Raw genomic sequence first — 46370 nt, 5'->3', positions numbered from 1 at the left:
TACGAGCGTTGCGGCGAACATTTCGTCGGGTTCCTCCATCTCGGAGCTGCACTCACTTGTTTCAAGAAGCTGCCCACATGAGACACGCTCTTAGTTGTCCGCGGCGTGACTGGGTGCGCGGCACCTAGTCGAGTTGCGTCCTGCCTACCCGCCGCATGTCTCGCAAGAATGAGATCACCAAGTCCGCGAGGGAGGATCGTGATGGATGAATCCGGAACCACCATCGACCGGGCAGGTGTCATTGGGATGTGGGTGACAGCTGACGGCTTCATTCGCCAGGAGTTGCGTGCCGATGGGCGCTACGACGAGGCGCGTGGCGCACGGCAGTGTGCATATACCGGAAGTTACACGGTGACAGGAAGCCATCTCGACTACCTCGACGACCTTGGTTTTACCGCAACAGGAGACATTTGTGGCGGGGTGCTATACCACGAGCATCTCGTCCTATACCGAGAGGACCAACAGTCATGAGCGAGCGCAAGGTAGTCCTGATTACAGGCGCAAGTAGCGGGATCGGGGAGGCGACAACGCGGAGGTTGGCTGCCGACGGCCACCAGGTCTTTCTCGGCGCACGGCGCACAGGACGACTCGAGCACTTGGTCCAGGAGATTGGCGATGCCGGCGGCAGTGCAGCATTCCGCAAGTTGGACGTCACTGACGTAGCCGACGTCCAGGCCTTCGTCGAGGCCGCCCGTGAGCATTTCGGTCGCGTCGATGTTGTGGTCAACAACGCCGGAGTCATGCCCCTGTCGCCGCTGGCCGCGCTGAAGATCGACGAGTGGAACCGGATGCTAGACGTGAATGTTCGTGGCGTTCTCAATGGCATCGCCGCAGCACTACCGGTCATGCAGTCACAAGGTAGCGGACATTTCGTCAACATCGCATCTGTCGGGGCGTACGAGGTGGTGCCGACAGCGGCGGTCTACTGCGCGACGAAGTTTGCGGTGCGCGCGATCTCCGAAGGGCTGCGCCAAGAATCGTCGGGCGATGTCCGTGTTACCGTCGTCTCGCCGGGTGTAACGGAATCTGAATTAGCGGACAGCATTTCGGACGACAAAGCGCGCGAGGACATGAAGGCATACCGTGCCGTCGCGCTTCCGGCCGCGGCGATCGCCAACGCGATCGCGTTCGCCATCGATCAGCCGGCGGATGTGGACGTCAACGAGATCATCGTTCGCCCCGCCGCGAGCGCACAGTAGTTCGGCCGGACCGAGGTGGCCGTCTCCCGACGAGACGGCCACCTTGATCCACTCGCCAATTCATTCCGACGGCCGCTGGAGTCCTCAAGAAACGCGTCATCCTTTCACTGCCGCTGCGGCCTGCCCGGCTGGGTTGCGTAGTGGACGTGTCGGTGACATCGGGTTTGCACACGTCCTCTCCTGATCCTGCCGCTCGCACCCGCAGAAAGAGGACGTAGGAACACAGAGAATCACGCACCCGAAATTGGCTGCCCCCAAGACTGATAACGTATCCGCGGCCATACTCCAGGTCCATTCGCTACGACAGACGGCGTCGATGACGCTCTGCACAAGCCCGCCCCGCGCACAGCTGTTCGTACGCGGGGCCGAGCGTTGCAGACTGACGTGCCCCGCCTCGTGCCCAGATCGGTATGACCGCCAGCCCAGAACGGGGCAGCAGTGATGATCATTGCGGACAGGATCGCTCCGGAACGTCAGCTCACGGCGGCAGCCAACCCGCCTTCGTAGAAGGCGGTGATGAGCTGGCGAGCTTGCTCGGCAGGGATACCGTCGGCGTCGAACTCGGCGTCCCAGGAAACAACGGTCTCCCCTGACTTGACGTCCCGGGTGACGGCGACGGCCGCCTGGTAGTTGCGTACGGGAATGGACCCACCGACCATCTTGTAACTGTACGACTGCTCGGTCTGATTGATCAGTTCTTCGATCGCCTCACCACCACCTCGCAGGGCGACGCGGCGGCGGATGCTGTTCCGGCTGCCGTCGCGTGCAGCGTGGTCGGCATCGAGATGCCATCCGTCGATGGCGAAGAAGTCTCCGATCCTCCCCCACACCAGCTTCTGGTCCAGCGGGGTGCGAACTTCTGCATGAACTGTCAACATGCTCCTCGGATCCTTTCGTGGATGGCTGTGGGTCGTGTGGTGCCCGATTCCGCGCCAGCGACGCTGGATGTCGGTGAGGGTTCCACTGTCGCCGACGGCCGGCTCGTCTGTCGTGGGTGCAGTGCACCCACCCACTACCAGGCGGTTCAGAACTAACATTGGGGAATGCCTTCCAGCGAACTTGGAGATTTCCTTCGGTCACGTCGTGCTCAGGTTTCACCGAACGACGCGGGACTTCACAGCTATGGCACTCGAAGAGTTTCAGGCCTTCGACGTGAGGAAGTCGCGATCCTTGCGGGACTGAGCTCCGATTACTACACCCGCTTGGAGCAAGGGCGAGAACGCAATCCGTCCGCTCAGGTGCTCGATGCACTCTCGCGCGCGTTGCGGCTCGATGCCGACCAGGAAATGCACCTGTACCGGTTGGCCCGCGTGGTGCCGAGCGCCCGCGGGTCCAGTGCACGGGAGTCGGTCAGTCCGACGCTTCTCCAGTTGATGGATACCTACGACTCGACTCCGGCGTTCGTGTTGAATCGGACACTCGACATTCTCGCCTGCAACCGGCTCGCCGAAGCGCTTTTCTCGCCGTTCACCGCTGCTGACAATCTGCTGCGGATGGTGTTTACCGATCCCGCGGGAGCGTCTTTCTATGCCGAGTGGCATCGCGCGGCACAGGCCACCGTCGCAACATTACGTTTGGCCGTCGGCCACGACCCGAATGATGCTCGTCTCACCCAGTTGGTCAATGAGCTGTCGGTGGCCAGCCCCGCGTTTCGCCAGTACTGGGAAGAGGGTCAGGTGCGGGGCAAGACACTGGATGCAAAGGAGCTCGTTCATCCCGATGTGGGCACATTGAGCTTGACCTTTCAAGCTTTCGACGTGCGTGACAAGCCGGGACAACAGTTGGTGATTTACCAGGCGGAGCCGGGGTCCCCGAGTGATCAGGCACTGAAGTTGCTCGGTTCGCTCACCGCGACCAGGGACCGGGAGCGGCGGGACGTGGAAGCAAGTTCGACCGACTGACCCTCGCGCAGTTGCCGACTACAAGTCCTGCTCCCTTTCTCCCAAAGTCCGCCGGGTGGCACACGGTGCCGCGATATTGACTAGTCGATCAGCGATGGCCACTTCGTCATCCGCTCACGGAGGTCGATCGCCTCACCGTTCTCGGAGAACGTTCCGTCGCCGCGGTGATGGATCTCGCCCGTGCCTCGCTTCGAATCATCTACCCACACATGCTGGGCCTGGACAATCCAGAGTCCGTAGTCATCGACGAGGCGATCGTCGACGACGCGGCATTCGATATTCGCGAAGCACTCCGCGACGAGGGGGGCCGCAACGGATGCCGATGCCAGCGGGGTGAGGCCGAAACGCTCCCACTTGTCGACGTCCGCACCGGATACGTTTCCGACGTCGACGACCTGCTCGGCGAGTTCGACGGCCGGGATGGCAATGACGCACTCGCGGGTGTCGCGCAGCGTGTCGAAGCTGTAGTTCCACGGTCCGAGCACGAATCCGATGAGACCGCCGTGTTGCACTGGCATGTTGAAACCATTTGTCATCAGATTGTCATGCCGTCCGTCGGACGTCGAAATCATGATCACAGGTCCTGGTTCAATCAGTCTGTGCACCTTGGAAATTGGGTACTGGGAGAATTCATCCGGACCAGTCATACGGTACTTCCTTCCGATCAAGGTTGATTACCTATAGTTTTCAGGGCTCAGATGATGTGCACCTGGCCCTTTCGCACCCCCCTTGGAACGTGACCGGTTGCCTTACAATCAAGCCATGGCGAGCACTGAGTTGGGGGAATTTCTGCGGGCCCGACGCGCTGCCGCATCACCGGATTCGGTTCCGTTTGCGTCCGCGGGACCTCGGCGGGTGCCGGGGTTGCGCCGGGACGAAGTGGCCATGCTGGCCGATGTCAGTCCTGACTACTACCGCCGGCTGGAGCAGGGCCGTGAACGCCACCCGTCCCAATCGGTCCTCGAGGGGCTCAGCAAGGCTCTGGTTCTTACTTTCGAGGAACGTCGGCACCTCTACTCGCTGGCAGGTGTGGCGTGGCGACTCGACGGTGCCGAGCTTCGACGGGAGGTCGATCCCGCGTTACTGCGTTTGATGGAGTCCTGGGAGCGCTCCGGCGCGTTCGTCCTCGATCCGGTACTAGACATCTCGGCGATGAACTCCCTGGCGGTGGCGTTGTTCGAACCATTCGCCGATACGACCAATCTCGTCGAGATGGTCTTCTGCGATCCGGCCGCCCGTGAGTTTTTCGTCGACTGGGAGGAGTCGGCGAAATCCACGGTCGCCAGTCTACGAGCGACCGCCAAGTTCTCCTCGACCCCCCACCGGTTCACCGACCTCGTCGCCCGGCTCGAGGCCGCAAGCCCCCGTTTCTGCGAGCTGTGGGCTCGACACGAGGTACAGCCGAAAACTCACGAGGTCAAACAGCTGCGCCATTCGACCGTCGGCGAGCTCACCATCGAATTCCACGCGTTCGGTGTCCCGAGCGCGCCTGGCCATCAGCTTCTGGTGTACCAGGTCGAACCCGGCTCGCTCGGTGAGATTCGATTGCTCGACCTGGCGACACACCGAATCGATACCGATGTGCCCAGCGCACAGCCCGCTGGGCAGGCGAACCGACCCACCGCGTCAATGGATTAGATCCGAGAGCAGGCCGAGCAGCGCCGTACCATCCGGCGACTTCATCGGGGTCGTGCATTTCAGACTCAGGCCGTGAGGGCGGAGAACCGGCGGTCGAGGACGGGGATATCGGTGGCGGTCGCGGTGTGTGAGAACACTAGTGAGTGAAGGTGCAGGACCTCACCGCCGCCGAGGTCGTCGACGCCTTCGACGTGGAGTTCGCTGGTGAGGGTGTCGCCCTCGGGGACCGGACCGGTGTGATCCACGACATCCACCGCCACCAGATTCGGCAGGGCGCGAGTGGCCCGGCCGAGGGCGATGCCGATGGTGTGCCCGCCGTAGACGAGGCGGCCGGCGGCGCTAACCCGTTCGTGGTGGGTGGCGGCGACGTTGAGCGGTGAGTCGCGCCAGTTCCGGGGCGCTCGAGACCGGGTCGCCGCTGCTGCGAGCACCGCCCCGAGCCCGGCATCGAAATGCGTGCCCGGCACCCGCGTGTGGTATGCGTCGATGCCGGTCAGCGCCTCATCGACGATCTCGAGGTCCCGTGTGGTCTCGGTCTTCGGGAGCACGACGCTCGCCAGGCCGGGCAGTGCCGCGCACGCGGCGAGGTCGTCCCGTGCCCGTTCACCCGAAACGACACACTGCCCTCGCGGTCGGTCTCAGTCACCAGTCGGCGCACGAGGTCGCGGGCCTGCTCCTTGTTTGCGGGGGGTGACGGAGTCCTTACGGTCCAGGCCAGCGCCTGGCGCGCCTTCCGTGTGTCGGAACCGGGCGCGATCAGCACTGACCGCCGCCGCGTAGCGATCTCATTCACCACAGGCTCCTTCGACGCTATTCATCCGGTTGTTTTTTGGTTTGCAGCACGCCTGATGGAGGTGAGCGAGAACATGCACTGATCAGTCAAAACATCTACTAACACACAGTTTCACCGGTTGCACTGTGACCGCACCGCTAATCATAGGGAGGATACGTACGGATGAATTGGGTAACGGTTTTGCGGTTTGCCTGGGTGTGGTGCACCTAGGCAAATCGCGGCCTGTTCGCCCACCCCGATCACGCCGACGATGGAATCCGTACCCCGAGGAACCACACCTCGAAACACCACCAAGGAGACACACCCCATGAGCCAGGTCCTGACCGGAACCCCCCTCATCGGCCGCATCGCCGTCGTCACCGGCGCCTCCAGCGGAATCGGCGAAGCCACCGCCGAACGACTCGCCCAACTCGGCGCCAAGGTCGCCCTCCTCGGCCGCCGCACCGACCGCATCACCACCACCGCCGACCGCATCAACGCCGCCGGCGGCACCGCGATCGCCGTCACCACCGACGTCACCGACCGCACCGCCCTGCAAGCCGCCGCCGACCGCATCACCACCGAACTCGGCCCCGTCGACCTCGTCTTCGCCAACGCCGGCGTCCAGCTGATCTCCGAAATCGTCGACCTCAAGGTCGACGACTGGGACACCCAGATCGACCTGAACATCAAGGGCGTGATGAACACCATCCAGGCGTTCGTCGGACCCCTCGTCCAGGCCGCCGCCGACGACAAACCCGCCGACCTGATCACCACCTCCTCGATCGCCGCCACCCGCGTCCTCGAAAAGTTCCAGGTCTACTCCGGCACCAAGGCCTACATCAGCCAACTCACCCGCCTACTGCGCACCGAACTCGGCCGCAAGAACGTCCGCGTCGCCACCATCGAACCCGGCATGGTCGACACCGAACTCCCCGACCACGTCACCGACCCCGACGCCAGCAAACTCATGGCCGACCTGATCGACCAGATCGACGTCCTCCAATCCGAAGACGTCGCCGAAACCGTCGCCTTCCTCACCGCCGTCCCCAAACACGTCAACCTCACCGAAATCACCATCCTCCCCACCGCCCAAGCCATCTAACCCACCCACACACACCGTTCCCGCCCCTGGCAATCCGAGGGCGGGAACGGTCCCCACTGGATCAAAGAGGGACTGGCAGGACGACGTGAGTCTCCGGCCCCCGTCGTGCAATCTCATTCCGGGCCCGCCTCGAGGCGGGGCCGACAACGTCAGCCTGGCGCCGACCCACATCCTTCCGCCAGCGCCCTTACACGTACCCCGCAGCACTCAATAGCCATGAGGTGACCATTGCAGTCGATTCAACTACTCGTCGCAGTGCTCGGTACGGTCATCATCTTCACCGTATGGGGCGCTCGGATTCGCATGGTCCAACCGGCCGCCCTGCTGCTCGGTGGCTGCCTTTTGGGTTTGACCCCGACTATTGCTGCTTTCGAGTTGCCACCCGAGTGGGTCCTCGTCCTGTTCCTTCCTGCGATCTTGTACTGGGAGGCTCTGACGACCTCTACGCGAACAGCGAGTCGTGATGCCCGCTCTGTGGTTCTGCTGGCGGTCGTGCTCGTGGTTGCCACGACCGCCGCAGTGGCCGCCTGCCTGCATTGGATCCTGCACATTCCGTGGGCTGTTGCGTTCGTCGTCGGGGCCGTGCTTGCCCCGACCGATGCCGCCGCCATTGCCGCGCTGGCTCAGCTTCTACCGCCCCGGTTCATGACGTTGCTGCGAGCGGAGAGCCTGATCAACGACGGAACTGCGCTGGTTCTTCTGGCCACCGCCGTCCCGGTCGCGATCGGCGCGCGTCATCTCGATCTGCTGCACATCAGCTGGGCCCTCGCCGCAAGCTATCTTGGCGGGGTGTTGTTCGGTGCCGCGGTCGCCGGGACCGCACTGGTCGCTCACCGGTTTCTCCGAGACTGGATGCTCTCGAGTGTGCTCAGCGTCTTGACGCCGTTTGTGGCGTACCTGCTTGCAGAGCAAATACATACCTCGGGTGTCATTGCCGTCGTGACGGCGAGTGTCCTGGCCCAGCGTGGACCGCGTGTCATTCCGCCAGCCACTCGAATGCAAACTCAGCCTTTTTGGTCACTGATTACATATGTCCTCAATTCGGGACTGTTCGTCTTGGTGGGTACTCAAATCCCCTCCGTTGTAGATGATCTGGCGCCTCAATCGTTGACGGTGGGGTTGGCAGCGGTGGCCTTGGCCGGTTTCGGCGTGATCGGCTGTCGGCTGCTGTACTTCTACACGATGCCTTCCGTGTTTCGGGCCATCGACCGCCGCGGTAGTCAAGTTTCACGCCGGATCAGTGCGCGTGAGCGTTTTCCGCTCGCATGGTCCGGTGTCCGTGGCGGGGTATCGCTGGCCGCCGCGCTCGCTGTTCCCGACACCATGGCAGATGGGCGTCCCTTCGAGTACAAGAGCCTGATCGTGTTCATCACAGCTGGTGTCATCGTTGTGACCCTGTTCGGGCAGGGCATGTCCCTGCCGCGCGTGATCACATGGGCCCACTATGACTCCATCGACGAATCTGCCGGACAGCGGACAGCGGAAATCGCTCTGACCGAGGAAGTGTTGCGGTATGTGACGGACCCGGCTCAGCGCGACACCGCCCCCCCTCCCTGCCGATCGGCTCGACGCCGAGCTGCAGGAGCACCTGCGCGCCCTGACTGTCCGGCAGGAGGACCCGGTGTCGCTCCAGATACTGACGATGCGCCGGGCGATCCTCGCTGCCCAGCGCAGTCGGCTTCTGACCGTGTTTGAACGACACGAGATCGACGATGCCGTGTTCTTACGGGTCCAGTCGCTACTGGATACAACCGAGGCGAAACTGAACTCGACGGTGACGTCCTGCCCGGATGAGCCGAGCGCGAAAAAACTGTAGCGAACAGTTCTGTGGCGGCGTTTAGTCGTCGAGATGCGCTCGAGGGCGCGCGATGTCGACACTCAATGCGGACTTCGGACGGTTGCACAAGGGGCCAACCAGGGCCACTTACAGCGTCCCAATCGTTCACTCGACAAGGAAATGTGCGGCTCGCCGCCATGCGCTATAACGGCCGCGAGTCACACGTTCACTTCTTCGTGCTCAGGCTCCTCGCCGCCGCAATTCCATGCGGTACGAGTACCGGCGCGGATTGAAGTGAGAGGACGTGAATTCGACGAATTTCCCGTCCGCGTCGTAGTAGAGACGCTCGATCAGCAGTATGGCGTCTCCTGCTTGACATCCGATCAGTTCGGCTTCGTACTCCGGGGCATTCATGGCGGTGATCTCTTGCCGTGCGCCCATGATCGGCTTGGTCAGCAGTTTTTCCGCGGCCCCGATCACGGTTCCCTCGCCGACCGACGGGACCCCCTCCGCGGCCAGTTTCGCACCGAGGTCGGGTTCGACGTAGTGGCGCGTCAGGACAAAGGGGATCCCCTCAAAGGAACGGCGAACGGTGGCCTTGCTGACCTCGATGTACGGCAATTCCAATCGGGACGCGATGGAGGGCTCGACGACGACCGTGAATGGTTCGATCACCTCGGTGTTCGTGTCGGGCCAGACGATGATTTCGTCGAGGGATCCGATCGAGCGGACGTAGCGGCCCCGGGTGTCCTGTTGGCGGCCGCTCACATAGGTTCCGCTGCCTTGCACGCGGTAGATCAGCCCGTCGGAGAGCAGTATCTGCAGGGCTTCGCGCACCGTGTGGCGGCTGACATTGTGGACCGACTGCAGCACGCTTTCGGTGGGCATCTTCCGTCCGACCGAGTAGACACCGGCCTCGATGTCGGTCCGCAACTTCTCGGCCAGCACTTTGTACGCCGGCACACCACGCTCCGCGGGAGCTACCTTGTTCGTCACCACGGGCCCTCCTTCTCCCTGATGCGGCCGGCAGGGTTCCATCCACCACACTAGCGCTCGTCCGGATGAATCTTCAACGTGGGCCACTCGGCATTGGTGATCTGCTGCGACACCCGAGTATTCGTGGCGACAGAGTCCATCTCGACATTTGTAGCTCGAAAATTGATACTGATCAATCGAGTATGGAGGTGTGACCGTTTGGAATCACACCTCCATACTCAGTCCGTCCGGCGCCGGAGTCAGGCCGCCGACGGATGTCTGTCACCAGAACACGACCGCGATTCGGATGTCGGCCTTATCGCGGCGGTGCTGGTGTCCCCGCCGCCGCCCGCATGTCGGCGGGGTGCGTCACGCGGTGGTCGGTTCCACCTCCGTAAGCAGTTCGTCGTTGTGCTCGCCGAGCTGGGGCGCGGAGTCGGTGCGCGGCTCCTCGTAGGTGTCGGTCAGGAACGGTGTCCGGATCATCCGACGGCGACCGGCATGCGGATCGTCGATCTCGAGGAACATGCGACGCGCGTCGAGGTGTGGGCACTGGTAGAGCTCGTCGATGGTCTGGGTTTCTCCAGCGGGAAGCCCATGCGCGGCGAAGTGCTCGACGATCTCGCGGCGGGTACGGGACCGTGTCCACCGTTCGGCTTCGGGGCGGATCACCGATGCGAAGTTCTCGGCCCGGTGAATGACCGAGTCCAGCAGCGGATGCTCGAGCAGGTCGGGCCGCTCGATTGCCACACACAGCCGCCGCCACATCTCATGGGTGGGCAGAATCAGTGCAACATAACCGTCCTCGGCTTCGAGGGCCCCGAGTGGAGAATAACGATCCACCCCGCGCACTCGATGCTCGCCCGTGAAATCCCACAGCATGAGTTCGCGTTCGAGCAGGGACGCCACCGAGTCGTACATGCTCTGATCGACGAACGCACCCGTACCGGACTGGTGACGTCCCTCAAGAGCGGCGAGCACGCTGACGGTGGCCTGCACCGCAGTGAAGACGTCCGCGAAACCGGTCACCGTCGGCAACGGCGGGCCCCCCGGTTCTCCGGTCACCGCCATCAGCCCACCAATCGCCTGGATTGCGGTGTCGAAGGCCGGCCGTTCGGCGAATACACCCCGATGTGTCGACAACCTCCCGTATCCGCTGATGGCGCAGTAGATCAGGCGTGGATTGATCTCCTTGAGCGCGTCGTATCCCACTCCCATGCGGTCGACTGCCCCGGGGCGAAGGTTCTCTACGACGACGTCGGCGGTCGCCGCCAAAGCCAGGTACCGTGCTCGGTCACTCTCCGCGCTCAAGTCCAGGGTGACGGACTTCTTGTTGCGGTTGTAGCTCAGGAACCCGCCGCTCATGGACCCGGTCTCGGTCTGCTCGAGCGGATCATAGATTCTGCGCGGATCGCCGCCGTCGGGCCGCTCGATCTTGATGACCTCCGCACCCAGGTCGGCCAGCATCATCGCACAGTAGGGGGCGGCGATGTACTGGCCCATCTCGAGCACACGAATGCCGTCGAGGGGCCTCACGTCAGATTCCTTCGGTTCCGTGCGGGACGAGCATCGGCTTGATGTCCTCCTGCGCCCGCATCCGCGTCAGCGCCTCGGTGGCCTGGTCGAGGCGGTACCGGTTCGGGACCAGTGCACCGAAGTCGTACTTGCCGTGCGTGTTCTTCATGAATTCGAGAGCCTTGCGGTACTCGGCGATGTGTCCGGACCAGGTCCCCATGATGGTCAGCTGCTGTCGGGTGATGAAGCCTGGCCGGACCGGGACTTCCTTGCCGGGGCCGTCGATCTGGCCGGTGACCATGTAGCGGCCGCCTTCCTTGATCATTCCCAAGCCTTCCGGGAATGCGGTGCGTGCGCCGGAGAACTCGAACACCACTTCGGCGCCGTGGCCGCCAAGCAGGTCGCGGACCGCGGCGATCCGGTCTTCGGGTTCGGGATGTTCGGCGACGGAGACGAGGTCGGTGGCGCCGTATTGCTTGGCGATGGCCAGGCGGTTGTCGGGAGCGCCGATGGTGATGATTCGCCCGGCGCCGAGGTGATCGGCGAGGGCGGTCGCGAACAGACCGAGCGGGCCGGCGCCCTGGATGACAACGGTTTCCCACGGGTTCATCTTGCCGATGCGCTCGAAGGAGTGCACGACTGTTCGCAATGCGCAGCTGGCCGCTGATGCCCAGGAGGTTTCCACTTCGTCCGGCACGCGCACGCGTCCCGAGTTGGGGAAGACGTAGGCGTATTCGGCGAACCCGCCGACCAGATAGGGGGGTCGCTCGCAGTTGGTGAACATGTAGTACTGGCGGTTGGTGCACAGGGTGGGCTGGTTGTCGAACCGGCAGTGGTCACACTGGTTGCATGAGGCGTGGGTGAAGCAGATGCGATCGCCGACCTCGAGCGGTGTACCGAAGGTGTCTCGCTCGGCCCCATCGCCGAATGCGATTACCTTGCCGACCATTTCGTGTCCGGGGATGACTGGCAGATCCAGGGCCTGGCTGCCGCCAAGGGAGCCATCCCACAGGTGCAGGTCTGATCCGCAGACCGTCGCGGCTTCGACCCGGACCAGGAGTGCGCCCGGTTCGAGTGTTTGCGGCACGGGAATTTCGCGGATCTCGAGCGGCTCGCTGTGCTTGGTGAGCACCGCCGCCTGGCTGGTCTTGGGGATGTCGAAGGTGGTAGTCATCAGTTTGTGCTCCTTGTGCGCTCAGCCGAGTTTGAAGGGGTCGCGGCTTTCGCCGGTGAGTTCGACCCAGATGGATTTGGTCTGCAGGTAGGCGTCGAGGCCTTCGATGCCGTTTTCGCGGCCGATGCCGCTCTGCCCGAAGCCGCCGTAGGGCACGTTGTTGGCGAGCACGCGGTAGGAGTTGACCCAGATCGTGCCGGCGTTGAGGCGGTGTGCGACGCGGTGTGCGCGTTGGACGTCTTTGGTCCACACCGCCGCGGCGAGTCCGTAGGTCGTGTCGTTGCCGAGCTGGACCGCCTCCTCTTCCGAGGTGAAGGTGATGACCGACAGCACCGGTCCGAAGATTTCTTCCCGTGCCACGCGCATCGAATTGTCGACGCCGCTGAGGATCGTGGGCTGGAAGAAGTACCCGTCGGCCAGGTCGGCGTCCTGTGGACGCTTGCCGCCGCACACCACCGTGGCGCCTTCGCTGACACCCAGGTCGACGTAAAAGCGGACCTTCTCGAGTTGCTCGGCGAAAGCGATGGGGCCCATCTCGGTTTCGATGTCGAGCGGATCGCCCATCTTGATCTGGGGTGCGCGCTGGGCGAGCCGTTCGACGACGGCGTCGCGGATGGATTCGTGGACCAGCAACCGACTTCCTGCGATGCAGGTCTGGCCGGTGGCGGCGAAGATTCCGGCCATCACCCCGTTGACGGCCGCATCGATGTCCGCGTCCGGGAAGATGATGTTCGGGGACTTGCCGCCGAGCTCGAGGGTGACCTCCGCGATGTGGTCGGCGGCGCTCTTCATGACCGCGATTCCGGTGGCAGTCGATCCGGTGAAGGTGACCTTGTCCACGCCGGGTTCGGCGGTCAGCGCGGCTCCTGTGTCTCCGGCGCCGGTGACGACGTTGAACACTCCCGGCGGGAAACCGGCTTCATCAACGAGTTTGGCGAACTCGAGGGTCGAGGACGGCGTCTGCTCCGCCGGCTTGGCGACAAATGTGCAACCGGCGGCCAAGGCGGGCGCGAGCTTGCTTGCCAAAAGGAACAGTGGGCTGTTCCAGGGCAGGATTGCGGCGACCACGCCGATCGGCTCGCGGCGGGTGTAGGTGAAGAAGTTCGTCTGGGGTGCGGAGATGGTGTCACCGAAAATCTTGTCGGCAGCGCCGGCGAAGAATTCGTAGGTCGCCGGTAGCCCGGCCATCTGACCGCGGGTCTCGCGAATGACCTTGCCGTTGTCGGTGGTCTCGATGCGCGCGAGATCGTCTGCGTGGGGCTCGATCAGCGCCGCCAGCCTGCGGATCAGGACACCTCGCTGCGCCGCGGACATCGATCCCCACGGCCCGGACAGCGCCCGCCGCGCGGCGTCGACAGCCTTCTTCACGTCGGCCGATCCCGCGAGTGGCGCAGTGGCCCAAGCCTGCCCGTTGTATGGGTTGATGGTCTCGAAAACCTCACCGGAGATCGCATCGACCCAATTGCCGTCGATGTACATCTGTCGGTGTTGGAGTTCGCTGTTTCGCCTTTCGGCGATGGCGACGACGTTCTCGGTCATTGTGCTCTTTCTCGTTTCACGGCCGGACCGAGTGCCCGGCACTGTCACATGGGAGGGCGGTGGCGGGCTTCGATGTACCGCGCACGTTAAGCGGGTGAGGGAATGGCGCCCTCACGTTCCGACGGAGATTCCCGCCAATGTCGCCCGGATCAACGGGTCGACGGAAGACGCCTGCGGCAGTGTGGCCACGCTGTCAATCAGGGTCTCCAATTCCTCTGTGGACAGCGGGGTCTCGGATGCGAGGCGTTCGGCATTGCGCACGACGCCGTCCATGTCCCACGACAGCATCGCGTCGGAGTCCTCGATGGCGTCGTGGACCGTAGTCCCGTCGACCAGCACCGTGGTTGCGTGTGCGGTTTTCGCTGGGCGTCCCGGCTCGGCGACGAGGTCGATCTTGCCGATGAGGTCGAGTACCTGGGGATCGGTGAAGTGTTGCAGCAGGTCGTAGCTGATGTCGCCGTGGATGAGACCGGTCGCGAAGGCGAATTTGGCGCTCATCAGTGTCTGTGAGGTACGGGTGAAGGGCCCCCGCGAGGGCATGCCCGGATAGGTGGCTTCGCGTTCGTTCATCCGCAGCCGGATCGACGCGACCTCGTCGGCGCGGAGACCGGACTCGCGCAGCCGCACTGCGAGCATGGCCGGTGCCTGATTGAACGCACACACCGGGTACGGCTTGAATGTTACTGCGAGTGTGTTCCAGGACCGCCCGAGCTCGCGGGCGAGTGATTCCGTAGCCTCCCGCGATCGCGAGAAGCAGTCGAGGAATCCCGCTTCGGCCTCGAACGCCGTCCGGGACCCCGTGACCCCGGTTTCGGCGAGTTGCGCCGCCATCAGCCCGCTCGTCGCCGCGATCCCCGACTGGAAGTGCCACTCGTCGGTTCCCGCACCGAACGATTCGGACGTGCCACCCGAGATCGATGCGGCGATCGCCAGTGCGGAGGTCATACGTTCGCCGCTCAGCCCGCGGATCCGTCCGACGGCAGCTACGGCAGCCACCGGCCCGAACACCGCCGTCGCGCGAAAGGGCGGGGTGGTCAGGTCCGTGAGCGGCTCCGACAGGGCAATGCCCACCTCGTAACCCGCGACAACCGCCGCCAACAGAGTGCGGCCGTCGACAGCGCTGGACTCTGCGGCCGCCAGGGCGGCGGGTATGACGCTTACACCTGGATGGAACGTGCCGTGTGTGTCTTCCTGCGCCCGGGCATGCAGATGCACTCCGTTGATGAAGGCCGCCGTCGAGGCCGGATGCCACTGCCCGGTCACCAGCGAGCGGGCGTACCCCTCGTTGTTCGGCGGCGAGCTCACACCAGGGCTGACCTGCTCGGCCTGTCGCCCGAAGCCGGCGGCCGAGCCGGCCATTCCCACCGCCAAGGCGTGGAGGAGGCACCCTGTGGCCCGCTCGATGACCGGTAGTGGAAGCGCATCGACCTCCAGACCCGCGGCGAAGACGCCGAGTCGTTCGGCGATCGTGCTGCCAGCCATGCGCACATCCTTTCCATGATTCGTGGACACGTCAGTTGCGGTTGCTGCGGGAGGGGCCCGCGGACGCGGATCCAATCACCGCCGTCGCAAAAATTTGTCCGTATGACTTGAAACACTATTGTGAACCCTCGCATCTGTCAATCGCGATGCGAATCGAACCCAACCCTCCCCGTTCCGCTTATGACCTAGCCTCCACTTACAGTAAATAACCAGGCAAAAGCATTTCATTCGTCTAGTTTTCATGCTGGAACCGGCCCGCAACCTACGAGGGGTTGACGCACGCACCAACCCTGACTAACTTCAAGTCATCCGTACAACTGTGGCCCACTTCACTGCGAGCTGCCAGGCGGAGGATCATGGGCGCGCCGAAACACCGATCAGATTCCCGCAGGACCAACTTCACGTCGTGGCGAAAGAAATCCACGACGCTTCCCGAGGAGACCTCGATGACGAACCCACCCCCCGTATCGCCGTTACCCCCCACGATTCCGGGAGATGCACCGACGACTGATGCGCTGACCTCATCGGGGACCCTGGCACCCAAGGTCTCCCGACGCGTCGCCATCGCCGCGGGCATCGGCCACTTCCTCGAGTGGTTCGACTTCGCGGTGTACGGGTTTCTGGCCGCGACCATCGGGACGCTCTTCTTTCCGTCCGGCAACGCCACTACGTCGCTGTTGGCCTCCCTCGCCGTTTTCGGCGTCGCGTTCCTCTTTCGTCCGCTCGGGGGGCTGCTGATCGGAGCTTTCGGCGATCGCGCCGGTCGCCGCGCGGCGCTCTCACTCGCAATCGTCGTCATGGGTATCTGCACCATCGGCATCGGCATCCTGCCGACCTACGCCACCATCGGCCTCGCTGCTCCCGCCCTTCTGGTGCTCCTTCGGTGCGCCCAAGGATTCTCCGCGGGTGGCGAGTACGCCGGCGCAGCTGCCTTCCTCGTCGAATATGCACCGGCCCGCCGACGCGGGCTGTGGAGCAGTGTGGTCTCCGCCGGCGCCGGCATCGGGGTCATGGCCGGGGGTGCAGTGACCTTGCTGCTGACCACCCTGCTGTCCGACGACCAGATGACGACCTGGGGTTGGCGCGTCCCCTTCCTCGTCGCCGGCCCGCTGGCCGTCCTCGGCCTCTACGTCCGGCTCCGCCTCGAGGACACTCCCGTATTCCAGGAGCTCCAGCGCGCTCACGAGGTCGAGCACGCCCCCCTGCGCAACGCCGGCAAGCACAGCCGATCCGGAATCCTCCTGGTGTTCGTCTGCACCGCGGTGACCGGCCTCGGCTTCTACTACCTCGCAACCTTCGTGGTCACCTTCCTCACTGTCGAGGTCCACATGACCAAGACCGCCGCCCTCGAACTCGCGGTGCTCGGGTTACTCATCTACTCGCTCATGTGCCCCGTGGCAGGGATGATCGGCGACCGCATCGGCCGCCGACGCACAATGCTGCTCGGCGCCGGTGGCATTACTCTGACAGCGGTCCCCTGCTTCGTTCTGCTCTCGACCGGCACCTGGTACCTCGCCCTGATCGGCCTGGTAATTTTCGCGGCCTTCGAGGCCCTGGCCAATGTCATGCTCGGCGTTCTCATGGTCGAGCTCTTCCCGGCCCGACTGCGGGTGACGGGTAGCTCGATCGGCTTCAACGTCGCACAGGCCCTCATCGGCGGGCCCGGCCCGTTCATCGCCACCGCCATCGCAGCTGCCGCAGCGCTCATCGTCGCCCCCGCTCTCTACCTGGTCGCGATTGCAGCGCTGTCGTTCGTGCTTCTGCTGCGGTATCTGCCCGAGACCCGCGGGGTGTCGCTGTTCAGCGAGGAAGCACCCTCCGCGAGGAAATGACAGACAGGCCAGATTGTGGAGACGCATTCGTATCTCAGGCGTCCCGCGTACCGGCTCGTCGCCGAACAACTTCGGCGGCGAGCCGAACGCGGTGAGTACGCCGTGGGAGACAAGCTGCCCACCGAAGACCAACTTCGGCAGAGTTTCGGCGTCAGCAGACACACGATCCGCCAAGCGATCGGTCACCTGGTCGAGGAGGGCATGGTGCACCGCGTCCAGGGCAGCGGCACGTACTTGATTGGGCACGAAACGAACTCCGGTCGCTACCAGCGTGCAATCGGATCGCTCGACGAAATCATGAGCTGGCCCGGCACCACCACCCGGTTACTCGAGCCTTTCCGACCGGGAGTGAGCGAGCCCGCGATCGCCCGCCACCTCGGTGCGGATATCTCAGACATCCGCTGCGCACTCGTCCAACGCTGCTACAACCATTCGCCTTTCGCCTTGACCCGGCACTACATGGTTTCCTCATTGGCGGACAACGTGATCGAGCGTGGACTGTGGGAGACCGACAGCACGATCATTCAATCGGCAGAGCGACTACTACCCGAGAGCATCGTCTCCGCAACTCAGAATATCCACGCCACCCAAGCCGAAGAGGCGGAGAGCGAACTGATCGGATGCTCGGCAGGAGACGCCGTCTTACTCATCGAGCGGCTCTACCACGACGCCGGGGGGCGGCCGGTCGAGTTCACCACCTCGCGACTCAATCCCCGCCGCTACAGCTACCGGATGGACCTGCGCCGGAGCCGCTGATGGGGGCCCACGATCCGTGCCCGGTGTGCTACTGGGCCACCACGAAGCGAAAGGCGCGACCATCACACGGTTCACCCATCAGGAACGCACGAAGGAGGCGGTGTGGGCCTACAGCCGAACACCGACATCGGTCCGATCAACGTAGTCCGGGATCGATATGCCCCGTCCGGACGAGTAATCGTCATTCTCACCGTTACGGCCATCACCGCTGTGGGACAGATGTACTCGGTACTGGCGCTACTTCCGCAGATGGCCGCTACCTTCGGTGTCGACCCTGCGCACGTGACGGCAACCTCCACCGTGTTCGGCGTCGCCTATGCTCTCGGCTTCCTCGCCGCGGGGCCGCTGGCGTCGCGGTTCGGGCCGCATACCGTGATGACTGTCGGCCTGCTCGCCGCCGCGGTCACCACACTGCTGGCAGCGCTGCCGTCCACGCTCCTTCTGGAGTTGATCGCTCGCGCGGGGCAGGGCTGCGCAGCCGCCGCCTTCGCCCCGGCCGCGTTCACGTATATCGCCGAGAGCATCGATCCGCGCCACCGCCTACTCGCTTTGAGCTGCTTGACCAGCGGTTTTCTCGCCGCTGCGGCGGTCGTTCCCGTCGCTGCGCAGATGATCGCCGCCGCAGCCGGCTGGCGCGCGGTCTTTGTGGTCGGCGCAGGCGCGCTCGTGGTGGCAACCGTGGCAGTTGCTGCGTCGGTTCCGAGGGCGCGGCCCAGGGACCACCCCTGTGGTACCCGGCTTTTCGGAGTCCTGGTGACGATTCTGGGCAGGTGGCGGTTGGTCGCGCTGTTTGGTGCTGCAGCCACTTTCCTCGGGGCGTATGTCAGCGTCTTCACCACCATCTCGCTGGTGGGGCCGCCTTCAATTGCCGGAAATCCCGAGGCCCTGCAGGTGCTGCGATTGGCCACCGTGCCGACGCTGCTCGTCATTCCATCTCTGGGTCGGGTGCTGAGGCGGTGCCGACCGGCCCGCCGGGGCGCAGCGGCAATGGGTGTGGCGGCGATGTCTGCGGGCGGATCGGTTCTGTCAGATTCCCTGATTGCCTTGTCGATCACGGTGCTGGTGCTCGTGGCGGCCATCGCCATGACGGCGTCGGCCATCGTCGAATCACTTCTGGCGCAGGTACGTCCGGAGGAAACGGGCGGAGCAACGGCACTGTACGGATCATTTACCTTCCTCGGTGCCAGCGCCGGTCCGGCGCTGGCTTCGGGGGTCAGCCCGTGGGGATTTGGCATCGGCATGCTTACGGCAGCCATCTGGCTCGCCATCGGGGCGGGCCTGATCCTTTTCTCTGCCGCGGGAACCGTGGCCCGGCGGTCAGTTCAGCACGACACCGACGATGCGGTGTCACCCCTGCGGTAGGAGGCTTACGGCAGGCCGGCGTCAGCCGCGAGCACCGCCAACAAGAAGTCGCGGGGCACGTCCGACGATTGCGGCGGATGAGTTGGTGGATGGTCGGTGTCGACGATGTGTTGGAGGGTGTCCATGACGTGTTCGCCCCCGTCGGCGAGGAACCGCACCAACCCGGCCTGCGAGCAGCGGGCTACCACCTCGGTGAGCACCTTTCCGGCTTCTTCGCTGCGGCCGGATGCGGCGAGGCAGCCGGCCAGCAGTCGGCGGGCCCGCAGCGCGGCCCGGTGGCGTTCGCTGTCCGCCAGGCGCTCTGCCCACTCTCTGGCCCACTGGCATGCGAGGTCGGTATTCGCCGGGGATCTGGTTCGCACCAATCCCCGGATTGCCGCCTCCTCCCGGTACTGCGCGATCGCCTCGTCGAGACCGGGCACTTGCTCGGCGCGTTCGGCATAGGTGAGGTCCGCAGGTTGTGCATCTGAGGACGGCAGGACGAGATCCAGGCGCGCCGCTTCGTTGACGATGGCGCTGTGGAGCCTCGGCAGCTGCATCTGGATGGAGAATCGTGCGCCCTCGTCCAGCCGTTGAACCGCCGCCGAACGGTCACCGCGAATCGCTTTGATTCGGGCTCCGACGACGTACCGGGCGATCTTCAAGTCGACCGCGCCCGCGTGTGGCCCGAGGTCGTATCCGTCGTCGAGCAGTCGCTCGGCCTCGACGATCTGACCCTTCTCGTACAGAACTTCACCGAGCAGGCCCCCGGCCAGCCGAGCTGTGTACGACCGGCGTCCATCCACTTGCTGAGCGATCTTCATCGCGGTGCGGAAACTCGATTCCGCCAAGCTCACGTCGAGTTGCTCGAAGGCGGCTATACCCACCCAACAGTGTCCGTGCACCGAGTTGTACGGCCCGTTGTTCCGCTGGTGATACGTTGCGGCCCATTGCTGAAGGGCATAGGCGGCGCGATAGTCCGCTTGGCAGATTGCGGCGAACGTCGCGACGTTCGCCGCGACGGATACGACCCACGGCCTGAGGTCATCGGGTCGATCGAGACACGGACGCACCAAGTCGTCGATGCGAGAGGCGCGGTCGGCGCGCAATTCCACGACTGCTCTGACCACCGACGCTTCGGCGGCCAGCGCGGGGGTGTCCGGGTCGCTGCGGTGGGTGAGCGCGGTATCGACGCGGTCGAGTGCCTGCAGAGCCGGGTCGGGGTTGTAGAGCAGGATGTTCGACCAGGCGGCGGCGAGCTGCAGCCGCGGATTCGATACCGCGCTGTCGATCGGCAGCTTGTCGACGAGTCCACGCAACGTCGACATCTGCGAATGCTCGAGCAGATACGTCCCGTCGCGTTCGATCAGTTCCACCGCACCGGTCGTATCGCCGGCACGCAGTGCGTGATCGACCGCTTCGCTGAGGAAGTGGTGCTCGGCGAACCAGGTGGAGGCGGAGCGATGCAACTGCGCCGATCGTCCGGGTAAGTCGGTGTCGAGGCGGCCGCGTAGGAATTCGGCGAACATGTGGTGGTAGCGGAACCAGTGTCCTTCGTCGTCGACTCGGCGCAGGAACAGGTCGCGTTCTTCGATCAGCTCGAGCATCGCCTGTCCGCGTCGCACGTCGGTCAGGGTGGAGGCGAGGTCGGCGCAGATGCGGTCGGGAATGGCGGTGGCCAGCAGAAATGCGCGTGTGTCCGTGTCGATGGAGTCGAGGACGTTCTCGGCGAGGAAATCTCCGATCGCTTGGTGGCGGCCCGAGAGGTGTTCGATGAAACCGGCGGGGTCCGCGGACGAGCGCAGAGATAGCGACGCCAGCTGGATGGCGGCGGCCCACCCGTCGGTCGACCTCGCCAGGTTGGCGATGTCACTTGTCGCCAGGTCCACTCCCGATGTTTCGGTGAGGAAGGTGCGTGTTTCTTCTTCGTCGAATCGCAGTACTGCCGAATCGATCTCGACCAGTTCGTCGAGAACGCGCATTCGGCTCATCGGCAGTCCTGTTTTGCTGCGACTGGTCACGATGACCTGGATGTGGTGGCACCCGTTGTCCAGTAGGTACGTCAGCGTCGCCACACTCGAGGGATCCGAGACCCGATGCCAGTCGTCGACGACGAGGGCCAGGTGTTGGTCCTGATCGTGCAGTGTGTTGATCAGCGTTGTCAGCACGTGCGGGCATGCGTGGTCACCGTGTGCCTCGAAGGTGTCCCGCAAGTCGGTCGCCACGGCCGGCAATGCGGTGGTGACGGCTTCGATGAGATGTGCGAGGAACCACAGCGGATTGTTGTCGTCTCGGTCGACGGTCAACCATGCGGTGGCGATGCCCTCGTCGGCGAGCTGACGGAGCCACTGTGCCGCCGTGGTGCTTTTTCCGTAGCCGGTGGGTGCGTGAATCACGGCCAGGCGCCGCCGTCGATCGGTGTGGAGAGCCTGCATCAGGCGGGCACGGGGGACCAGGGTGCGGCTCGGTGGTGGTGGTCGGAATCTGGTGGCGGGCGTGGGAGGTGCCGAGTACCGACCGGAGTGTGTCGGCGTCCGCGAGTGCGGTGACGGGGATCGGAAACCGGATGCTGATGAATGGTGTTCCGGGTCGGCGCTCAATTCTGGCGCGATCCCCTCGGGTGCGCTGCTCTCGGAGTTGTGGTGGACGCGGCGTAACTGGTCCGCAAATTCGGCTGCCGCGCGGGGACGGTTGCCGCGATCGCGGTCCATGGCATGCTCGATCGCAGTGCAGAGTTCCTCGGGGATGTCTCCCCGCACGTCACGTAGCAAGGGACCGGTCGGATTTGTGATGCGCCGGAACTGAGCGATCAGAGGCTCACCGCTGCGCCGTTCGAAGGCCGCGTGTCCGGTGAGCGCGCTGAACAGGGTCGCTCCGAGGCTATAAATGTCGCCGGCTGGGCTGGGGGGATGCCCGAGCAGCACGTCGGGGTGGGTGTAGGCGGGTGATCCGGTCACGACACCGGCCGTGGTCTCGAATCCGCCGGTGATGCGGGCGATGCCGAAATCTGTCAGCTGCGGCTCTCCGAAGGTGTCGATCAAGATGTTCGCGGGTTTGATGTCTCGGTGCAGGATGGATTGCTGGTGGGCGGCCTCGAGCGCGTCGGCCACCTTGATCCCGAGGTGCAGGACACGGGTCCAGGAAATCGGCCCCGACTCGATCAGTGCCTGGAGGAGCCCGGCTCGTGGTAGTGCATGACGAGGTACGGTTGGCCGGCGCCCGTCGTTCCGACGCGATAAATCGTGACTATGTTGGGGTGCCCGGACAGGCGTCCCATTGCTTTTTGCTCACGGAGAAAGCGGGCCACACCTTCCGAGTCGTGATAGGTGGTGAGCACCTTGACCGCGACGACGCGATCGAGAGTCCGCTCTTCGCAGCGGTACACCACCCCGAAGCCGCCCCGTCCGATCTCGGTGGCGCACTCGAATCCCTCCGCCGCCAGCTCCGTGGCGATGTCTGGAGTCTGGTCGCGCTGTGTTGCCCCCGGATCGGTCTCGGCCATCTATCACCTCGGACCGGCATCTGGTGCCTTGAATCGGCTCATCACCCACCTCGCCTACTGAATCGAGGATAATCTGGCCGTCGACCGAACCGGGCTGAACGCGGTCAAATTACATGCCCGATGACCGAGGCTGTGGCCGAGTAAGGTGTCAGGCAGAATTCGCAGCCTCGTCCGAGGCACTTTTCCTCCTCCACCACCCAATATGTGGGTGGCCGCTTGCCATTGAATCGAGGGCCAGAACCGTGTCAGCCATCCACACGGAGACCGATGTCGCTCCCGGCGCCCGATCTCTGGAGGGCCGTCGACCGGCGATCGAGGCCTGTGTGAACCTGGACGCCACCTCCCAGAACACGAGGGCACTGGCCGCTCGGGCCGGGACGGCGTCGTTGATGGCGGTAGTCGAGGCCAACGCGTACGGCCACGGTGCGGTGCCGGTCGCGGTCACCGCCTTGGCGGCTGGGGCGCGGGAACTGGGGGTTCGGACGATCGATGAAGGGTGCGCACTTCGCCGGGCCGGTATCGGCGCCCCGATCCTGGCGTTCGCGCCGGTACGTGGGTACGGGGAGGACTGCCTCGACGCGGGAATACGAACCGGCATCGCCGTAACGGTTGAATCCGCCGATCAGGTGGCGGCCGTGAGGGCGGCGGCACGGTGCGGGACAACTGCGACGGTCCAGGTGGCCGTCGACTGCGGACGTCCCCCCCAGCGGGTCCCGCACTGGGCAGATCTGATCCGGTCGCTACGCGCCGCTCAATCGGAGGGGACGGTGCACGTTCGCGGCATCTACTCGTCGACCGGCGACGACACGAATGCCGACGCTGTGGTGGATCGAGACCGCGACCATTTTCTCAAGTACTTACGGTTCGCACGCGCGGCCGGGGTGACCTTCGAATCCGCCCATCTCGCCGGCGCGCAGGCGCTGCGTCGCAGTGACTTACGCTTCGACCTGGTCCGCGCCGATCTCGGTCTGTACGGCGTCGCGCCAACCGGTTCTGCCCTCGAAGCGGAACTGGTTCCGGCCCTGACGTTGTCGGCGGAGGTGGCGCTGGTGAAGAAGATCGCGGCGGGCGACGGGGTCTCGTACGGATTCCGGTGCGTGGCAGAGAGGGACTGTTCGATCGCACTGCTGCCTGTGGGGTACGCGGACGGGATTCCGCGTGCGCTGGGTGGCCGCATGTCGGTGCTGCTGGGCGGCAGGTGGCGCCCTCAGGTCGGGCGGGTATGCATGGATCAGATACTGGTCTACCTCGGGACCGACACCGATGTGGTCGAAGGAGATCGCGCCGTGTTGTTCAGGGGAACCGCTGGCAGCACCGCGGGTGCGCAGCGGTGGGCTCACGCGCTCGGGACGACACCGGATGAGATTCTCGGCGGACTGCGTGGTCGGATCGAGTGGCGTTATGTCGGTGGCGCGCCGGGCACCCCCGGTTCATAGCTCCGCGGATGTGCTATCCGCGGAGCTATGGGCATCCGCGGAACTATTCGTGGGTGCCGGTCAGTTGTCGTGACGCACCGAGTCGGGGGTCCCGGTCGGTATCGGCCGGTCGCTGTTCGGCATCGTCGATCGCGCATGGTCTCCTGCTGAGCGCGATCGTCGAGACGGCCCCAGCCACGCTCCAGAGTGCGAGCCAGGTACAGATCAGCCAGGTGGAGTGTGTCCAGCTGTAGAACAGCGTCGCCATGAACGGGGCGGTGCCACCGATGACACTAACTGACAGCGCCTGACTCAACGCGACGCCGCTGAACCGGACATCGACACTGAATCGCTCCGCAAGGAACGCCGGCTGCGGGGCTTGCAGTGCCGAATGCACCACCGCCAGCATGAAGGTGATACCCAAGAACGCGGCCCACCCCGACCCGGTATCCATCAGCGCGAACAGCACAAAACCTCCGAACAGAGCGGTGAAGCACCCCGTGAGAATGACGATGCGGCGGGAGAACCGGTCACTCAGATGACCGGATACCGGCAGGCTGATCAGATAGACGAGCGATGCGGCGAGCAGCGCATTGAGCATCGAGGTGCGGCTGAGGTCCAAGATCGTGGTGCCGTAGGAGACGGCGTAGGTGGACACCAGATAGAACAGGATGCCTCCAGGAGCGATGACGCCCGCGGCCAGAGCGACTTCCCGCCATTGATTGCGCAGTAGTGAACGCACCGGGGTGCTTTGCTGGGCGGACGCGGTCTGCAGTGCCGTGAAGTCCGGAGTTTCCTCGACGCCGAGGCGAATGAACATCGAGATGGCGAAAAGGACTGCGCTGAGCAGGAACGGGATCCTCCATCCCCAGGTGTCGAAAGCGTCGCCGGAAATGTGGTCACTGACGGTGATGGCGATGGTCGACAGCAGGAGTCCGCCAGGTACCCCCATCTGAACGGTGCTTCCAAACAGCCCGCGCCGGTGCGCGGGTGAATGCTCGACGAGCATCAGAGCAGCTCCACCCCACTCTCCGCCCATCGCGATGCCTTGCACGAATCGGAGGGTGACCAGAAGGAGCGGAGCGAACCAACCGACTTGCTCGAATGTCGGAAGTACGCCGATCAGAACCGTCGCGGTGCCCATCATCAACAACGAGAACACGAGCGTCTTGCGCCGACCGACCTTGTCCCCCATTCCGCCGAAGAGAACACTGCCCAACGGCCGAGCGAGGAATCCGACCGCGAAAGTCGCGAAGGAGGCGAGGGTCCCCGCCAGCGGGCTGTATGACGGGAAGAACAAGGGCCCGAACACGAGGGCTGCGGCGGTGCCGTACAGGAAGAAGTCGTAGTACTCGAGGGCAGTGCCGGCGAATCCTGCTGCGGTCACGCGCAACATCTTTGTGGTGGAGCGTTTTTCAGACACGCTCATGATGGTTCCTCCAGAGAAGCAGTAAACGTGCGGGGGTGGGCCACGGCGTGGTACACGGTGGCTGGAGTCGAGAAACTCTCATGCGGATAGCTCGCCGTCGATCATCAGTTCGGCGCGACGTCGATGACGAAGCCGCTCGACGGGGCGGGCAGGTAGTTCATGGTTGGTCAAAACTGCATCGCTGGGTCTACCAACGCGGGAGCGCATCGAGGAAGGTGGTCAGCGCCGTTGTCACGGCATCGGGGTTCTCCTCGGTCACCAAGTGACCCGCACCAGGGATTCGCGCGAAAGCCGATCCCGGTATCCGGGCGTGCATCCGTTCGGCGGCGGAAATGTCGATGCCGTTGTCGTCCTCACCGTGCACGATGAGGGTCGGAATCTGTATCTCGGACAGGCGGGAGAGGCGTTCACTCTTGCTGATCCACGAGTTGTATTCGCCCCATACCGACCGTGATGGTCTAGTCCGCCACTTGTGCACCCACGAATCGATCAAGGCGGGACGGTTCGCGATGGCCTGCGGGCCGAAAATGATCGGAACAAAGGTCTGCGAAAAGCTCGCGGGGATGGGGTCTTCGCTCTTCATGGGGCGGAACACCTCTGCGAACTGCGTCTTCTCCTCGCTGGTATAGGCGTCGGCCATCGTGTCCATCAGGATGAGCCCGGCCAGCCGTTCCGGGTACTTCAGGGCCAGCTCGATCGCCATGAAACCGCCCACCGACATTCCCACCAGTACGAATCGGTCGATTTCTGCTCGGGCGGCCACTTCCAGACAATCGGTGACCAGGGAGTCGAGGTCGTATTCGGTGCCGTATTCCGACGTTCCGGCCCTGCTGGTGTAGGCGACGGTTCGATAGCGATCAGCCAGAGCAGCGGTTTGCTCGGCGAACATGGTCCGGTCCAGGAGCGTGCCGTGGCTGAAGAGCACGGGTGGGCCGTGCCCCTGGTCTGCGACGTCGAAAACTTTCATTGTGTTCTCCCTTCTGGCCAGTGCGTCGTGTCGCTCGGCCGGAGGCAGGTGGGGCGAGGCGGGGTAGTTGCATTCGACAGTGGGGGTGCAAGGCTCCGGTTGGTTCCGTTTGCGCGGCAGCGCATGTCAGTGCACCAGGTCCTCGAGGTTGGAGTTGAGTGCCTTCGGCCGTGGGACCATCCACAGGCCGACCAGCGCGATCAGCGGTAGAACGGCACCGAAGACGATGACCAACACATTCCAGCTGTAGACGGTCAGCAGAGGGGCGACAATGAGCGCGAGAGTCCCGTAGCTGGTCCACAGCATGCCCGAACCCCATGCTCCGCCCGTGCCACGAATACGCGTGGGGAAGGCTTCCTGGAGAAAATTCGAGGACCCGCCCCAGAGACCGATGGTGATCAAGACGTACACGATGAACCAGGGCACGATCGTCGACGGTGTCGCCAGGTACACCATGAAGAGTGCGCATACGGATCCAAGCACCCCGACGGCGGTGAGGGTGTAGTGGGCACCCTTGCCCCGTGTGACGAAACTGGCGGCGAGGATGGTGACGATTCCGAGCCAGTTTGCCCAGGTGATCGCCCGGTTGGCCTCGAGGAACGAAATGTCCTTACCCTGCAGGAAGCTCAGTCCGAAGTAGGACATGATGGCGTATTGGGGCACGATGAAGAGGAAGAACAGGGTCACCCCGATGGTGCGGCGACGCATATCGGCCGCCCACAGCTGGGAGAGCACACTCTTCTCCGTCTTGGCGACGTCGATGTGGAACCTGCTCGACCCAGTTCGACGGGCATGCTGGAGATCCTGGAAGTGCGGTGTTTCCTTGATGACGAAGGAGACGGCGATACCGAAGGCCAACGGGAGTATGCCGACGATCCAGAACACCGCCCGCCATCCCATGCTGGCGGCGATGTGTTCGGAGAAGAAGGCCGATGATCCGAATCCGATTGCCCACCCCACTGGAACGGTCCCGGTCATCCATCCGCGATGCTTCGCGGGTACCGATTCCGCAATGAGGACGGTAGCCAGCCCCCACGAGACATAACCGATGGTTGCAATCGACCGGAGAATTCCGAATGACGTGGTGTTCCAAGCAAATCCAGTAAGAATCGTGAACGCCGAGCAAATCGCGATAGCCGCTACGAAGAGAGGTTTACGGCCGAATCGGTCCGTCAATGGGCCGATGAGGAACATGGCGATGACACCGCAGGTGAAGAATCCGCCTGCATAGATGTATCCGACGGCACTGTCGGAGAAACCCAGGCTTTGTTGGACGAGTGGGTAACTGGTGGGGAAAATTGCGGCGTCGGCCGCGATGGTCGCATAACCGAGCACCCCCAGCACCATGACAGCCCAGTGATAGGGCCGCAGCCGATCATCCGCGGCAAGAGTGGTGGTTGGGGGTCTTTCGCGCAAACCGTCGTCGTCAACGGCAATTTCTGTCATGGGGTCTCCTGGTGGCGTCGAGGGGGCTCAAGGAGGAGCGAGATCGCGCAGTGGCGTGCGCCACATAGTTTGCGGGTTTTTGCATCACTTATCAAGTTTTTGTGCGGTTTCGGCACGGGATTCCACGAAGCGCTCTCGCTGTACAGCCGTTACCTGCAGTTTTTGAGACACAGGTCTTCCGAACGTGTCATCGCCACACCGACCAAGGAGGCCGATTTGATACAATCGAGGGGCGTCGAGTAGTGAAAGAGGAGCAAGTGTCGACAACCCTTCCTGATCGTGACCGCTGCCATTCGCGGAACGAGGCAGTTCTCGGCGCCTCCGGGTGGCTTGCTGTCCACCGTGCCGTGACGGCACTGCGATCAGATGGGCTCGATGACCGCGCGGCCCGTGGCGCAGCTCTCGACATCCTGGGCCAGCTCATCGCCGTTCCGTGCGACACCGATCACGGGGGCGGTGGAACGCGCGGCGCATCATTGAGCGGTCGAGAACGCGACGTGCTCGAGTGCCTGGTCGACGGCTCGTCCAATCGAGAAATCGGACAGCAGCTCTACATTGCCGAGAGCACTGTGCGCTTTCATGTGAGCCACATCCTGCGGAAGCTGGGCATGCGGACACGGGCGGAAGTCATTGCGCTCGTCTTGAACCAGCGGCGATTCGACTACCCGATTAACTGACAAGGCGGACGCCCACCAGCGCCAGGGCCATTTCTTCCCGTCGTCGACGGGTAAGTCCGGTGCTCCCGGCCACTGACTGGTCTTTCTCCTGCCGTTAGTCGTCGTCGGCGAGGATCCCATCGCGCTTGAGCTTGGCGATCACGTACTCCCCCTCGAACTGAACGTGTTCGCGTGATGCAGCGTCTGCACCTGCCCCGTCCCCCCGCTCCAAAGCCTCCAGCATCTTCTGGTGACTCCGGTTGGCTTCGGGGCTCGCACCGGGGGGTGCCTCGTATACGGCCCGTGGCAGATTCTTGGCAAGCTGCCGCAGCACCGACAGTAGGCGCCGGCTGCCCCCCGTTTGGTTGATGAGGGCGTGGAACTCCCAGTTCAGGTTGTGCAGAAGGTCAGGATCGTCGCTCTTCTGCATGAGTTCGTGCAGCTCGTGCAGCCGGGCAAGCGTTGGCTGGGTGATCCGGGATGCGGCGCGGCGCGATGCGAGCCCCTGCACCATTCCGTAGATCCGGTAGTGATCGTCGATGTCCTCGCGCAGGATGGGAACGACGAAGGAACCACGATGCGGTTCGGAGTCGATCAACCCCTCGGCCTCGAGGGCGATGAGCGCTTCCCGCACCGGCAGGCGACTCACCCCGAGATCTTTGGCGATTTGGTCCTGGGGCACTCGCTGCCCCCGGATCAAAGACCCGTCGAAGATCATCGTCTTGATGTAGTCGACGACCTGACCACTCATGTTCCGCCGCGGAACCGGACGAGCGTCCTCACGTCGGCCACCGTTGCGTGCAGCACGGCTCGGCACATCGATTCCGGCGTCGAACGCTGTCATATCGACTCCCTTATTTGATCAATCATCAACACTGGTTAGTGTAGCGCTGCCCCGCCGGCGCAGCGTTACGCCACCAGCCGACAGCTTCTCCCACCAGCAGTGGCATCAGATAAATGGCTCTGAACAGGCTCTTCTACAGTCTATGTTTCGCCGAGGCGGCGTAAAGGCCGCGTGTCGGACACGCTGGGCGGTTGGACGAACTCGACTTGAAGCACCTAGATGACGTAACGTGAGTCACACCTGATGTATCACATATCCATTTGAGAGGGACGATGACAATCACCGCATTGACTGATCACCTTCTGTCCTCCGCTGTCGTCGAGCGTCTTCAGACCGCTCCGCACGTTTTCATCGACGGCGAACGACGCTCAGCGCTCAGCGGAGAGGAGATACCCGTCTTCGACCCGGCAACCGGCCGCCAGATTGCGGTTGCGGCGTCCGGTGGGGCGGACGATGTCGCCGACGCGGTCGATGCCGCCCGGCGCGCCTTCACCGAGTCCGCCCCGTGGCGGCAGATGAGTCCGCTAGACCGCGGACGCATCCTCCACCGCATCGGCGATCTGATCTACCGGCACGCCGACGACTTCGCCCAGCTCGAGGTCCTTGATGCAGGGAAGGTTCTCGGCGCAGCACGAAACATCGATGTCGAGTTCGCCGCGCGGGCGTTTCACTACTACGCCGGCTGGCCGACCAAGATCGTCGGTTCGACCGTCCCGGTGTCTCATCCCAACATTCACGTACGCACCGAACTCGAACCGGTCGGAGTGGTGGGCGCGATCACCGCGTGGAACTTCCCACTTCTGCTGTGCGGATGGAAGATCGGTCCCGCCCTTGCGTCCGGGTGCACGATGGTCCTCAAGCCTTCCGAGGAAACACCCCTGTCGGCGCTGTGGCTGGCGGAGCTGGCCATCGAGGCCGGACTGCCCCCCGGCGTGCTCAACGTCGTGCCGGGCACAGGCGGCACCGCTGGTCAAGCACTGGTCACCCATCCCGGGGTCAATAAACTCACGTTCACCGGTTCGACGAAGGTCGGCAAGCACATCGCCCGCCAAGCTGCAGACGACGTCAAACGGGTGACCCTGGAACTGGGCGGCAAGTCCGCCAACATCATCCTCCCCGATGCCGATGTGGAGGAGGCGGTGACCGGTTCCGCGGGTGGGATCTTCTGGCACTCCGGCCAGACCTGCAGTGCCCCGTCCCGTTTGTTCGTTCACAATGACATTCACGACGAGGTAGTCGAGCAGCTCACCTCGATTGCAGGGCAGTTGAGGATTGGACACGGAATCGACGAGGGCGTCGACTTCGGGCCCCTGGCCAACGGTGCGCAACTCGAGCGCGTCCAGGGATACGTCCAACGGGCAAAGGACGAGGGCGCCACGGTCTATCAGCCCGCGCAGGTTCCCGCCGATCTGACCGGACACTTCTACCCCCCGACGATCATCGCCAACGTGACCGACGACATGGAATGTGTCCGCGAGGAAATCTTCGGTCCGGTCCTCGTGGTTCTTGCCTTCGACCACATCGACGAGGTCATCGAACGAGCAAATGCCAGCGACTACGGTTTAGCCGCGGGTATCTGGACGAAGAACGTGAACACTGTCCAGGCGATGACACGCCGGCTGCAGGCCGGGACCGTCTACGTCAACGGCTGGGGATTGACCGATCCAGCAGCTCCCTTCGGTGGGTTCCACCAGTCCGGCTACGGCCGTGACCTGGGCCCGGACAGCCTCGACGGATACCTGGAAACCAAGTCCGTCTGGACCATGCACAGCTGAATCCCCCTCGAACGATCGGAAGAACAATGAAGACACGCGCTGCCGTACTGACCGCACCCCACGCCCCCTTCGAGATCGTGGAGCTGGACATCGACGATCCCGGCCCCGGGGAGGTCATGTTGCGGATGTCTGCGGCCGGACTGTGCCATTCGGATCTGCACATGATGGACGGCGATCTAGCCGTGCGCTATCCGATGGTGGGCGGACACGAAGCAGCGGGCATCGTCGAGAAGATCGGCCCCGGAGTGAAGAAGGTCGTGGTCGGTGACCATGTCGTCTGCAGCTTCACACCGAGTTGCGGCATCTGCCGGTACTGCTCGACCGGGCGCCAGAACCTCTGCGATGCCGGATCCACAATTCTCGAGGGCAGCATGCCGGACGGCACTTTCCGGCTGCACAAGGACGGCACCGACTACAGCGCCTTCTGCATGCTCGGGGCGTTCTCCGAATTCGCCACCGTGTCCGAGTACTCGGTCGTCAAGGTCGACGACTGGCTTCCACTCGACAGCGCGGTGCTCGTCGGGTGCGGCGTCCCGACCGGATGGGGCACCGCAGTCAACGCCGGCAACGTTCGCCCCGGAGACACCACCGTCATCTACGGGATCGGCGGACTGGGCACCAACGCGGTCCAGGGTGCGGTGCATGCCGGAGCGAAGTACGTCGTGTGCGTCGACCCGGTCGAATTCAAGCGAGACACCGCGCTCAAATTCGGCGCGACCCATGTCTTCTCCAGCGCCGAGGAAGCACACGAAAAGGTCACCGAACTTACCTGGGGCCAGGGCGCCGACCAGGCTCTCGTGCTCATCGGCACCATGGACGAGGAAACCATTACGGCGGCCTTCAAGGTGATCGGAAAGGGCTCGACAGTGGTGGTCACGGGCGTGTCCAACGCCGCCAACCTCACTGTCCACGTGTCAGGCCAGGAAATGGTGTTCATGGAGAAGACCATCAAGGGCACTCTGTTCGGTTCGTCGAACCCGCAGTACGACATCGTCCGGCTCCTGCGACTCTATGATGCCGGTCAGCTCAAGCTCGACGAGCTCATCACCACCCGCTACACGCTCGACGAGATCAACCAGGGTTATCAGGACTTGCGGGACGGAAAGAACATCCGCGGAATCATCGACTTCTCACTCTGAACGCTCGCCGCGCACTCGGCAGCCTTCCGGTCTCCTGAGGCCGGGAGGCGCCTTGGCTTGCCCGCACCCGGTAAACCCGCCACACCAATCCCCCAGCAACACACTGATTCCCGACCTCATTTACGGGATCCGCCTTCCCTTGCTAAAGCACTGCTGAACATGGCACAGTAAAAGTTGTCCGTACGTATCAGTTATCCAATTTGGAGTTTCAGTGCAGGTACACCGTCGCCCATATCGCGCCGCACTTCGCGCGGCCACCGCGGTGGTCGGGGTCGGCACGACCGAATTCGGCAATCTCACGGGTTCCTCCGCCGACGATTTGGGCTTGGCCGCCCTCGAGGCCGCACTCGACGATGCCGGATTAACCGCGCGCGACCTCGACGGGTTGATCGTGAACCGGGTGAGCAGTTACGAGACGGTGGCCTCGCGGATGGGAATCGAGCCACGCTGGACGGCGCAGCTGCCGGCAGAGGGACGCATGACCGGCATCGCCATCCAGATGGCGGTACTGGCCATAACGACCGGGATGGCCTCCACCATCGCGCTGGTGTACGGCAACAATGGGCGCTCGGGTGGGCACACCTATGGAGGCGGCGGCGCGAGCGCCAGCGCGGCCGCCGAGGGATACGGCACCAATCCGGCGCTGACCTTGCCGTACGGGATGACCTCGCCCGGAGCCTTTTACGCGATGATGTTCCAGCGGCACTGTGCGCAGTACGGCACCACTGCCGAACAGCTGGCGCAGGTCGCGGTCACCCTGCGAGACCACGCATCGCTGAATCCCCACGCCGTGTTCAAAGATCCCATCTCACGCGAGATCTACCTCGAGTCCCGATTCATCGTCGAACCGTTGAAGATCTACGACTACTGCCTGATCAACGACGGCGGGGTGGCCATGATCCTCACCTCGGCGGACCGGGCCCGCGACTGCGCTCAACCGCCCGTGCATGTCCTGGGGTTCGGACAACAAGGGCAGCTACGCAACTCCGATTTCCCCCCGGACGACTTCTGGCGCGAGGCGATCGCCACCGCAGGGCAGCAGGCGTACACAATGGCCGATTGCAGCCGGGCCGACGTCGACGTCCTGATGGCCTACGACAACTTCAGCCCCAATGTGCTTTTCACCCTGGAGGGCCTCGGATTCTGTGCACCCGGCGAGTCCGGAGCATGGATCCAGGACGGCCGAATCGGGCTGCGCGGTGAGCTGCCGATCAACACCTCCGGCGGTCATCTGTCGGAAAGCTACATGCAAGGGTGGGGGTTGAACGTCGAGGCCGTCCGCCAGCTGAGGAGAACCTGCGGAGACCGCCAGGTACAGGATGCGACCATCGCCCAATACCTGTGCGCCGCTCCCGTAGTGACCTCAGTCGTGTACGGAGCGCAGGCATGAACCCCCGCTATCTGTTGACCGCCCACCTCGAGGGACTGGCCCGCCGCGAGCTGTTGATCAGCGCATGCGCGGCCTGCGGAACCCAGCAGTTCCCCCCGAAAGCGGTCTGCACTCGATGCGGAAGCACGGAGATCCCCTGGTGGAACCGGGTGAGCGGCGAGGGACAGTTGTGGACGTATGCAACCTTCCACAAGACCTACCTGACCGGTTTCCATCTGCCGAGCCCGTACGTCGTCGCAGTCATCGAACTCGACGAGGGCGCCAAGATTTACGGAAACCTCGCCGGAGTGCCAACGTCCACCTCGCTCCGGATCGGGCAGCGAGTCCGCGCCGAATTCACCACCACCGACGACGGAGAGTCACACCTGATCTTCGTCCCAGCCGACAAGGAAGGCACATGACCCACACAGCCCCCTCTCGCGGCCCGCTCCGTGGACTGCGCGTTGTCGAGATCGCCGCGCTCGGGTCGGCACCGTTCGCCGCGATGATGCTCGCCGACGCCGGCGCGGAAGTTCTGCGCATCAACCGGCCCGGCCAGAACACACACGACGTCGGCATCCTCGGTCGAGGCCGGGCCGGCGAACTGAGTCTCGATTTGAAGGACCCACACGAACGCGACCGTGCTCTCGATGCCATCGGACACGCCGACGTGCTCATCGAAGGATTCCGGCCGGGTGTGATGGAACGTCTTGGCCTGGGGCCTGACATCTGTCTAGGACGAAATCCTGCATTGATCTACGCCAGAATGACCGGCTGGGGGCAGGAGGGACCGCTCGCGAATACCGCTGGGCACGATATCAACTATCTCGCGCTGACCGGTGCCCTCCGGTCCATCACCCGCCAAGGGGAAGTTCCCGTTCCGCCGCTCAACCTCGTCGGTGATTACGGCGGCGGCGGAATGCTCCTGGTCACAGGAATACTCGCCGCGCTCTACGAGCGCGTGACGAGCAATGTCGGTCAGGTCGTCGACGCCGCGATGATCGACGGAACCAGCTTGCTGATGAGCGGTATCTGGAATCGGAAGTCCACCGGGAACTGGTCGAGCGAACCCGGCACGAATAGCATCGACAGCGGTTCGCACTTCTACAACGTCTACCGAACCGCGGACGACGCTTTCATGGCCGTGGGCAGTATCGAGCCGCAGTTCTACCAGCGGCTGCTCCGCGGTCTCGGACTCGCCGACGCCGACCTGCCGGCACAACAGGACCGGGCGCAGTGGCCGGCCATGAAGGATCGGTTCGCGAGTATCTTCCGGACGAGAACCCGCGAAGAATGGACGGTGGTCTTCACCGAACTCGACGCGTGCGTATCCCCCGTCCTCACGCTCGACGAGGCGGTGACCGACCCGCACATGCAGTCCCGGGGCACCCTCCTCCGGGAGGATTGCGTCGAACCGGCGCCCGCTCCCCGATACAGCAGAACACCGGGCGCCGCCAACGGCGGCGAGAGCAAGCCCGCAGAGACCTTGATGACGCAGTGGGCCTCGACCATCTGCGCGACGGCGGCGACGACCAGAACAGGACAGCACTGATGGCGGCACCCTCGATCACCACCAGAACGGTCGACAACGGCCTGACCCTCGCCGAGAACATCGGCTTTACCGAGGGACCGGTGTGGACCACCGACGGCCGATTGTTCGTCACGAGTGTCAGCCGCGGCGCGCTGTACGAGGGCTTCCTCGACGGTCGCCCGGCTGTGGCGGCCGCCGAAACTGGTGGCGGACCGAACGGCATGACGCTCGGCTACGACGGGCAACTGTGGATCACCCAGAATGGTGGCGACGTGATGCCTACCCGATCACAGCTGCCGGTCTCTCCGTCCATCCAAGTCTGGGACTACCGTGCTTCCACCACGCCGAGCACCCTCTTCAGCGGAACAGTAGACGCCCCGTCGGACTGCACGTTCGGGCCGGACGGCGCCCTCTGGTTCACCGACCCAAACGGACACGGCTTCGGCGACGCGGCCCTGCCAGGTCGCGTCTGGAGATACGATCCCGCGGCCGATCACGCAACGGTCGTTCTCGACGACGTCTTCTTCCCCAATGGCATCGCGTTCGGGCCCTACCCGGAACACCTGTACGTCGCCGAGACCGCCCGAAACCGGGTACGCCGCTACCTGGTCACAGCATCGACCGCGACCGTCGATCATGACTTCCCGGAGATCACCGTCCCAACCCCCGACGGCATCACCATCGACGCGCAGGGCGGGCTGTGGGTGGCGGGCAGTAAATCGGGAACCGTCACCTACTTCGACCCGGCCGGGCAGATGCGCGAGCAGTTGGCGATCGGTGAAGGAACGATGCCCACCAGCGTCTGCTTCGCCGGCGACGCGCTCGACCGTCTCATTGTCACCGTCGCCAAGGGCGGGCGCGTACTCGCCTTTCCCGTCGAAATCCCCGGCTTACCCACCCCGCCTGCAGCTGACCCAATCGTCTCATCGCCTGCACAACCCGAGGAACCCCAATGACCGCATCAGCTCCTACCGCACACACCTGGGGGGCATTGCTGCACGAAATGGCCGACCGCTTCCCCACCCGCGCCGCGATCTCTTTCGAAGGCACCGATGTCACCTTCGCCGAGCTCGATCACGAGGTCAGCCGATGGTCGAAGGCACTGCTAGCCATAGGGATCGGCCGCGGTGACTCGATCGCCATCTTGGCAGGTAACCGACCCGAATGGCTGTACACCGCGATGGCCGGGGCCCGGATAGGCGCCGCCGTCGTGCCGATCAACACCTGGTACAAGACCGATGAGCTCTCGTACGCGCTCGACCACGGCGATGTGAAAGCCCTGCTGTTCTTCGACCGGCTGCGCGGCACGGACTATGTGCCCATCGTCGCGGGCACCGTCGCGGCGTCCACCAAGGAACCCGGCACCGACGGCGTACTCCACGACACAGCATTGCCGGCGTTGCGCCAGGTCGTCGAGCTCGGAGAGCACCGCCTCCCGGCTGCGGTACCGCTACACCAGTTCCTCGGGCGCGGAGAACAGATCAGCGATGGGGTACTGGCCGGAGCCGAAGCCGCTGTCGAACCGGACGACCTCGTGTACCTCATCTACACCAGTGGCAGCACGGCCCGACCGAAGTGTGTCGCGCTCGAACACCACCACGCCATCGTTAATACCTTCAACATCGGCGAACGGCAGGCGCTCGACGAGCAGGACCGGTCCTTTCTCGCGACGCCGCTGTTCTACGGACTCGGCATCGTCCAGGCACTCGGCGCGACCTGGACCCACGGCGCGTGCGTGGTTCTCATGGAGGTGTACGAACCCGGCAGAGCCCTCGAACTGCTCGAACGTGAACGCTGCACCGCCTACTACGGACTGGGCAACATGACCCGAAGCCTCGTCGACCATCCCGACCGCGCTCGCCGCCAACTCAGCCTTCGCAAGGGTGTCCTCGGCCTGAGCAAAGCCGACCGCCAACTCGCCCGTGCCGAACTCGGCCTGACCCTGGGTACCAGCATCTACGGATTGACCGAGTCCTACGGGTTGTGCGCGCTGACCGATGCCCACGACCCCGTCGAGCGGGCCGAGGGCACCATCGGCCGCCCCCTCCCCGACTGGGACATCCGCATCGCCGACCCGGAAACCGACGACCCGCTACCGGCCGGTGAAATCGGACAGATCCTGATCCGCGGACACGTCATGCGCGGGTACTACAAGGATCCCGACCGCAATCGCGAGGTCATGACAACCGACGGCTTCTTCCGCACCGGCGACCTCGGATACCTGGACGAGCACGGGTACCTGCACTTCCACTCCCGACTCTCGGAGATGATGAAACCCGGCGGCATCAACGTCAGCCCCCTCGAAGTAGAGCTACTGGTCGGGGAGATCGCCGGCGTCCGTGAAGTGCATGCCGTAGGCATCCCCGACATCGTCCGCGGTGAGGCGATCGTCGTCTTCGTCGACGCCGACCGCGACGACGTCACCCTCACCCGGATCCAGGACCACGTCCGCAGCAAGGCCGCCAAATACAAAGCCCCGCACCATGTGATCTACGGAACCAGCGCCGGCTTCCCGCGGGTCGCCAGCGGCAAGGTACCCAAGGCCCGGCTACGCGAACGTGCGCTCATCGAACTCGGGCTCGACGCCACCGGGATGCCCACCCCGTCGGTTCCCACTCCGCTCGCCGACCACTGACACGGATGGACTCTCACGTGAATTTCGACCTCCCCGAGGAAGAACAACTCCTCATCCAGACTGTCCGTGACTTCATCGACCGCGATGTGAAGCCTGTCGTGAACGAGATGGAACACCAGAACGAGTACCCCGAGAAATTCATCGAACAGATGAAGGAAATCGGCATCTACGGGCTGGCCGTTCCCGAAGAATTCGGGGGCGCCCCGGTCTCGATGCCGTGCTATGTCCGGGTCACCGAGGAACTCTCGCGCGGCTGGATGAGCTTGGCCGGCGCGATGGGCGGTCATACCGTCGTCGCGAAGCTGCTCACCACCTTCGGAACCGCCGAGCAGAAGGCCACCTACCTTCCGCGGATGGCCACCGGCGAACTGCGCGCGACCATGGCCCTGACCGAGCCCGGCGGCGGCTCCGACCTCCAGGCGATGCGTACCCATGCACGCCTCGACGGGCACGACTACCTCGTCAACGGTTCGAAGACCTGGATCAGCAATGCACGCCGGTCCGGGCTCATCGCCCTGCTCTGCAAGACCGACCCCCAGGCCACCCCGAAGCACAAGGGCATCTCCATCCTGCTCGTCGAGCACGGCCCCGGTCTGGCCGTCTCGCGGGATCTCCCCAAGCTCGGATACAAGGGGGTGGAGACCTGCGAGATCTCCTTCGACAACTTCCGAGTTCCCTCGTCGGCGGTACTCGGCGGCGTCGAGGGACACGGTTTCGCCCAAATGATGAAGGGCCTCGAGACCGGTCGGATCCAGGTCGCCTCCCGCGCCCTCGGTGTCGGCCGCGCCGCGCTCGAAGACGCACTGCGATACGCACAGGATCGACAGTCATTCGGTAAGCCGATCTGGAAGCATCAGGCCATCGGTCACCAACTCGCCGACATGGCAACCAAACTCACCGCCGCCCGTCAGCTGACCCTGTTCGCGGCCAGTCGATTCGACGCCGGGCTCCGCTGTGACATGGAGGCGGGAATGGCGAAGTTGTTCGCCTCCGAGACAGCGATGGAGGTCGCGTTGTCCGCGCTGCGCATCCACGGCGGATACGGCTACTCGACCGAGTACGACATCGAGCGGTACTTCCGCGACGCCCCACTGATGATCGTCGGTGAGGGCACCAACGAAATCCAGAAGAACGTCATTGCAGCGCAGCTAGTTCAGAGAGGCGGAATGTAGACCATGACTTCCACAGGTTCACCACTGAGAAGTGATGTCGTCAGTTTGGAGCCGCAGGGCATCAAGGGTGTCGCCTGCCGGGTGTGCAGCCGACGCTCGTTCCCGGAGCGGCCACTGTGCCCCCATTGCGGGGCTGACGCCGTCGACAACGTCATGATGGCCGGCCGAGGTCGAATCGTCAGTTGGACCGTCGTGCACCAAGCCCCGCCCCCGTTGCAGACGCCGTACACCCTGGTGACCGTCGATCTCGACGACGGGGTCCGATTGTTGGGCGCGGCGACAGGTGCCGTCGAGATCGACGACGAAGTAGCTGTCGAGTTGTTCACATTGAAGGCCGATTCCTCCGGAGAACCACTGTGGTGGTACCGCTTCCGGGGCACCGAGGAGAACCGATGAGCGAGACCTACATCGCCGGCGCCGGCATGGTGCGATTCGGCAAGTACCCCGTCGACGTCACGTTCGAGAAACTTGCTGTGGGCGCTGCGCGAGAAGCAATGTCCGATGCGGGCGTGAGCACCAAGGACATCGAATCCGTCTACGTCGGGCATGTCTTCGGCGGCCCGGTCGCCGGCCAACGCGTCGCGGCGCAAATGGGCCTCGGCGGACTTCCCGTCTCCAACCACGAAAATTACTGTGCCAGCGGGGCCACCGCGATCCGCGAAGCCTGGATCGCGATCAAGGCCGGCCTGTACGACATCGTGCTGGTCATCGGTGCGGAGAAGATGACCGACCGTGTCTCCGGTGGGGTCATGCCCGACCCCACGGACCTCGATGCCATCAACGGCCTTGTCATGGCCGCCAATCACGGGATGAGCGCTCGGCGGTACATGTCCGACCACGGTGCCACCCGCGAGCAGATTGCCGCGGTGGCCGTGAAAAATCACGCCCACTCGGTGCACAACCCGTTCGCTCAATACCAGCGGCCGATCAGTTTGCAGGAAGTCGTCGACGCCCGCACCATCGCCGATCCACTGGGACTGCTCGATTGCAGTCCCATCAGCGACGGCGCCGCCGCGGTGGTGCTGTGCAGTGCTGCCGGCCTCGCCAAACTCGGGCGATCATCGGCTCCACGCGTCGCCGGCTGCGCCCTGGTCAGCGGCAAGATCGTCACTGCCGACACCAACCTCAACGACGAGGACGTGTCCCGCCGTGCGGGCGAACAGGCCTGGGACATCACCGGCTACGGGCCCGACGACGTCGACCTGGTAGAAATGCACGACTGCTTCACGATCGCCGAGATCGTCCGCCTGGAAGGCCTCGGCGTCGTCCCCGTCGGCGAGGGCGGTAGGTGGGCCGAGAACGGTAACACCTCGATCGGCGGCAAACTCCCCGTCAATGCCAGCGGTGGCCTCCTCAGTCGTGGACACCCGGTGGGTGCCACCGGTGTCGCGCAAATCTGCGAGCTCACCTGGCAACTCACTGACCGTGCCGGTCAACGGCAGGTCGACAAGGCGAATATCGGGCTTGCCTACTGCAAGGGGGGCACCGTCAGCGGCACCGACGGCGGCTCTGTCACAGTACTGCTGGTGACGCGATGACCACCTCGACGTTCACCACGATCGATCTCGCCGGCACCACCCAGCCCGCCCGCGCACCCGCCTCCTCGGTCGTGGTGCTCGTCTACCGCGGCACAGAGAGTGACCAGACGATCGACACCGCGGACCTCGAGCGGGCGGTGGCGCATCCGCTGATGGCTGCTTTTTCCGCCGTTCAGCATCACTGGCCGGCCATCACCGACGCACGCCATCGCGGCCGGGTGGTCGTCCTCGCCCCGGCGACGGCGGCACTGGGAGACCCGCCCAGGCCGTTGGACTGCGCGGTTACCGGGGCTCTGATCAGCTTCGTCCGGTCTGTCGCCATCGAGCTGCAGCGGCACGGCGGCGCCGCGAATGCAGTCTTCTATGACACCGATCCCAACGAACCAGCCGTTACCGAGCTGATCGCGGCGCTCACCGCCGAGCATGCCGGTGCGGTGACCGGTCAGGAAATATACGCCGCCAACGGCACCGACCTCGGAAGGCTGCACCCATGAGCTCCGACGAACAGAGAGTTGCAGAACGGCCTCGAGTCGCCTTCATCACCGGTGCTGCGGGCGGTATCGGGCGAGGCATCGCCGAACACTTGGCCGAACTCGGATACAGCATCAGCCTCTCCGACATCTCCGAAACCGGATTGCGAGCAGTGGCGAAGGACATCACTGAGGCCACCGGTGTCGCTATGTCCACATCCGCCGCGGACCTCGCCGACCGGGAATCCGTGCAAGCCGCGGTCGATGCCACCGTATCTCGGCTCGGTGGGCTCGATGTTCTGGTGAACTGTGCGGGGATCCTCAAGGACGCCCGCATCGAGAAGATGGAGCCCGCGGTCTTCCGGCAGGTTCTCGATGTCAATCTGATCGGAATGTTGACCACCACTGCCGCCGCGTTGCCGGCCCTGCGCAGCTCGGAAACCGGCCGCATCATTTCGCTGACCTCCCGCGCCTGGCTGGGCAACTTCGGCTCCACCAACTACGCCGCCTCCAAGGGCGGGATCGCCGGCGTGAGTAGAAGCCTGTCCCTGGCTCTCGCCGCTGACGGCATCACCGTCAACTGCATTGCGCCCGGGTTCATCGAAACACCGATGTCGAATTCGATGCCCGACGAGATCATCGAGCGGGTGCGTCAATCCATCCCGGTCGGTCGAGTGGGGCAGCCCATCGATGTCGCACGCACGGTTGCGTTCCTCGCCGACGCCAACGCCGGTTACGTGACCGGGCAGAGCATCCCGGTATGCGGAGGACGAAGCATCAGCGGCTCGATGAGGAAAGACACCGTTTCGTCATAACAAGACGGGGGCAGAGAATGGCCAGGGCCGAAGTGTTCAGCGAGTCTCCCGAGGGATGACATCGTCCCGATGCTGCGCATAAACGACGCCCGGCCAGCTAAAGCGAGACGAATGATCACCCGCCACTACATGCTCGACGAGATTGACGGCAACTACGTCTTGGCGACGGCACGATCGTTTACGGCAATCCAACGACCCTAAGGACACGGAGGAAAAGATGCCGCAAGTTACTGACATTGAAGCCCGAATCGACCGCCTTGAAAGCCAACGTGCCATCGAACGCCTCATCGCGAAGTACGCCCATGCCTTTGACCTGCAAGACATCGACATACTGCGCAACATCTGGCACGAAGGCGCCACGCTAAGGCTCGGCGAACCCTTCGGCAACTTCACAGGTGTGGATGCGATCGTAGGCGCGGCCCACCAGCTCTGGTCCCAGAGCCCGCGGATGCATCATTGGATGTCGAACGCTGTGATCGACATCGACGGCGACACTGCCACAGCCACGACCGCGCTCGATTGCTTTGTCACCAACATCGAGTCGGGCCCTACACAGGTGGGCGGTATCTACCACGACCGATTCGAGCGACAAGACGGTCAATGGGGCATGGTCGAGCGTGTCTTCGACCTGCACTACTTCACGCCGATCAAGAGCTGGACGCCGGCGCACGGCAGCGAAACAACTCCGCTGTCTGTGCCTGACCCTCGCTAGTCATACCAAACACGAAAGGCATCAACATGACTACTCCCGTCCAAACAAACGATCTCAGCGGCAAAGTCGCAATCGTCACTGGCGCAGCCAGCGGTATTGGGCGAGCCACCGTAGAATTGTTGGTAGAGCGCGGGGTCCGGGTGGTCGCTGAGGACCGCAACGTTGCCGTCGAGGCGCTAGCTAGCCCGAGCGTCGCCCCGCTGGTCGCCGATGTCACCAACGAGGACAGTGCCCACCGTGCCGTTGCGCTCGCCCAGCAGCGATTCGGCGGGCTCGACATTCTGGTCAACAACGCCGGGATCATCATCAACAAAACCGTCGCCGATATGACACTCGACGCCTGGAATTCCATTCTCGCGGTCAACGCCACGGGCGCATTTCTGCACTCCCGAGAAGCCGTGCGGGCTATGACGCCGCAGAAGTCGGGTGCGATTGTCAACGTCGGTTCCTACGCGTGCTTCCAAGCTTTTCCCACAATCGCTGCATACGCAGCCTCGAAAGGCGCACTCGCCCAGCTGACTCGAGCGCTGTCCCTCGAGGTCATCGAACACGGAATCCGCGTCAACGCCGTCGGGTCGGGCGACGTGATCACCCACATCCTCGACGAGATACACGAAGACGGATCGGGCTTCCTCGCCGAGCACGGCAGCGGGACGCCGATCGGCCGCGCCGCCCAACCACGCGAAATCGCGCAAGTCATCGCATTTCTGGCCTCGGAACAAGCAGCGTATCTCGTGGGATCGATCGTCATGGCCGACGGCGGGATGAGCGTCGCCGCCGGATGATGACCAAGTGCGGAAGGGGGCGGGCCGCCGCCACGTCGAGTCCGTCGCCGAGAACTTGTTGATCCGGAGCTCGATGACACAGAAACCACCGCCCGATTCGTCGTCGCCAGCAGCATCGGTCCGGCGCTCGCTATAGGCCGCGTGCTCGGCCGCTGGAGTGCTTACGCAACCGACCGCCGCGGCACTCCCCGCTACGGCGCATCCGCACTCATAGCCAACCCAACTCCAGCTATCTCGACACCCGAGGGCAACCGGTCGCACTCCTAACAGCGCTAGCCACCCTTCCTCGACTCGATCACCCCTATGGGGAGGAATGTCATGAACTCCAGTCCGTCCACAGACACAACTGCCTCGGCGCCCAACCTGGGCGGCGAGACCGCCATCGTCACCGGGGGCAGCCGCGGCATCGGAGCTGCGATCGTCAAAGCGCTTGTAGGTGCCCGCGCCACTGTCGTGATCGCCGGCGGCTCGGAAAAGCACGGCCGCGACCTGGCCACCAACCTAGGCTGCCACTACTTGCCCCACGACGTCAGCTCCGAACAGTCCTGGGAGACACTCCTCTCCCGTGTCCGCGATGACTTGGGCGACGTCACGATTCTGGTCAACAACGCTGGCGTGCTCGATCCGGGTCACGACATCAGCGAAACCAGCGTAGAGAATTTCGAGCGCCACTACCGCGTCAACCAGCTCGGCGTCTTCCTCGGAATGCGCACAGTGGCAGCAGAGATGAAGCAAAGGGGCTCGGGCTCGATCATCAACCTGTCCTCCATCGGCGGTCACCGCGGCTACGCGAATCAGATCGGCTATTCCACGACTAAGTGGGCGGTACGCGGCATGACAAAATGCGCTGCGGTCGAGCTGGGACCGTATGGGGTGCGCGTAAACTCCGTTGCGCCCGGATTCATCAGCACCACGATGATCGACGTCATGCCAGACGAGCAAATCGATGCAGTCACCCATGCCACTCCGTTGCGGCGGCGTGGCACGGCCGACGAGATCGCGCGGGCAGTTCTGTTTCTCGCATCCTCGGAATGCTCGTTCATGAATGGCACCGAACTGGTCGTTGATGGAGGTTTGTCGCTCTAGCTGTATGAGGTCGCATGACAGTTCTATCGTTAGCGACCAATGGCCTCGGTCACGGTACAGAGACTCGGGTTCCCTCAGCCCGAGCGGCGTATGCACACCGGTGGTCGGGGACATGTAGCGGAGCCGTCACTGCTGTGTTCCGGTCGCGACAATGCCGTCGCCGCAGCTACTGGGTCTCGCAGCCGGAGCCAGCGCTAAGGATTCGATCCGAAATTCCCTGGAACGATCGAGCGGCGCGGCGGCGGAACTTGCCGCAGTAGTCGCAGTGCGGGGTGTCCGGGCGAGTCCAGCCGTCCAGGTTCTGGCCCGGTGCGCAGAAGCTCACGTAACCGGCTTCCTCCTCGACGAGGCCGGGCGACGAACACCCAGCCGTCGAACCCGATCTGCGGGGCGGACAGGGTCAGGTGCACCCGCTGCTGTGCGGTGGTGATGCCGAGGGCGTTGGTCTCCTCGTGGGTGTAGGGGTCGAGGACGTAGGTGAACCGTTCGACGATGTTGGTGTGCGCCAGGCGGGTGTTGACCTTGTCGATCTGCGCCAGCGCGGCCGGCAGGTTGGTCATCGGCGGGTCGTACATCACGGCTCCCCCATCCGTCGCGGTCCCACTACTCCATCCCCTGACAATTCGGCATTGCAATGTTGCAACCCGGGAGGGAACCGGCCACCGATCAGCACCGGATACACGCACCGGCCCGGAACCGGACGCGCCCCGCATCGGCATCGATGCGGGGCACTCACCCTCAAGAGGGGAGGGCGGAGGCTGCTGTCGGTTACCCGCGGGAGAGTCCGGGCTGGATCTGGATCTGCCCGGGGTTGGCCTTGGTCTTGCCGACCGTCCATTCGCCGTCCGCACCGCACACCAGAGCGCCATTGCGGTCGCCGGGCTTGCCGTATGTCACCGTCTCATTTCCGTTCGAGTCCGTGTTCACGATCGGGCACGGACCACCGGTGGGACCGTTCGGGCCGATCGGCTCGGCCTGAGCGACGGACGCTGCCCCGGCCGCACTCAGGACCGTAAAGGCAGTGAAGGCGATGGCGGTAAAGGTTCGGCGGGCGTTGATCATTCATTCGCTCCTGAGGATGTCGGGGAAGTGCGTCGGTGACAGAGACAACTCTGCCCACTCCAGCGCCCGAACTGAAGCAACCCCAGGGGGCCCGTTCACCCACCCCAGGCGTGGACGCACCCCACCCCGACACAGGTCAACCTCGACGTATTCGGCCTCGGCATGCATGGGTGGTACCGAGCACCCGAACCGAATCGACCGATGACCGCGCCCGTCACGGCAACCCCCTCACACCAGTAACGGGCTGTGCGAATCGGTCCCCGCGGAAAGGGACGTGTCATCTTCACAGGTCAGCGGCCTGAATCCACTGCACTGTCTGTGAGCCCGCCGATCGCGGATCCACCCAACCGGGTGTTCACACCCGCTACCGTTTCCGGGTATGGGGACCACGTTCCACGGGCCGAGTCCGTGGCCGCACATCACCCGCGCGATCCGCACGCGCGGTCTCCGGCGTGCTGCGATCGCGCACCTCGGCCAGGACGCGCCCACCCTGCTGCCGCTGCGTGCCGGGGATGTTCTTGTCGTCAACGCCTCCCGCGCCGCGGTGCGCGCCCACGCGACCTCCCCGGTCGCGCTCGCCCACTACGTGGACGCCGGTGTGCGGGTGCTGTCGTCACCGAACCTGCACGCCAACGTGATCGCCACCAGTCGGCGGGCGGTCATCGGCTCCGCGAATGCCTCCCACAGCTCGACGATCGCCGACGAGGCCGTCGTCATCACCGACGATCCGGAGGTCGTCGCCGCCGTCCGGGCGTTCATCGACGGGATCGAGGAGATCACCGAGGTCGACCAGGCGTTCCTCGACAACGCCACCACCGTATGGCAGATCGGTCGGTCGGTGCCGATCCCCGGGGTCGTTTGAGGCTCCCCCCGAACGGTGGACAAGGGGGTTACATCTTTCAGGCGACTTCCACCCGAAGTGAGTTCTCGAACCTGTCGGGACTGAGCATCCCCACAGCAGAGTTCCGTCGAACAGTGTTGTAGAAGACAATCCAATTGTCAACGCCAGCAACAAG

The 46370-nt window shown here is 64.1% G+C and carries 41 protein-coding genes and 2 pseudogenes; 27 read left to right on the top strand and 16 right to left on the bottom strand.

What is annotated here, in order from left to right; all coding sequences use genetic code 11:
* The first annotated feature begins 201 nt into the window (after window positions 1-201).
* Both EV641_RS27700 and EV641_RS27695 read left to right on the top strand, forming a co-directional pair.
* Window positions 202-471 carry an Atu4866 domain-containing protein gene (locus EV641_RS27700; RefSeq protein WP_054717822.1) on the top strand — a complete coding sequence of 90 codons (270 nt, stop codon included), beginning with the start codon at window positions 202-204 and terminating at the stop codon, window positions 469-471.
* Window positions 468-1199, top strand: coding sequence for an SDR family oxidoreductase (locus EV641_RS27695; protein WP_132476542.1), 732 nt, complete (start codon window positions 468-470; stop codon window positions 1197-1199). The genes EV641_RS27700 and EV641_RS27695 overlap by 4 nt, the downstream gene beginning before the upstream one ends.
* A 473-nt stretch (window positions 1200-1672) precedes the next feature.
* Here EV641_RS27695 and EV641_RS27690 read toward each other — a convergent pair whose 3' ends face one another.
* Window positions 1673-2077 (bottom strand): SRPBCC family protein, encoded by a 405-nt coding sequence (locus tag EV641_RS27690; RefSeq protein WP_158289227.1) that lies wholly within the window; start codon window positions 2075-2077, stop codon window positions 1673-1675.
* A gap of 165 nt (window positions 2078-2242) precedes the next feature.
* Here EV641_RS27690 and EV641_RS27685 point away from each other — a divergent pair, with 165 nt between their 5' ends.
* Entirely contained in the window at window positions 2243-3100 is an 858-nt protein-coding gene (locus EV641_RS27685) for a helix-turn-helix transcriptional regulator (RefSeq protein ID WP_132476536.1), read from the top strand.
* An 80-nt stretch (window positions 3101-3180) separates the two neighbouring features.
* On the opposite strand, the gene EV641_RS27680 is transcribed toward EV641_RS27685, so the two are convergent.
* A complete protein-coding gene (locus EV641_RS27680) occupies window positions 3181-3747 on the bottom strand; it encodes a flavin reductase family protein (protein ID WP_054717814.1) in 567 nt (188 codons plus the stop codon).
* 115 nt (window positions 3748-3862) lie between these two features.
* On the opposite strand from EV641_RS27680, the gene EV641_RS27675 reads away from it, so the two are divergent.
* Window positions 3863-4738 (top strand): helix-turn-helix transcriptional regulator, encoded by an 876-nt coding sequence (locus EV641_RS27675; RefSeq protein WP_132476533.1) that lies wholly within the window; start codon window positions 3863-3865, stop codon window positions 4736-4738.
* 65 nt (window positions 4739-4803) lie between these two features.
* Here the strand turns inward: EV641_RS27675 and EV641_RS27670 are convergent.
* Window positions 4804-5205: pseudogene (locus tag EV641_RS27670) on the bottom strand (acyl dehydratase); the annotation flags it as partial.
* 633 nt (window positions 5206-5838) lie between these two features.
* Between EV641_RS27670 and EV641_RS27665 the strand changes: the two are divergent.
* Window positions 5839-6615, top strand: a complete 777-nt coding sequence (locus EV641_RS27665) for an SDR family oxidoreductase (protein WP_132476530.1) — start codon at window positions 5839-5841, stop codon at window positions 6613-6615.
* Window positions 6616-6870: 255 nt separating this feature from the next.
* Window positions 6871-8310, top strand: a complete 1440-nt coding sequence (locus tag EV641_RS27660) for a Na+/H+ antiporter (protein ID WP_277874530.1) — start codon at window positions 6871-6873, stop codon at window positions 8308-8310.
* A gap of 322 nt (window positions 8311-8632) precedes the next feature.
* Here EV641_RS27660 and EV641_RS27655 read toward each other — a convergent pair whose 3' ends face one another.
* From EV641_RS27655 to EV641_RS27635, 5 genes are all read right to left on the bottom strand, one after another.
* Window positions 8633-9388: a GntR family transcriptional regulator gene (locus tag EV641_RS27655; protein ID WP_241031749.1), complete on the bottom strand. Its 756-nt coding sequence runs from the start codon at window positions 9386-9388 to the stop codon at window positions 8633-8635.
* 348 nt (window positions 9389-9736) lie between these two features.
* Window positions 9737-10903, bottom strand: a complete 1167-nt coding sequence (locus EV641_RS27650) for a CoA transferase (RefSeq protein WP_054714295.1) — start codon at window positions 10901-10903, stop codon at window positions 9737-9739.
* A 1-nt stretch (window position 10904) separates the two neighbouring features.
* On the bottom strand, window positions 10905-12056 hold the full coding sequence (locus EV641_RS27645; protein WP_054714297.1) for a zinc-binding dehydrogenase: 1152 nt from the start codon (window positions 12054-12056) through the stop codon (window positions 10905-10907).
* 21 nt (window positions 12057-12077) lie between these two features.
* Complete coding sequence (locus EV641_RS27640) at window positions 12078-13595, bottom strand: aldehyde dehydrogenase (RefSeq protein ID WP_132476524.1); 1518 nt, start codon at window positions 13593-13595, stop codon at window positions 12078-12080.
* A 111-nt stretch (window positions 13596-13706) separates the two neighbouring features.
* Window positions 13707-15077 (bottom strand): MmgE/PrpD family protein, encoded by a 1371-nt coding sequence (locus EV641_RS27635; RefSeq protein ID WP_054714300.1) that lies wholly within the window; start codon window positions 15075-15077, stop codon window positions 13707-13709.
* A 446-nt stretch (window positions 15078-15523) separates the two neighbouring features.
* On the opposite strand from EV641_RS27635, the gene EV641_RS27630 reads away from it, so the two are divergent.
* The 3 genes from EV641_RS27630 (at window position 15524) to EV641_RS27620 (ending at window position 19027) form a co-directional block, all read left to right on the top strand.
* Complete coding sequence (locus EV641_RS27630; RefSeq protein WP_241997513.1) at window positions 15524-16909, top strand: MFS transporter; 1386 nt, start codon at window positions 15524-15526, stop codon at window positions 16907-16909.
* A gap of 15 nt (window positions 16910-16924) precedes the next feature.
* Window positions 16925-17665 (top strand): GntR family transcriptional regulator, encoded by a 741-nt coding sequence (locus EV641_RS30220; protein WP_158289226.1) that lies wholly within the window; start codon window positions 16925-16927, stop codon window positions 17663-17665.
* Window positions 17666-17767: 102 nt separating this feature from the next.
* Window positions 17768-19027: an MFS transporter gene (locus EV641_RS27620; RefSeq protein ID WP_132476521.1), complete on the top strand. Its 1260-nt coding sequence runs from the start codon at window positions 17768-17770 to the stop codon at window positions 19025-19027.
* A 5-nt stretch (window positions 19028-19032) separates the two neighbouring features.
* On the opposite strand, the gene EV641_RS30320 is transcribed toward EV641_RS27620, so the two are convergent.
* Both EV641_RS30320 and EV641_RS30315 read right to left on the bottom strand, forming a co-directional pair.
* The gene (locus EV641_RS30320; RefSeq protein ID WP_347238251.1) at window positions 19033-22116 is read right to left on the bottom strand and encodes an AAA family ATPase; all 3084 of its coding nucleotides are present in this window, start codon (window positions 22114-22116) and stop codon (window positions 19033-19035) included.
* A 50-nt stretch (window positions 22117-22166) separates the two neighbouring features.
* Window positions 22167-22508, bottom strand: a complete 342-nt coding sequence (locus EV641_RS30315; RefSeq protein ID WP_054715078.1) for a protein kinase — start codon at window positions 22506-22508, stop codon at window positions 22167-22169.
* A 242-nt stretch (window positions 22509-22750) separates the two neighbouring features.
* On the opposite strand from EV641_RS30315, the gene alr reads away from it, so the two are divergent.
* Window positions 22751-23944, top strand: coding sequence for an alanine racemase (gene alr / locus EV641_RS27610; RefSeq protein ID WP_158289225.1), 1194 nt, complete (start codon window positions 22751-22753; stop codon window positions 23942-23944).
* Window positions 23945-23987: 43 nt separating this feature from the next.
* Here the strand turns inward: alr and EV641_RS27605 are convergent, their stop codons facing one another.
* The 3 genes from EV641_RS27605 to EV641_RS27595 form a co-directional block, all read right to left on the bottom strand.
* Entirely contained in the window at window positions 23988-25352 is a 1365-nt protein-coding gene (locus tag EV641_RS27605; protein ID WP_132476515.1) for an MFS transporter, read from the bottom strand.
* 187 nt (window positions 25353-25539) lie between these two features.
* Window positions 25540-26319, bottom strand: coding sequence for an alpha/beta hydrolase (locus tag EV641_RS27600; RefSeq protein ID WP_054715088.1), 780 nt, complete (start codon window positions 26317-26319; stop codon window positions 25540-25542).
* Window positions 26320-26445: 126 nt separating this feature from the next.
* Window positions 26446-27765: an MFS transporter gene (locus tag EV641_RS27595; protein ID WP_095869765.1), complete on the bottom strand. Its 1320-nt coding sequence runs from the start codon at window positions 27763-27765 to the stop codon at window positions 26446-26448.
* 257 nt (window positions 27766-28022) lie between these two features.
* Between EV641_RS27595 and EV641_RS27590 the strand changes: the two genes are divergently transcribed.
* The gene (locus EV641_RS27590) at window positions 28023-28442 is read left to right on the top strand and encodes a helix-turn-helix transcriptional regulator (RefSeq protein WP_054715100.1); all 420 of its coding nucleotides are present in this window, start codon (window positions 28023-28025) and stop codon (window positions 28440-28442) included.
* A gap of 94 nt (window positions 28443-28536) precedes the next feature.
* On the opposite strand, the gene EV641_RS27585 is transcribed toward EV641_RS27590, so the two are convergent.
* A complete protein-coding gene (locus EV641_RS27585; RefSeq protein WP_132476509.1) occupies window positions 28537-29265 on the bottom strand; it encodes a GntR family transcriptional regulator in 729 nt (242 codons plus the stop codon).
* A gap of 287 nt (window positions 29266-29552) precedes the next feature.
* Between EV641_RS27585 and EV641_RS27580 the strand changes: the two genes are divergently transcribed.
* From EV641_RS27580 to EV641_RS27510, 15 genes are all read left to right on the top strand, one after another.
* On the top strand, window positions 29553-31040 hold the full coding sequence (locus EV641_RS27580; protein ID WP_241997512.1) for an aldehyde dehydrogenase family protein: 1488 nt from the start codon (window positions 29553-29555) through the stop codon (window positions 31038-31040).
* A gap of 26 nt (window positions 31041-31066) precedes the next feature.
* On the top strand, window positions 31067-32179 hold the full coding sequence (locus tag EV641_RS27575; protein WP_105417685.1) for an NDMA-dependent alcohol dehydrogenase: 1113 nt from the start codon (window positions 31067-31069) through the stop codon (window positions 32177-32179).
* Between the two features lie 211 nt (window positions 32180-32390).
* Window positions 32391-33569: a thiolase family protein gene (locus EV641_RS27570; protein ID WP_241997511.1), complete on the top strand. Its 1179-nt coding sequence runs from the start codon at window positions 32391-32393 to the stop codon at window positions 33567-33569.
* Window positions 33566-33970: a Zn-ribbon domain-containing OB-fold protein gene (locus tag EV641_RS27565; RefSeq protein WP_054713540.1), complete on the top strand. Its 405-nt coding sequence runs from the start codon at window positions 33566-33568 to the stop codon at window positions 33968-33970. The genes EV641_RS27570 and EV641_RS27565 overlap by 4 nt, the downstream gene beginning before the upstream one ends.
* Window positions 33967-35100 carry a CaiB/BaiF CoA-transferase family protein gene (locus tag EV641_RS27560; protein ID WP_054713541.1) on the top strand — a complete coding sequence of 378 codons (1134 nt, stop codon included), beginning with the start codon at window positions 33967-33969 and terminating at the stop codon, window positions 35098-35100. The genes EV641_RS27565 and EV641_RS27560 overlap by 4 nt, the downstream gene beginning before the upstream one ends.
* Window positions 35100-36035 (top strand): SMP-30/gluconolactonase/LRE family protein, encoded by a 936-nt coding sequence (locus tag EV641_RS27555; RefSeq protein ID WP_158289224.1) that lies wholly within the window; start codon window positions 35100-35102, stop codon window positions 36033-36035. The genes EV641_RS27560 and EV641_RS27555 overlap by 1 nt, the downstream gene beginning before the upstream one ends.
* Complete coding sequence (locus EV641_RS27550) at window positions 36032-37714, top strand: AMP-binding protein (RefSeq protein WP_132476500.1); 1683 nt, start codon at window positions 36032-36034, stop codon at window positions 37712-37714. Before EV641_RS27555 ends, EV641_RS27550 begins: the two co-directional genes overlap by 4 nt.
* A gap of 5 nt (window positions 37715-37719) precedes the next feature.
* Complete coding sequence (locus EV641_RS27545) at window positions 37720-38886, top strand: acyl-CoA dehydrogenase family protein (RefSeq protein WP_132476497.1); 1167 nt, start codon at window positions 37720-37722, stop codon at window positions 38884-38886.
* A 3-nt stretch (window positions 38887-38889) separates the two neighbouring features.
* Window positions 38890-39282: an OB-fold domain-containing protein gene (locus tag EV641_RS27540; RefSeq protein ID WP_132476494.1), complete on the top strand. Its 393-nt coding sequence runs from the start codon at window positions 38890-38892 to the stop codon at window positions 39280-39282.
* Window positions 39279-40424 (top strand): thiolase family protein, encoded by a 1146-nt coding sequence (locus EV641_RS27535; protein ID WP_132476491.1) that lies wholly within the window; start codon window positions 39279-39281, stop codon window positions 40422-40424. Before EV641_RS27540 ends, EV641_RS27535 begins: the two co-directional genes overlap by 4 nt.
* Window positions 40421-40918, top strand: coding sequence for a hypothetical protein (locus EV641_RS27530; RefSeq protein ID WP_132476488.1), 498 nt, complete (start codon window positions 40421-40423; stop codon window positions 40916-40918). Before EV641_RS27535 ends, EV641_RS27530 begins: the two co-directional genes overlap by 4 nt.
* Entirely contained in the window at window positions 40915-41709 is a 795-nt protein-coding gene (locus EV641_RS27525; RefSeq protein WP_132476485.1) for an SDR family NAD(P)-dependent oxidoreductase, read from the top strand. Before EV641_RS27530 ends, EV641_RS27525 begins: the two co-directional genes overlap by 4 nt.
* A 217-nt stretch (window positions 41710-41926) precedes the next feature.
* Entirely contained in the window at window positions 41927-42421 is a 495-nt protein-coding gene (locus tag EV641_RS27520) for a nuclear transport factor 2 family protein (RefSeq protein ID WP_054713549.1), read from the top strand.
* Window positions 42422-42447: 26 nt separating this feature from the next.
* Window positions 42448-43206, top strand: a complete 759-nt coding sequence (locus tag EV641_RS27515) for an SDR family oxidoreductase (protein ID WP_054713550.1) — start codon at window positions 42448-42450, stop codon at window positions 43204-43206.
* A 318-nt stretch (window positions 43207-43524) separates the two neighbouring features.
* Window positions 43525-44292, top strand: a complete 768-nt coding sequence (locus EV641_RS27510) for an SDR family oxidoreductase (RefSeq protein WP_158289223.1) — start codon at window positions 43525-43527, stop codon at window positions 44290-44292.
* Between the two features lie 194 nt (window positions 44293-44486).
* Here the strand turns inward: EV641_RS27510 and EV641_RS27505 are convergent, their stop codons facing one another.
* Both EV641_RS27505 and EV641_RS27500 read right to left on the bottom strand, forming a co-directional pair.
* A complete protein-coding gene (locus EV641_RS27505; RefSeq protein ID WP_241997509.1) occupies window positions 44487-44852 on the bottom strand; it encodes a hypothetical protein in 366 nt (121 codons plus the stop codon).
* Between the two features lie 208 nt (window positions 44853-45060).
* The gene (locus tag EV641_RS27500; RefSeq protein ID WP_054713554.1) at window positions 45061-45354 is read right to left on the bottom strand and encodes a hypothetical protein; all 294 of its coding nucleotides are present in this window, start codon (window positions 45352-45354) and stop codon (window positions 45061-45063) included.
* A gap of 379 nt (window positions 45355-45733) precedes the next feature.
* Here EV641_RS27500 and EV641_RS27495 point away from each other — a divergent pair.
* Window positions 45734-46210: pseudogene (locus EV641_RS27495) on the top strand (phosphatidylserine/phosphatidylglycerophosphate/cardiolipin synthase family protein); the annotation flags it as partial.
* Between the last annotated feature and the right edge of the window lie 160 nt (window positions 46211-46370).

It is taken from the genome of Rhodococcus sp. SMB37 (genome assembly GCF_004345605.1).
In the GTDB taxonomy this organism is placed as follows: Bacteria; Actinomycetota; Actinomycetes; order Mycobacteriales; family Mycobacteriaceae; genus Rhodococcus.
The sequence above is the reverse complement of the archived record's forward strand: the minus strand, read 5'-3'. Positions and strand labels throughout refer to the sequence as shown.

What these genes read in the sequence shown, in the direction of transcription:
- EV641_RS27550 (WP_132476500.1), top strand. Translation starts at nt 36,032, where the DNA reads ATGACCGCATCAGCTCCTACCGCACACACCTGGGGGGCATTGCTGCAC.
- EV641_RS27665 (WP_132476530.1), top strand. Translation starts at nt 5,839, where the DNA reads ATGAGCCAGGTCCTGACCGGAACCCCCCTCATCGGCCGCATCGCCGTC.
- EV641_RS27635 (WP_054714300.1), bottom strand. Translation starts at nt 15,077, where the DNA reads ATGGCTGGCAGCACGATCGCCGAACGACTCGGCGTCTTCGCCGCGGGT.
- EV641_RS27675 (WP_132476533.1), top strand. Translation starts at nt 3,863, where the DNA reads ATGGCGAGCACTGAGTTGGGGGAATTTCTGCGGGCCCGACGCGCTGCC.
- EV641_RS27595 (WP_095869765.1), bottom strand. Translation starts at nt 27,765, where the DNA reads ATGACAGAAATTGCCGTTGACGACGACGGTTTGCGCGAAAGACCCCCA.
- EV641_RS27545 (WP_132476497.1), top strand. Translation starts at nt 37,720, where the DNA reads ATGGACTCTCACGTGAATTTCGACCTCCCCGAGGAAGAACAACTCCTC.
- EV641_RS27525 (WP_132476485.1), top strand. Translation starts at nt 40,915, where the DNA reads ATGAGCTCCGACGAACAGAGAGTTGCAGAACGGCCTCGAGTCGCCTTC.
- EV641_RS27685 (WP_132476536.1), top strand. Translation starts at nt 2,243, where the DNA reads ATGCCTTCCAGCGAACTTGGAGATTTCCTTCGGTCACGTCGTGCTCAG.
- EV641_RS27520 (WP_054713549.1), top strand. Translation starts at nt 41,927, where the DNA reads ATGCCGCAAGTTACTGACATTGAAGCCCGAATCGACCGCCTTGAAAGC.
- EV641_RS27695 (WP_132476542.1), top strand. Translation starts at nt 468, where the DNA reads ATGAGCGAGCGCAAGGTAGTCCTGATTACAGGCGCAAGTAGCGGGATC.
- EV641_RS27510 (WP_158289223.1), top strand. Translation starts at nt 43,525, where the DNA reads ATGAACTCCAGTCCGTCCACAGACACAACTGCCTCGGCGCCCAACCTG.
- EV641_RS27605 (WP_132476515.1), bottom strand. Translation starts at nt 25,352, where the DNA reads ATGAGCGTGTCTGAAAAACGCTCCACCACAAAGATGTTGCGCGTGACC.
- EV641_RS27565 (WP_054713540.1), top strand. Translation starts at nt 33,566, where the DNA reads ATGAACCCCCGCTATCTGTTGACCGCCCACCTCGAGGGACTGGCCCGC.
- EV641_RS27535 (WP_132476491.1), top strand. Translation starts at nt 39,279, where the DNA reads ATGAGCGAGACCTACATCGCCGGCGCCGGCATGGTGCGATTCGGCAAG.
- EV641_RS27600 (WP_054715088.1), bottom strand. Translation starts at nt 26,319, where the DNA reads ATGAAAGTTTTCGACGTCGCAGACCAGGGGCACGGCCCACCCGTGCTC.
- EV641_RS27585 (WP_132476509.1), bottom strand. Translation starts at nt 29,265, where the DNA reads ATGACAGCGTTCGACGCCGGAATCGATGTGCCGAGCCGTGCTGCACGC.
- EV641_RS27530 (WP_132476488.1), top strand. Translation starts at nt 40,421, where the DNA reads ATGACCACCTCGACGTTCACCACGATCGATCTCGCCGGCACCACCCAG.
- EV641_RS30315 (WP_054715078.1), bottom strand. Translation starts at nt 22,508, where the DNA reads ATGGCCGAGACCGATCCGGGGGCAACACAGCGCGACCAGACTCCAGAC.
- EV641_RS27700 (WP_054717822.1), top strand. Translation starts at nt 202, where the DNA reads ATGGATGAATCCGGAACCACCATCGACCGGGCAGGTGTCATTGGGATG.
- EV641_RS27630 (WP_241997513.1), top strand. Translation starts at nt 15,524, where the DNA reads ATGACGAACCCACCCCCCGTATCGCCGTTACCCCCCACGATTCCGGGA.
- EV641_RS27645 (WP_054714297.1), bottom strand. Translation starts at nt 12,056, where the DNA reads ATGACTACCACCTTCGACATCCCCAAGACCAGCCAGGCGGCGGTGCTC.
- EV641_RS27640 (WP_132476524.1), bottom strand. Translation starts at nt 13,595, where the DNA reads ATGACCGAGAACGTCGTCGCCATCGCCGAAAGGCGAAACAGCGAACTC.
- EV641_RS27505 (WP_241997509.1), bottom strand. Translation starts at nt 44,852, where the DNA reads ATGACCAACCTGCCGGCCGCGCTGGCGCAGATCGACAAGGTCAACACC.
- EV641_RS27540 (WP_132476494.1), top strand. Translation starts at nt 38,890, where the DNA reads ATGACTTCCACAGGTTCACCACTGAGAAGTGATGTCGTCAGTTTGGAG.
- EV641_RS27560 (WP_054713541.1), top strand. Translation starts at nt 33,967, where the DNA reads ATGACCCACACAGCCCCCTCTCGCGGCCCGCTCCGTGGACTGCGCGTT.
- EV641_RS27680 (WP_054717814.1), bottom strand. Translation starts at nt 3,747, where the DNA reads ATGACTGGTCCGGATGAATTCTCCCAGTACCCAATTTCCAAGGTGCAC.
- EV641_RS27690 (WP_158289227.1), bottom strand. Translation starts at nt 2,077, where the DNA reads ATGTTGACAGTTCATGCAGAAGTTCGCACCCCGCTGGACCAGAAGCTG.
- EV641_RS27555 (WP_158289224.1), top strand. Translation starts at nt 35,100, where the DNA reads ATGGCGGCACCCTCGATCACCACCAGAACGGTCGACAACGGCCTGACC.
- EV641_RS27515 (WP_054713550.1), top strand. Translation starts at nt 42,448, where the DNA reads ATGACTACTCCCGTCCAAACAAACGATCTCAGCGGCAAAGTCGCAATC.
- EV641_RS27575 (WP_105417685.1), top strand. Translation starts at nt 31,067, where the DNA reads ATGAAGACACGCGCTGCCGTACTGACCGCACCCCACGCCCCCTTCGAG.
- EV641_RS27500 (WP_054713554.1), bottom strand. Translation starts at nt 45,354, where the DNA reads ATGATCAACGCCCGCCGAACCTTTACCGCCATCGCCTTCACTGCCTTT.